Annotated in this window: 53 protein-coding genes and 1 pseudogene (2 of these 54 cut by a window edge); 12 read left to right on the top strand and 42 right to left on the bottom strand. The window is 49.1% G+C overall.

Going from position 1 to position 57,671, the window contains the following annotated elements; genetic code table 11:
• The 6 genes from A372_RS0126805 to A372_RS34805 all read right to left on the bottom strand — a co-directional run.
• On the bottom strand, nt 1-928 hold the 5' portion of the coding sequence (locus A372_RS0126805) for a GerAB/ArcD/ProY family transporter (RefSeq protein ID WP_019424013.1). It extends 209 nt beyond the left edge of the window; 928 of the gene's 1,137 nt are visible here — the first part of the coding sequence; its start codon is at nt 926-928; its stop codon lies beyond the left edge, outside the window.
• Nucleotides 929-957: 29 nt separating this feature from the next.
• Nucleotides 958-1,191 carry a hypothetical protein gene (locus A372_RS0126800; protein WP_019424012.1) on the bottom strand — a complete coding sequence of 78 codons (234 nt, stop codon included), beginning with the start codon at nt 1,189-1,191 and terminating at the stop codon, nt 958-960.
• A gap of 180 nt (nt 1,192-1,371) precedes the next feature.
• Nucleotides 1,372-2,499, bottom strand: coding sequence for a cytochrome P450 (locus A372_RS0126795; protein WP_019424011.1), 1,128 nt, complete (start codon nt 2,497-2,499; stop codon nt 1,372-1,374).
• A gap of 19 nt (nt 2,500-2,518) precedes the next feature.
• A complete protein-coding gene (locus tag A372_RS0126790) occupies nt 2,519-3,094 on the bottom strand; it encodes a TetR/AcrR family transcriptional regulator (protein WP_019424010.1) in 576 nt (191 codons plus the stop codon).
• A 147-nt stretch (nt 3,095-3,241) separates the two neighbouring features.
• Nucleotides 3,242-4,276 (bottom strand): glycoside hydrolase family 18 protein, encoded by a 1,035-nt coding sequence (locus tag A372_RS0126785; RefSeq protein ID WP_019424009.1) that lies wholly within the window; start codon nt 4,274-4,276, stop codon nt 3,242-3,244.
• Between the two features lie 191 nt (nt 4,277-4,467).
• Complete coding sequence (locus tag A372_RS34805; RefSeq protein ID WP_019424008.1) at nt 4,468-6,855, bottom strand: peptidoglycan-binding domain-containing protein; 2,388 nt, start codon at nt 6,853-6,855, stop codon at nt 4,468-4,470.
• A 279-nt stretch (nt 6,856-7,134) separates the two neighbouring features.
• Between A372_RS34805 and pdaA the strand changes: the two genes are divergently transcribed.
• Both pdaA and A372_RS0126770 read left to right on the top strand, forming a co-directional pair.
• Complete coding sequence (gene pdaA / locus A372_RS0126775; protein WP_019424007.1) at nt 7,135-7,911, top strand: delta-lactam-biosynthetic de-N-acetylase; 777 nt, start codon at nt 7,135-7,137, stop codon at nt 7,909-7,911.
• Nucleotides 7,912-8,104: 193 nt separating this feature from the next.
• Nucleotides 8,105-9,019, top strand: a complete 915-nt coding sequence (locus A372_RS0126770) for a DMT family transporter (protein WP_019424006.1) — start codon at nt 8,105-8,107, stop codon at nt 9,017-9,019.
• A gap of 206 nt (nt 9,020-9,225) precedes the next feature.
• Here A372_RS0126770 and A372_RS0126765 read toward each other — a convergent pair whose 3' ends face one another.
• The 4 genes from A372_RS0126765 to A372_RS0126750 form a co-directional block, all read right to left on the bottom strand.
• The gene (locus A372_RS0126765) at nt 9,226-10,635 is read right to left on the bottom strand and encodes a HEAT repeat domain-containing protein (protein ID WP_019424005.1); all 1,410 of its coding nucleotides are present in this window, start codon (nt 10,633-10,635) and stop codon (nt 9,226-9,228) included.
• Nucleotides 10,636-10,790: 155 nt separating this feature from the next.
• Nucleotides 10,791-12,536 (bottom strand): Rieske (2Fe-2S) protein, encoded by a 1,746-nt coding sequence (locus A372_RS0126760; protein WP_019424004.1) that lies wholly within the window; start codon nt 12,534-12,536, stop codon nt 10,791-10,793.
• 274 nt (nt 12,537-12,810) lie between these two features.
• Nucleotides 12,811-13,890, bottom strand: a complete 1,080-nt coding sequence (locus tag A372_RS0126755) for a lactonase family protein (protein ID WP_019424003.1) — start codon at nt 13,888-13,890, stop codon at nt 12,811-12,813.
• Between the two features lie 143 nt (nt 13,891-14,033).
• Complete coding sequence (locus tag A372_RS0126750) at nt 14,034-14,951, bottom strand: NAD(P)/FAD-dependent oxidoreductase (protein WP_019424002.1); 918 nt, start codon at nt 14,949-14,951, stop codon at nt 14,034-14,036.
• A gap of 157 nt (nt 14,952-15,108) precedes the next feature.
• On the opposite strand from A372_RS0126750, the gene A372_RS0126745 reads away from it, so the two are divergent.
• Nucleotides 15,109-15,405, top strand: coding sequence for a DUF5316 domain-containing protein (locus tag A372_RS0126745; RefSeq protein ID WP_019424001.1), 297 nt, complete (start codon nt 15,109-15,111; stop codon nt 15,403-15,405).
• Nucleotides 15,406-15,468: 63 nt separating this feature from the next.
• On the opposite strand, the gene gpmA is transcribed toward A372_RS0126745, so the two are convergent.
• The 3 genes from gpmA to A372_RS0126730 all read right to left on the bottom strand — a co-directional run bounded on the left by gpmA (nt 15,469) and on the right by A372_RS0126730 (nt 16,982).
• On the bottom strand, nt 15,469-16,200 hold the full coding sequence (gpmA, locus tag A372_RS0126740) for a 2,3-diphosphoglycerate-dependent phosphoglycerate mutase (RefSeq protein WP_019424000.1): 732 nt from the start codon (nt 16,198-16,200) through the stop codon (nt 15,469-15,471).
• 65 nt (nt 16,201-16,265) lie between these two features.
• Nucleotides 16,266-16,400, bottom strand: coding sequence for a hypothetical protein (locus tag A372_RS39160; protein ID WP_019423999.1), 135 nt, complete (start codon nt 16,398-16,400; stop codon nt 16,266-16,268).
• Nucleotides 16,401-16,982, bottom strand: a complete 582-nt coding sequence (locus A372_RS0126730; RefSeq protein ID WP_019423998.1) for an SCO family protein — start codon at nt 16,980-16,982, stop codon at nt 16,401-16,403.
• A gap of 196 nt (nt 16,983-17,178) precedes the next feature.
• Between A372_RS0126730 and A372_RS0126725 the strand changes: the two genes are divergently transcribed.
• On the top strand, nt 17,179-17,601 hold the full coding sequence (locus A372_RS0126725; protein ID WP_019423997.1) for a FixH family protein: 423 nt from the start codon (nt 17,179-17,181) through the stop codon (nt 17,599-17,601).
• Between the two features lie 24 nt (nt 17,602-17,625).
• Here A372_RS0126725 and A372_RS0126720 read toward each other — a convergent pair whose 3' ends face one another.
• The 7 genes from A372_RS0126720 to A372_RS0126690 all read right to left on the bottom strand — a co-directional run bounded on the left by A372_RS0126720 (nt 17,626) and on the right by A372_RS0126690 (nt 23,183).
• Entirely contained in the window at nt 17,626-18,303 is a 678-nt protein-coding gene (locus tag A372_RS0126720) for a sulfite exporter TauE/SafE family protein (RefSeq protein ID WP_019423996.1), read from the bottom strand.
• 17 nt (nt 18,304-18,320) lie between these two features.
• Nucleotides 18,321-20,537, bottom strand: coding sequence for a heavy metal translocating P-type ATPase (locus A372_RS0126715; protein WP_019423995.1), 2,217 nt, complete (start codon nt 20,535-20,537; stop codon nt 18,321-18,323).
• Nucleotides 20,538-20,660: 123 nt separating this feature from the next.
• Complete coding sequence (locus tag A372_RS0126710; protein ID WP_019423994.1) at nt 20,661-21,248, bottom strand: YitT family protein; 588 nt, start codon at nt 21,246-21,248, stop codon at nt 20,661-20,663.
• A gap of 152 nt (nt 21,249-21,400) precedes the next feature.
• Nucleotides 21,401-21,580 (bottom strand): small acid-soluble spore protein H, encoded by a 180-nt coding sequence (locus A372_RS0126705; RefSeq protein ID WP_019423993.1) that lies wholly within the window; start codon nt 21,578-21,580, stop codon nt 21,401-21,403.
• 129 nt (nt 21,581-21,709) lie between these two features.
• Nucleotides 21,710-22,102 (bottom strand): YvaD family protein, encoded by a 393-nt coding sequence (locus tag A372_RS0126700; RefSeq protein WP_019423992.1) that lies wholly within the window; start codon nt 22,100-22,102, stop codon nt 21,710-21,712.
• Nucleotides 22,103-22,105: 3 nt separating this feature from the next.
• Nucleotides 22,106-22,555 (bottom strand): DMT family transporter, encoded by a 450-nt coding sequence (locus A372_RS34800; protein WP_019423991.1) that lies wholly within the window; start codon nt 22,553-22,555, stop codon nt 22,106-22,108.
• Between the two features lie 37 nt (nt 22,556-22,592).
• The gene (locus A372_RS0126690) at nt 22,593-23,183 is read right to left on the bottom strand and encodes a TetR/AcrR family transcriptional regulator (protein ID WP_019423990.1); all 591 of its coding nucleotides are present in this window, start codon (nt 23,181-23,183) and stop codon (nt 22,593-22,595) included.
• A gap of 195 nt (nt 23,184-23,378) precedes the next feature.
• On the opposite strand from A372_RS0126690, the gene A372_RS0126685 reads away from it, so the two are divergent.
• A complete protein-coding gene (locus A372_RS0126685; RefSeq protein WP_019423989.1) occupies nt 23,379-24,128 on the top strand; it encodes an endonuclease/exonuclease/phosphatase family protein in 750 nt (249 codons plus the stop codon).
• Between the two features lie 84 nt (nt 24,129-24,212).
• Here the strand turns inward: A372_RS0126685 and pepF are convergent, their stop codons facing one another.
• Entirely contained in the window at nt 24,213-26,012 is a 1,800-nt protein-coding gene (pepF, locus tag A372_RS0126680) for an oligoendopeptidase F (RefSeq protein WP_019423988.1), read from the bottom strand.
• A 255-nt stretch (nt 26,013-26,267) separates the two neighbouring features.
• A complete protein-coding gene (locus A372_RS0126675; RefSeq protein WP_019423987.1) occupies nt 26,268-26,633 on the bottom strand; it encodes a hypothetical protein in 366 nt (121 codons plus the stop codon).
• A 594-nt stretch (nt 26,634-27,227) separates the two neighbouring features.
• Between A372_RS0126675 and A372_RS0126665 the strand changes: the two genes are divergently transcribed.
• The gene (locus A372_RS0126665) at nt 27,228-27,908 is read left to right on the top strand and encodes a peptidylprolyl isomerase (RefSeq protein ID WP_019423985.1); all 681 of its coding nucleotides are present in this window, start codon (nt 27,228-27,230) and stop codon (nt 27,906-27,908) included.
• Nucleotides 27,909-27,936: 28 nt separating this feature from the next.
• The gene (locus tag A372_RS0126660) at nt 27,937-28,437 is read left to right on the top strand and encodes a DinB family protein (protein ID WP_019423984.1); all 501 of its coding nucleotides are present in this window, start codon (nt 27,937-27,939) and stop codon (nt 28,435-28,437) included.
• A 585-nt stretch (nt 28,438-29,022) separates the two neighbouring features.
• On the opposite strand, the gene A372_RS0126655 is transcribed toward A372_RS0126660, so the two are convergent.
• The 4 genes from A372_RS0126655 to A372_RS0126640 all read right to left on the bottom strand — a co-directional run bounded on the left by A372_RS0126655 (nt 29,023) and on the right by A372_RS0126640 (nt 31,995).
• Nucleotides 29,023-29,670 carry an amino acid ABC transporter permease gene (locus A372_RS0126655; protein ID WP_019423983.1) on the bottom strand — a complete coding sequence of 216 codons (648 nt, stop codon included), beginning with the start codon at nt 29,668-29,670 and terminating at the stop codon, nt 29,023-29,025.
• Between the two features lie 17 nt (nt 29,671-29,687).
• Nucleotides 29,688-30,341, bottom strand: coding sequence for an amino acid ABC transporter permease (locus tag A372_RS0126650; protein ID WP_019423982.1), 654 nt, complete (start codon nt 30,339-30,341; stop codon nt 29,688-29,690).
• Nucleotides 30,342-30,407: 66 nt separating this feature from the next.
• Entirely contained in the window at nt 30,408-31,250 is an 843-nt protein-coding gene (locus A372_RS0126645) for a transporter substrate-binding domain-containing protein (RefSeq protein ID WP_019423981.1), read from the bottom strand.
• 16 nt (nt 31,251-31,266) lie between these two features.
• Entirely contained in the window at nt 31,267-31,995 is a 729-nt protein-coding gene (locus A372_RS0126640; RefSeq protein WP_019423980.1) for an amino acid ABC transporter ATP-binding protein, read from the bottom strand.
• 153 nt (nt 31,996-32,148) lie between these two features.
• Here A372_RS0126640 and A372_RS0126635 point away from each other — a divergent pair, with 153 nt between their 5' ends.
• The gene (locus A372_RS0126635) at nt 32,149-32,892 is read left to right on the top strand and encodes a hypothetical protein (protein WP_019423979.1); all 744 of its coding nucleotides are present in this window, start codon (nt 32,149-32,151) and stop codon (nt 32,890-32,892) included.
• 129 nt (nt 32,893-33,021) lie between these two features.
• Here A372_RS0126635 and A372_RS0126630 read toward each other — a convergent pair whose 3' ends face one another.
• The 4 genes from A372_RS0126630 to A372_RS0126615 all read right to left on the bottom strand — a co-directional run bounded on the left by A372_RS0126630 (nt 33,022) and on the right by A372_RS0126615 (nt 39,001).
• Nucleotides 33,022-34,203, bottom strand: coding sequence for a dicarboxylate/amino acid:cation symporter (locus A372_RS0126630; RefSeq protein WP_019423978.1), 1,182 nt, complete (start codon nt 34,201-34,203; stop codon nt 33,022-33,024).
• 183 nt (nt 34,204-34,386) lie between these two features.
• Nucleotides 34,387-35,256: an amidohydrolase family protein gene (locus tag A372_RS0126625; protein WP_019423977.1), complete on the bottom strand. Its 870-nt coding sequence runs from the start codon at nt 35,254-35,256 to the stop codon at nt 34,387-34,389.
• An 18-nt stretch (nt 35,257-35,274) separates the two neighbouring features.
• Complete coding sequence (locus A372_RS0126620; RefSeq protein WP_019423976.1) at nt 35,275-38,370, bottom strand: GNAT family N-acetyltransferase; 3,096 nt, start codon at nt 38,368-38,370, stop codon at nt 35,275-35,277.
• Between the two features lie 277 nt (nt 38,371-38,647).
• Nucleotides 38,648-39,001 (bottom strand): DUF1360 domain-containing protein, encoded by a 354-nt coding sequence (locus A372_RS0126615; RefSeq protein WP_019423975.1) that lies wholly within the window; start codon nt 38,999-39,001, stop codon nt 38,648-38,650.
• Nucleotides 39,002-39,189: 188 nt separating this feature from the next.
• On the opposite strand from A372_RS0126615, the gene A372_RS38055 reads away from it, so the two are divergent.
• The gene (locus A372_RS38055; protein ID WP_019423974.1) at nt 39,190-39,351 is read left to right on the top strand and encodes a hypothetical protein; all 162 of its coding nucleotides are present in this window, start codon (nt 39,190-39,192) and stop codon (nt 39,349-39,351) included.
• Between the two features lie 269 nt (nt 39,352-39,620).
• Here the strand turns inward: A372_RS38055 and A372_RS38050 are convergent.
• The 6 genes and pseudogenes from A372_RS38050 to A372_RS0126575 all read right to left on the bottom strand — a co-directional run.
• Nucleotides 39,621-39,776: pseudogene (locus A372_RS38050) on the bottom strand (transposase); the annotation flags it as partial.
• 487 nt (nt 39,777-40,263) lie between these two features.
• Nucleotides 40,264-43,029: an S-layer homology domain-containing protein gene (locus tag A372_RS0126600; RefSeq protein ID WP_019423972.1), complete on the bottom strand. Its 2,766-nt coding sequence runs from the start codon at nt 43,027-43,029 to the stop codon at nt 40,264-40,266.
• Nucleotides 43,030-43,053: 24 nt separating this feature from the next.
• On the bottom strand, nt 43,054-43,230 hold the full coding sequence (locus tag A372_RS37670; RefSeq protein WP_019423971.1) for a hypothetical protein: 177 nt from the start codon (nt 43,228-43,230) through the stop codon (nt 43,054-43,056).
• 77 nt (nt 43,231-43,307) lie between these two features.
• Nucleotides 43,308-43,466 (bottom strand): hypothetical protein, encoded by a 159-nt coding sequence (locus tag A372_RS38045; RefSeq protein WP_192813638.1) that lies wholly within the window; start codon nt 43,464-43,466, stop codon nt 43,308-43,310.
• Nucleotides 43,467-44,185: 719 nt separating this feature from the next.
• Nucleotides 44,186-44,413: a serine hydrolase gene (locus tag A372_RS0126580; RefSeq protein ID WP_019423968.1), complete on the bottom strand. Its 228-nt coding sequence runs from the start codon at nt 44,411-44,413 to the stop codon at nt 44,186-44,188.
• The gene (locus A372_RS0126575) at nt 44,413-45,348 is read right to left on the bottom strand and encodes a TetR/AcrR family transcriptional regulator (protein WP_019423967.1); all 936 of its coding nucleotides are present in this window, start codon (nt 45,346-45,348) and stop codon (nt 44,413-44,415) included. The genes A372_RS0126580 and A372_RS0126575 overlap by 1 nt, the downstream gene beginning before the upstream one ends.
• A gap of 259 nt (nt 45,349-45,607) precedes the next feature.
• On the opposite strand from A372_RS0126575, the gene pdxR reads away from it, so the two are divergent.
• Nucleotides 45,608-47,053, top strand: a complete 1,446-nt coding sequence (gene pdxR / locus A372_RS0126570; protein ID WP_019423966.1) for a MocR-like pyridoxine biosynthesis transcription factor PdxR — start codon at nt 45,608-45,610, stop codon at nt 47,051-47,053.
• Between the two features lie 59 nt (nt 47,054-47,112).
• Here pdxR and A372_RS0126565 read toward each other — a convergent pair whose 3' ends face one another.
• Both A372_RS0126565 and A372_RS0126560 read right to left on the bottom strand, forming a co-directional pair.
• Nucleotides 47,113-47,322, bottom strand: a complete 210-nt coding sequence (locus tag A372_RS0126565) for a hypothetical protein (protein WP_019423965.1) — start codon at nt 47,320-47,322, stop codon at nt 47,113-47,115.
• A gap of 132 nt (nt 47,323-47,454) precedes the next feature.
• A complete protein-coding gene (locus tag A372_RS0126560) occupies nt 47,455-47,865 on the bottom strand; it encodes a DivIVA domain-containing protein (RefSeq protein ID WP_019423964.1) in 411 nt (136 codons plus the stop codon).
• 230 nt (nt 47,866-48,095) lie between these two features.
• Between A372_RS0126560 and A372_RS0126555 the strand changes: the two genes are divergently transcribed.
• The gene (locus A372_RS0126555; RefSeq protein WP_019423963.1) at nt 48,096-48,905 is read left to right on the top strand and encodes a DUF2935 domain-containing protein; all 810 of its coding nucleotides are present in this window, start codon (nt 48,096-48,098) and stop codon (nt 48,903-48,905) included.
• A gap of 143 nt (nt 48,906-49,048) precedes the next feature.
• On the opposite strand, the gene A372_RS38040 is transcribed toward A372_RS0126555, so the two are convergent.
• Both A372_RS38040 and A372_RS0126545 read right to left on the bottom strand, forming a co-directional pair.
• A complete protein-coding gene (locus A372_RS38040) occupies nt 49,049-49,207 on the bottom strand; it encodes a hypothetical protein (protein ID WP_019423962.1) in 159 nt (52 codons plus the stop codon).
• 138 nt (nt 49,208-49,345) lie between these two features.
• Complete coding sequence (locus tag A372_RS0126545; RefSeq protein ID WP_019423961.1) at nt 49,346-50,131, bottom strand: GNAT family N-acetyltransferase; 786 nt, start codon at nt 50,129-50,131, stop codon at nt 49,346-49,348.
• Between the two features lie 841 nt (nt 50,132-50,972).
• Between A372_RS0126545 and A372_RS0126535 the strand changes: the two genes are divergently transcribed.
• A complete protein-coding gene (locus A372_RS0126535; protein ID WP_019423959.1) occupies nt 50,973-55,520 on the top strand; it encodes a S8 family serine peptidase in 4,548 nt (1,515 codons plus the stop codon).
• A gap of 34 nt (nt 55,521-55,554) precedes the next feature.
• Here A372_RS0126535 and A372_RS0126530 read toward each other — a convergent pair whose 3' ends face one another.
• Together A372_RS0126530 and A372_RS0126525 are read right to left on the bottom strand one after the other, a co-directional pair.
• Nucleotides 55,555-56,484, bottom strand: coding sequence for a D-alanine--D-alanine ligase (locus A372_RS0126530; RefSeq protein WP_026011311.1), 930 nt, complete (start codon nt 56,482-56,484; stop codon nt 55,555-55,557).
• An 8-nt stretch (nt 56,485-56,492) separates the two neighbouring features.
• Nucleotides 56,493-57,671, bottom strand: partial view of an aminotransferase-like domain-containing protein gene (locus tag A372_RS0126525; protein ID WP_019423957.1) — the 3' portion only. The gene runs 276 nt beyond the window's last position; only the last 1,179 of its 1,455 coding nucleotides appear in the window; its start codon lies beyond the right edge, outside the window — the gene reads right to left on this strand; the stop codon is at nt 56,493-56,495.

Raw genomic sequence — 57,671 nt, 5'->3', positions numbered from 1 at the left:
GCGGCCGGTACTCTTTCAAATGCAATATTAGCGCCAGACCTTTGACCGACACATAAAAATATATGGCCATTTTCAAATAAATCGTAATGAACCACATGATAGCGACTATCACTTCAATATGCTGCAAGAAATTACCAATGTTTATTTTTTTGGCCAATACGTAGCTTGGGTACATCTGCCGCGACGTAGTATCCGCTCCAAGCACCAATATAGATGATGCGATTACAAGGATTAATACGATTCCGGCTAAGAGAGTACCGATGTAAAATGCCTTTTGAGCTTTTTGCGGTTCATTGATCGATACAGGAAAGACCATTAAAAACAAGACAGCAGGTAATGAAAATACACTTATAAATAGTAAAGTTGCAAAGATTAACGGCTTTATTCCCGTTTCGAATACAGGCTGGATGTTGCGAATCTCAATCTGAGGAGCAATATATAGAATTAAACCCAAAAATAAAGCAACAAAACATGGGAACAGTATTTCTGCTGAGCGAGCAAGTACTTCCAAGCCTAGACGCACCCCCATAATAACGACAAGCGCGAATAAAATATTTATGGCTTGGATTGGGGTCTCCGGCATGATTTGTGTCGTCATAAAAGTCCCCATGAAATATAACAATTCTGATGCGGTAATCAATGCAAAGAAGACGAGCAGTAGCGAAACAGCCTTGCCGCACCACTTTCCGAGCAGCTGCTCGTTCGTTTCAATCAAGGTCAGACCGGGAAACAAATTCCCTACAGCGCTATACAACCTTACTAATAGCAAAGCTAGTCCGACACCAAGAACCGCGGCAATCCATGCATCCTGCTTAGCCACTTCTGCCAGACTTGATGGAATGACCAATATCGTAGTCCCTACCGAATATAGAAACACGAGTATCGTGAACTGACGTACCGATATGTTTCCATTTTCGTCCGCTGGCATTTATCATTGCTCCTTTCATTTTTCATTTTTCATTGCAATAACCTGGATATCAGGCTGCTTACCGGCTTGTACACTGCCACAATCCAGTCCAGCGGGTTCGGAATATCGATCTTAAATCCTAATGCAATGCCAAGGGACGTTCCGATTGCAAGCAGCACCCAAAATACGCGCAGTTCTTGCTTGGTTCCGTTCTTCACCAGAGCAGGAACTTCGATAGATATAATTACGAAGACAATCAATAGTATCCCTATACTTGCCAACATGGAGTCTGCTCCTCCATTTCCTCGATGAAGGAAAGATTGTGTTTGATATGCGCTCTATTTCAATTATGGACGGCGCTCCTCTTTTTAAACTTATTTCCGGCCAAAATAATCTGAATCATGAAAAAAGCACGAACAGTTTCCCATTCGCGCTTGCCCATTTTATGCATTTTTTATCATTTATTATTTCAACTCGATAGCCTGGCGCTTGACACCGAACACAAGCCAGCTGTCGATGCGTTCCAACACTTGCGAGCGGTCGCGGTGGAAATCCGGAAAACGGTCAAGCAGAGCGTTCAGTGCAATGGTCGCCTCCAATCGCGCAAGCTGGGCACCGAGACAAAAATGGATACCATGACCGAAAGCGAGATGCGGATTCGGACTGCGGCGGATGTTGAATGATTCCGGCTGTTCAAAGATGTCTTCATCATGATTGGCCGATCCGATCCACAGATTGACGATTTGTCCTTTGTTAAACGTTAATCCATCCAACTCGGTATCGCGCTTGACTCGTCGAACCATCATTTGTACAGGAGAACAGTATCGCAGCACTTCTTCAATCGCAGGGGCAAGCAATGAGCGATCTTGGCGAATTTCGTGCCACTTGTCTTTACGGCTGTCAAAGCAGAGCAGTGCTGAAGACAGCAAGTTCGTCGTTGTCTCATTTCCAGCGACGAGCAGCAGGATACAGAAGCCGATTAACTCCAGCGGCTGTAACGGTTCGCCATCCGCTTTCGCTTGAACAAGCCGGCTAATGAGATCATCCTGCGGCTCACGGCGACGTTCCTCGGCGATGGCTGCAAAGTAAGCGGCCATTTCCTTTTGACACCAGACATAGCGCTCATAATCGTTCCCTACCAACGCGTCAGACCACTCTTTGAACCGGTCCCGATCTTGCACAGGGATACCCAACATATCCGCGATGACGATAATCGGGAGCGGTCCGGCAAAGTCGCTGATGGCCTCCATCGCGCCTTTGCCCTCCGCCCGATCGAACAGCTCGTGCGATAGCGCTTCGATACGGCGAATAAGCGCTTCAATTGCACGCGGAGTAAAAGCTTGCGACACCAAGGTTCGGAGCTGGCGATGCTTCGGCGGGTCCCGCCGCAAAATGCTGAATTCAATCGGTTCATCATGGCCCGGATCCCCTTCCGCTTGCGAAGAGAAATGTTCGTGATCGCCAAATATCGCTTTGACATGCTTATATTTGTATACATTCCATACACCATCTTGACACGAAACCGGATCCGTTGCGCGTTTCTGCGCAAAGTGGGACAGCGGCAGGATGTTATTTTCATTTGCCCATTCCATTGCATTCACCACTCCTTCACTATTCAACCTTACGTATCAATCCTGATGTAACAATTGTAATAATTACTTCTTCAAGCTGTTCCCTAGCGAGGTGTTCTCCTTCTGTCAAAAACTCCGCGCACACATGCTCAATCATACCGATGATACCGACAGCGGCCAATCTGCTGTTAACGGAACGGAGCATCCCTTCCGCTCTTCCCATTTCCAATACTTCGGTTAGAAAGCGGATATATTCTTGGTGTATCTGTTGAATGTTCTCCAGCACCTCGTCCTCCAGGCCGTTGGACAATTCATAAAAAACAATCCGAGCCAGAGCGCCGTTATCCAGATATAGGTCCAGATGGTGTTGCACAATGCGTTTGATTTGTTCCTCCAACGTCACATCCGTATTTAAATCCGAACGGATTTTGGTGACGAGTTCACTCATGCCTTCCGTTACCAAGGTTTGAAACAGTTGCGCTTTTCCCGAAAAATGATAATACAGCGTTCCTTTTGCCACATTTGCCTGCATAGCGATTTCATCCATGCTTGCCCGCTGATATCCATGTGTGGAAAATACGTCTGCCGCGGCATTTAATATTTTCACTCTGCTCACTATGTTTCTCCTTCCACCACCACTTTGAACTGACTAGTCAGTTCAAAGCAAACTTACCATGTCAGTTATATTATGTCAATTAAAAAAATGAGCAAAAAGGCCGTCAGCTGCATTTCAGCAGCCAACGGCCCGGTGATAAAATAGATCCTATTTGAGTCCTCTGTACAATGCGCTTAACAGATTGCCCGTTCGGTCGCAGCTGTACTCCCAGAACATAATGCCTGCGATTTGATGCTCTTTAATATACTCGCATTTGCACGTCAAAGATTGTTCGTCATCATAGGTGATAAAGGTGCTGCCGTCGTATAGATAAGGAGCCTTCGCTTCGTCATCCCAGTAACGGATGTAACCGTTGCGGTCGATGTATTCAGCCGCTAGTGCCGAATAGTCAGGACCATAGCCTCCTGAGGACGAAGTCATTTGCAGGTAGCCATCATTCTCTTTCGGCACATCCTTCCACATTCTCGAATAGAAGGCAGCCCCGATAACAATCTTCTCGCGCGGAACTCCCGCGTTCACGAAGAGACGAACCGATGCATCTACGCTGATTCGGAACAGGTCCCCGGTAGAGGCGAATAGATTCGTATGATGGCCCGTAAGCGTCTGGAATCCGCCGCGCATATCGTATGTCATCAATTGAATGAAGTCCAAATATTGCTGAACCTTATCCATTTCAGTCCCATCCAAATAATATTGATCGGCACCCGCTGCAATCGTAAGCAAGTAATGACGTCCGTCTTCTTGTCCCTGACGGTCAATCGCCTCTCTCAACTCTTTCAGAAGCAGCGTAAAAGTCGTCTTGTCATCAGGACTGGACTTAATTCCCGCTTCTGAATAGCAAGGATATTCCCAATCCAGGTCAATGCCGTCAAACGGATGCGCGCGCAGTATTTCCACAGCAGATTCTGTAAATAGACGGCGCCCTTCCGCCGTTGAAGCCGCTTCCGAGAAACCGCCGGCACTCCATCCGCCAACAGACAATAAAATTTGCAGTTCAGGATTGTATTCCTTCAACTTGGACAAATAAGCCAGATTCTGCAAATGGCCGATCGTAATTTTGTCGTTCTTCACATGACCGAAGGCCACGTTCAAATGGGTCAATCTTGCCGCGTCAACTGGCGTAACTTGCGGTAGAACACTGTCCCCTGCATAGCCTGCCAATATGTAGTTCATTGTTTTCATCTGTCATCACCTTTTCAATGGAGTTATCGATATCAACATGCACAATAACTTCTTTTTTAAGGTACCCATCTTAGTCTCAGCTCTCAAAGATATTATAGCACCTGAATCGCACATTTCATATGTGTTCCCGTGGATCAACAAAAAAGGCAGCAGTCCCCTGCTACCTCGTCGTATTATTAGATATGAGCCAATCAAAATTTGAAATAATTTTTAGCAGAATGCTTACTGGAGGCGTGTTCGTAAAGAAGCGATACATCTGCTCCCGTTTTGAAATGAATGGATTTGCACACTTCTTTTACGGTATTTATATACGGCGTATAAATATTGCTGATAATCGAATAATCGAATGAGATCGGCGCCAATTGCCACAAATCGTATTCGTCTTGATTGTAGATAAGCATATTTCCGAAATGGTAAGATACAAGCTCGTTATCGTAAATAAATACTTTATTCTCTTGCACCCCGACGGAATAATGGTTGTTCAAGATGACGTTCCACGGGGCGGCATTAATTCCTTTATGATCGATTAATTTAATATTTTGAAAAATGAGCGGGATATATTCTAAATATCTTTGATCTCTGAACGTTTGATCATTCGCATCGTAATTCTCACTGCACTTTTCTAAGCATTTGTCCTTCCACCACTTCAAAATCGTAATGCTGTTTTCTTCTCGCTTGAATCCGACGAGGCTGCTTTGGAACAGCCCTTGCACCTGTTCATGCTCATAATTCCCTCTTTGCTTGCATAAGAAAATGGAATACTTCCACCATTCATCCAATATCGGCTTCGGATCGGAGAAGAAATAAACTTCCGGGTCACAATAAATGATGTGGTCGATTTCCTTATAATGGCCAAGGATATGAAGACATAATGGCGCTTTTAATGTCCAACTGTATTCGTTTAGTTTTCGCGAGCTTTTTACTCGTAACAGCTCTTCGTTTTCAACCTCCTTCATTTGGATTAACGATGCATTTTCCAGGTTCATTCTGCTCAACGCATGATAGCTGTAATCATCCATGCAGCAGATCCAATGATGAAAATTCCCTATTTTGTTTTTCAATGAATGATATAGCGCCAACCCTCTAATCAGGTTTTCTTGGTGGACGATGGTTGCGAAGTTAAAGAACTGGTCCCACTGATCCATTTTTCTTCTGAATCCGGAATATTTATAATACGTTTTCGCTTTGGATGGATCCTCGTGATTTAGAGTTTGACTTAACGCATAACCATCATTCACTTTGACAGATGCAATGATGTCTCTTAATTTATCGAGGTACGGTATATAAATTTCATTTTTAATGACTTTGCCGATCGTTATTTCACCAATCGACCAGAGATCGAACTCATTCTCGTTATAAATGGCTATGCAGGCAAAATGATAAGCGACAAGTTTATCATTTTCGATATATAATTCGTTGTTTTGCCGATAAATTCTGAAATCATTATTATAAATGCAATTCCACGGAGCCGCGTTAATTCCTAGGTTATCCGATATTTTTATATTCGGAAAATAGTTCGGCACGTAGTCTAAATACTTTTGATCCCCGAACTTTCCTTCTTCCGCTCTGTGGTAGCACCACTCCAGACATTTTTCTTTCCACCATCGCAGACTCTCCAGACCGTATTGATCATTTCTGAAGCCGATCAAACCGGCTTGATACCTTCCGTACAATTGTTCTACCCATTCGACATCCCTCTGTCGGCACATAAATACGGAATGGCTTCCCCATTCATCAAAAATGGGCTTCGGATCAGAGAAAAAGTATATATCCCCATCGCAGTAAATGACAGAATCGATTCCATAGTGAGTCAGGCAGAATTCGATCAGAGGGGCCTTGAGCGTCCAGCAGTACTCATTCATTTTCCGATCGCTTTTGGCATACCGAAGGCGATCATCTTCTATGACCTCAACTCGAATAAGAATGACGTTGCTCAGGTTCATTTTCCCTAACATAGAGAAGGCAATCGGATCCATGCAGCATATGAACAGATTGAAGTTGCTGGTATGCCTTTTTAAGGAATCATGCAGAGCGGCGGCTTTCACAACGTACTCCTTGCCCGCAATGATGCAAAAATTATAATTGTTAGCTCTGGTGATGGTCCCGCTGATTGACCCTTCCTGCATGAGAGAAGGGATGTTTATCTCCCGCCATGGTTGATGCGCCTCCGGTTGACTGCTCCATTCCGGTGCAGGTTGATGCGCCTCAGGCTGACTGCTCCATTCCGGTGCAGGTTGATGCGCCTCAGGCTGACTGCTCCATTCCGGTGCGGGTTGATGCATAACCGGCGGCTCCTGGGGAGCCGGAGACGGCGGAGCAATTGCTTTTGGAACAAACGACAAAGGCTGACCGATTCGGGAATTATATTCGGCTACTGCATATTTTAAATGTTCAAACGTTACATTGTTGATAATCCCGGTCGCCGGTATGCTGCGGTCCATTTGAAACTTACTCACGGCTCGCTGGGTGTATCTATCGAATTGTCCATTCACATCTACGTAATACCCTAAACGGCTAAGCATTTGTTCAGATTCCAGCACTTCGGGTCCGGCACTCCCGAGTGACAAGTACAACTCCATCGTAATAACCCCTTTCACGACAGGACAGCTTTTATGAACCTTATCCCGACGCACTACATTTGCAGTTGGCGGCCGGATATCAGCCATCGTCTTGTATCTTCACCATTGTATGATTGGCGATGCCTTTGTGCATCAGCATTTAAACAAATGGTCAAGCGTGATTTTAGGGCTTCAAACCGAAAAAATGCGCTTCACGGAGACATATCGTATAAATTGGCGCGAACAAGAAATAGTAAACGGTAGAATAAAAAAAACGATTGCAATAAGGAGTTACAACCAATGAAACGATATGTTATTTCGTCCCTGCTGGTCATCATGTTGACGATGACAGTTGGCATATCGGCGTATGCCTTTGAGAACCACGCTTATCATTTCGGATTTAAACGAAGCCAGAACGGCCAGCTACCTTCAATTGATCAGGAAGGATTCAAAAATATCATCGATAAAAACGGAGCGATATTTTTAGGCGATACCGGCAAAAAGGTGCTGTATCTCACGTTCGACAACGGCTATGAGAATGGATTAACGGAACAGATCCTGAACACGTTAAAAGACAAAAAAGTGCCCGCTGCTTTTTTTGTGACCGGACACTACGTGAAGAGTCAACCGGAGCTTCTGAAACGAATGGCCGCCGAGGGACATATCATCGGCAACCATTCATGGAGTCATCCCGATATGACGCAAATCTCTAACGCGCAACTGAAGGAAGAGCTGGACAAGGTGAAGGCGGAAGTCGCACAAGTAACAGGTAAGCAGCAAATGATCTACCTTCGCCCGCCCCGTGGCATCTTCAGCGAGCGAACGTTGGCAGTAACTCGCGAGATGGGATACACGAACGTATTCTGGTCTCTGGCCTACAAAGATTGGGATGTGAACGCTCAGAAGGGCGCGCGTTATGCATATGACAAGGTGATGAGTCAGCTGCATTCCGGGGCCGTTATGCTCCTCCATTCGATTTCGAAGGATAACGCCAATGCTCTGGGCAGTATTATTGATGGTGCCAGAAAACAAGGATATGAGTTTATTGCGCTGGATCAGTTGCAGCAGCCGAAGTGAATATCCACAGCATGAACGACGGTAAATGGATGAGCGCCCGACCTTCATCACACCTAGAAGGAGTCCTCAACTACGGGGACTTCTTCTTCTGTGTATCAAAAAAACTATCATTCCAACTTCTTCAGGATTGTTGTATACTAACGCTTTGATGCTAGGAATCCATTTTATAAATACCGAGGTGTCTGTCAGAAAAATGTCATCACGAAAAACATCGCATTTATATGCCCTATTGGTTATCGGCATGATCGCAATTTCGTTCTCCGCCATTTTCGTCAAATGGTCGGAAGCCCCTGCTCCGGTTATCGGAATGTACCGCTTGCTGCTGACCAATCTGGTGCTGCTGCCATGGGTATGGTCGTATCGGGCGGAGTGGCGCTCGATACAGCGCAGGGATTGGCTCCGGATGACGATGTCCGGTTTCTTTCTCGGGCTGCATTTTCTTCTCTGGATGGAATCGCTTCGTCACACGACGGTAGCTAGTTCCACTGCTCTGCTGACGCTGGAGCCGATTCTCGTCATGGCCGGTTCCTTCTGGTTGTTCAAACAGCGGACGACGTCGCGGGCTGTATTCGGGATTGTCATCTCTCTCTTTGGAGTTATACTTATCGGTTGGGGAGATCTGAAAATTTCCGGGCAAGCGCTCTATGGAGATTTGTTGTCTGTGTTGGGCGCCATTGCTGTAGTCATACATATGCTGCTCGGTCAAGACTTACGGCAGCGTGTCTCTTCTTATGTATACAACTTTACCGTATTTCTCGTGGCGGGAGCTTGTCTTGCCGTGTATAACATCAGTGCCGGTTATGCAATGACCGGATACGGGGCAAAGGAATGGGTGCTGTTCAGCTTAATGGCGATCGTCCCTACCGTGTTGGGGCACATGCTATTCAACTGGCTTCTCAAATACATGAACGCCACTTCCATTTCGATGGGCGTACTCGGTGAACCAGTTGGCGCTAGCATACTCGCATGGATTTTGTTGGGGGAAGCGATGACGCCTTTGCAAATGCTAGCTTGCCTGCTTCTCATCTTCGGTGTGTGGGTGTTCCTTGTTAACGATCGCAAGGCTCCTCAGAGTGTTACAACCACGGCGGATGTAGGCACCGCATAGCAATCGAGACGTTAGGGCTACAACATCCTCAAAGCTTTGCTGCAGCGCATCGTCGTCTCCCCACTCATTGACCGCATCGAAGCACTGCAGATTAGAGCTAGTACGCGACAAAGCCCAGGCATCCACCGCCTGGGCTCAACGTATCTGGACTAAATTATCGAAGATCCGATCGGTTGATTGAGGGCCAATGCATCAGAATCTTACAATCAAGGGTAGAACGAATTGACTGCTGTCGTCGTGGAACACCAACGCGAGTTGAACAACGATTGAATCAGCACGTCCTTCGCCTGGTCTGTTCCAATGTATCGAAGCGCTTCCAACGCATGGGCACGGACGTAACGGTTATCATCTTCCAGTGCCTTCTCCAACTCAGCTACGGCTGTCTCGGCAGCAGAACCCAGACGGGCCAAGGACAGCCCGGTCATGAACCGCACTTGCACATCGGTATCATGCAAACATTGAATTAATCCCTGCACGACGTCCTCCGCTGGCGTTTCGATCATTCCCAATGCATCTACTACGGTGCGTCGAATCGTCACAGATGAATGGTCAAGCAGACCAACCATGGTCGGAATGGACTGTGACGCAAGCTGACGCAATTCGCCGAGCGCAAAAACAGCATGAACGATCGTCTCCTCCCGCTTGTCGCTTAAGGCGGCGATCAAACCGGGTACGGCGTCTGCACCCGCAGCTGATAATCCGTATGCCGCAATCCTCGACACTGGGATGCTGTCATGCCGTAGCCCCTTCAACAGCTCTTCTACGCCTTGCTGTCCAAGACATGCAAGCTCATACGCTGCATTGAGTGCCGCTGGTTCATCCGATTGCTCCAGTTCAGCCCCAAGGCGACATACCGTCTCTGCATTGCCAGTAACCGTATTCGCGATACTGCCGATTTGTCCCGACAGCCAGTTCCATGATTCCTTCCACATGACCTCATGCTCCGCAATCGGAGTATTGAGGACGGCGGGCTTCCTCCAAGCATCCTCCTTATTATTCCAACTTGGGGCTTGCGGTGCTACCGTACGCATAAATTCAAATTTCAACATGTACCGGTGCTGGCCGAGTACGTTCGGAGTGGAACGGTGCCAAATATCGTAATGGATCAAGGCAAACGTGCCCGCTTTTCCGCTCGCTAACTCCTCTCCTTCGAACTCGTCTGCAGCGAACGTACGCGATTCATAGTTTTGCGTGCCGGGCATGATGCCAGTCGGCCCCAATTCTACTGGAGTATCCTGCGGAAAATACATAATCATCGCCCACCAAGGGTGATGGTTCCGCATTCGGCCGTACCCCCAATAGCTGTCCTTATGCCAGCCTCCTGCTACCGGACTTGCGTTATAATGTCCATGCCGATGGGCATGCAGCATATAACTCGGGCCGAGCACACTCGTCAACGCTCCGGTAATGACAGGATGATCGAACACCTTCTGCAGTTCCCTTATCCGTGGCAGCAAGTTATTTCCGGGATTGCCTTCTTGCTCATACACCAGGTTCAACTGCTCTGTCAGCTGCTGATGGAATTGCTCCGGCAAATCGGTCTGCAACATCAGAAACCCTTCAGTAATAAATTTTCTCATTTGCTCATCCGTGAGCAATAGCGGGTTGTCACACATCCTGATCCACTACCTCCTTAGCATGTGATTCGTATGAAACTTTCCTTAATGGTAAAAAAAAGGTGTGGAATAATACATAGACGATGCTAACGTTCTTTTGCAAAATACTAAGATTTGAAGGATTTTGTTGTATTGGATCAGAATTGACAGGTCACTTATTCGTCTTTGAACAGCCGTTCTCCACGCTGTAATCGCCACGCAATGCGTGCGATGTGTGACTGCTCGCGCGCAGTCGGAGCATGTGCAGCCAAATAGCGGGTCAGTGCCAGAATCATCGTTCTTTTTGCCCGATTCGCAAGCGGGCCGGTAATGTTCGACCATTGATCATATTCCTTGATGGCGGCTTCGATCATTTGGAAGGAGTGGAACTCGGCGTCCTCACGCAGCAATGAGTGGCCCAACGTGTTGAATAACGAATCGACATCGCCTCCTTGATCGAGGTAATGTGCGACCCAGTTAGCAGCTTCTGCAACTTGTTGGCGTTGATTCATTAGATCCAGCAGCTCGCTTAAGTCAGTCGTGTAGCCATAGCTGCCATACTTCTCAGCTGTCGGTGGCGATGCGGCGGGAATGTTGAGGAAGCGGTCAAGGTATATGCTGACGGCCGCATAATAGACCGCACGGATCGTAAGATCGTTTGCTCCGCGAAGCAAGCTTTCATGCACGGCATGAGCATGTGTAAACGTATGCAACACTGCGATCCAGTCTCCGAAATCATTTTGCGTATGGAACCGGTTGATTCGCTCTGCAGCAGCGAGTGTCACGAGGCGCGCTATGTGAACGGGTGCCACTCCGCCTTGCAATGCTTGTGTGATGGCAGCAAGCGCGGCAAGCGGTTGATCACCGAGCAGTTGATGAATGAATTGCTCCTCGTCCAACTCGTCATGTTGTTCGGTGCTGCGTTCCCTCAGCTTCGGCAGAGCTTCAAATGCTTGATGCAGCGGAGCAACCAGATTAATCGGATGCTGCCAGCTGTGCCGTTCTTCGCTTCGCGAAGGATTGCCGAGCAGCGGGACCAAGGAAGCAAGCACACGTTCTGCCAGCTCATCGCCTGCCTTCTCCAGCATTTCAAACGCTTTATTATGAAAATCGAACGTATGGCCGCCATCCAGATAAAAATGGTCCGTTGCCGCTATCAGCATCATGTCCAGGATATGCCGTTTGTCGGCACCACTCCGGATCGCAGTGAGCAGCACGCGTTCTGCCCCTTGTGTATCGCGAACTTCGATACATTGACGATACCAAGATGTCAGCCTATCTATAGATACGCCACTATTCGGAAGCGCTTGCATAAGAAACCTCGGCGACCGACCTGAACAATCAGCAGCGACGCGTCTAAGACCGTGATAGAGTGCCAGTATTCGGTTATAATGCTCTAGCTTCGGCAGGATGTTGACCATAGCTGCAAGAATGGTCAACCCAGAGCCCCATCCACCCGAACGGTACGTTGTTCCGTACTCCAATCCCACTTGGGCGATCTGTGAATCGGGCACGCCAGCTTCAACCAAGGCAACGACAGACTTGGCGATGACGAGCGCCAGATTCTGCTCCATCCCCTCATGCAGCCGCTGGAAGTGTCTTTCCGTTTGGCCCTTGGTCAGCGGCTTCGGATTGACATAGATTTCTCCCGCTTCCAGCTTGACGGGATAGGTCGGCACATCGTCCGCCCAAGGATCCAGCGTCCCTCCGCTGCACACGTCAAAGCGCGCATGGTGCCAATGACACGTAAGAATGCCGTCGCATAAGCTTCCCATATGGAGCGGAAATCCCATATGAGGGCAGCGGTTATCCACCGCATATACCTTCTGCTCATGATAGAATACGGCGATGCCGCCCTTAATAACCTTTGCGCCTTCCTGCTTCAGATCTTCTAGTGCACCTGCGTGAACCCAGTTCGTCAATACAGTCCCTCCTCTAGCATCATTCCTATAATATAATGATTATAATAAGATATTTCCTACAATATAATAATATACGTTTTTGTTTCAAAAGTGAAACCATTTGTTATTTTCTACCCGCTTCTGATACCAATCGTTCCTCCATGTAATCGATTGTATGTGTCATTGCTATGTCACATAGTATAGTTCAGTCCAAAATAAAAAGCGGACAACATATTGGTTGTCCGCACAAGCTATCTCGAATCGAAATCAGTTTAAGGTTAAAATGAAATATCTATCACACCGCAAATATGACTGGCTTCACGCACACTGGCTTCGAAACCTGAACCGAACTGCCGGTATATTGCAGCTTGCCTGTCGCTTCATCAACCCGGAATATCGCAATATTGTTCGTATCGCGATTGGCGGCGATCAGGAATCGTCCTCCCGGCGTCAAAGCAAAGTGACGCGGATGCTTGCCTTCCGTGGACACGTGCTCCACAAGCGTCAATCGTCCGGTCTTGGAATCGATGGTGTATACGACGATGCTGTCGTGACCCCGATTCGAACCGTATAAATATTTTCCGTTCTCAGATACCGTAATTTCCGCGCAAGAATTATCTCCTATAAAATCAGTCGGCAGTGTCGGAACGGTTTCAATCGTATGTAAACGGCCCGCTTCTGCATCGTAACGGAAGGACGTAATGGTAGAATTCACTTCATTAATAACATAGACGAGTTCCCCGTTCGGATGGAAGGTCAAATGACGCGGACCCGCGCCCGGCTGGACTTCCGTATCCCCGTGCCATTGCAGCACCTTGCGTTCCTTATCAATTGTATATGCGCGAATACAATCAATGCCGAGATCCGATACGAACAAATACCGGTTATCCGGGCTGAAGAACACCGAATGCGGATGCGGCTGATCTTGCCGTTCCGGATGTGGTCCATGGCCTTCATGCTGCTTGACGTCTAGCTGCTCGCCGATCAGACCGTCTGCTTGAAGCGCAACGAGTCCTACTCTGCCGCCGTGATAGCTAGCTACTAATAGGTAACGGTTGTCCGCATCGCGTTGAATATGACAAGTCGGAGCATCGACAGCGAGCGCACGGTTCAACTCCTGCAGCTTCGCTTGAGCAGGGTCGATGGAGAAGCATACCGCTTCACCCGTCTTCACGCCTGCTTCCGACTGACCTTCTGCAATGGAATACAGCTTTGCATCTGGCACATTCACATTTAGAAATGTCGGATTCTTCAATCCCGACACTTGATCCTGCAGCGTGAGCTCTCCTGTTTCTTCTTTAAATTCATAGACGTATACCCCTGGATCGGATGCTTCCGCATACGAACCGACAAATACAAGCATGCGTTCAGTCATGTATTTATTCCTCCTTGAAAGCAATCATTGCTGAAGACGTATATTCTCTTAATGTACACTTATCTCGTCCCCAAAAGCAATCCGCATTTGCTGCTCCTCTATTAAATGTTGAAAAAATGAAAGGGGCGAATGAAAAAGCTCTCTCAGCTTCCCCGACGGCGTACGAGCGACTTATGGATCCATATCGCCGCTTGCGCTCCTTCCCCCATTGCGATCGTGGCCTGTTCGGAATGCACGCCAATATCGCCAATTGCCCACACTCCCGGAACATTGGTCATCTTGCTGCGCGGATCGGTCGGAATGTGCTTGTTCTCCATCCGTTCAACCCCCAGTTCCGTCGCCAGATCCGTATGGACGGCATTGCCGCCAAAGGCGACAAATCCCCGCTCCGCCTCGATAACCCCGCCCTGTACGAGCTTTACTCCGGTCATCTCTCCATCTCCAGCAACCGTGATTTCGCTCATTTGTTCATGCATGACGGGGATTCCGTTCTCATTGAGTTCACGGTACATTTCATCTTTAATTGCAGTGCGCTCATGATTGATATAAATTAATTCGTTCGTCCGGCTGCGGAGGGTCAATGCCATCTCGGCACCGGTGTTGCCTGCTCCGATTACGACAGTGCGGCGGTTGCGGACCTCATAACCGTCACAGTCCGGACATACGTAGAGCGTCAGGCCAAGACATTCGCGCAGTCCGGGAACTGGAGGGAGCCGATCCATGATTCCAGTGGCTAGCAGCAGCGAATGCGCCAGATATTTCACCTTATCTGCGCCATCACCGACTATGACGAAGAACCCTTCTTCCTCACTTCCGCCTGCGGATCCGGCTTTGCCAGTGACGAAGTGAACACCGAGTGTATCCGCTTGTATTCGTCCGAGCCGACGCAGCTCATCCCCTGCAACACCGTCGGGCCAGCCCAGAATGTTGCGGTACCGGCGGCATAATGTAGAACGTCCGGTTCCCGAATCGATGACGAGCACGCGATGCTCATAGCGTCCAAGCTGAATCGCAGCCTGCAGGCCAGCAATTCCGCCGCCAATAATGATGCAATCGAACATGTGAATCTCTTCCTTCCATCGTTTCCCTGCTATTTTCCATTTTATCGTGTCCCGGCGTTGGCTTCGTTATGCTTGCACTCACTTTTTACATTCCACTATTACCCATATTTAAGTATAATAGAGCTTTGGGATAAATTGAGACACCGAGGGGAGAAATATGGCGAAACGGATTAATCTCGGGCTGCTTATCGTCATCGTTACAGCAATATATTGTTTGATTTGGGGGAATCTTCACCAAATGTTCGTCGGCAGCGGCTCTATCGGTCTCGGTCTATGGGCAATTGCCGGACTGCTGTCCGGCACCTTCAGCGATGCGAGCTATCAGCGGTTCAATCAAGAATATGATACCGCGGAGGATGAACAACGACGGTTGCGGTTGAACGTGACCCTATGGCTGCTTGGTCTGCCCAGCATCATAGCGGCGCTCATTCTGTACATAAGCGTTTACCGCTAAAGCCTGTAATCACGACAAAGGAGAGCCACGTGCGGCTCTCCCCGATATTATGACATGACGTCACTAGATATGTTTGGCTACGTTTCCTTCCGGCAACGGTCCTTCATTCCCTATATAGTAATGTTTAATTGGCTTCAGATTGTCATCCAATTCATATACGAGCGGTACTCCTGTAGGAATGTTCAAGTTGGCGATACCGTCTGCAGGAATGTCATCCAAATATTTGACGAGCGCCCGTAACGTGTTCCCGTGCGCAGAGATGATGACTCGCTTGCCCGCTTGAATCGAAGGTACAATCGTATCGTGCCAATATTTGAGCGCTCTTCGTTCCGTGTCCTCCAAATTTTCAGTGAGAGGGAACTCCCCTTCCTGCAATTCTTGGTACTGAGGAGCGAACGCTTCGTATCTCGAATCACTCTTATCCAAGGCAGGCGGTCTTACTTCGACCGACCTTCTCCATAAATGCACCTGTTCCTCACCATATTTCGCGGCGGTTTCCGCCTTGTTCAAGCCTTGCAGCGCACCGTAGTGACGCTCGTTCAACATCCAGGTCTTATGGACGGGAATCCACATTTGGTTCATTTCATGCAGCACAATCCACAGGGTACGAATCGCCCGTTTAAGCACGGAAGTATAAGCGATATCGAACGCAAATCCGTTCTTCTTCAGGATTTCTCCCGCTTCCCGTGCTTCGCGCAGCCCTTGATCCGACAAGTCGACGTCCGTCCATCCGGTGAACCGGTTTTCTAGATTCCACACACTCTGGCCATGACGAATAAGCACGATTTTCGGCATATGTCTCCTCCTATCTGTCCATGCAATATCTAGTCTGTACTCATTTCATTATAACATAGCAAGCGTCATTGTATCCTCTTACCGGTATCCAAGCCTTCCTCCATTTCGATGGACCAATCCACGTTCGTATACAGCTTGTCGACGACCGTGCGAATCAACGTGAGCCTAGCCGGAACGTCCGTCATGCCGTTGATGCGCAATTAATCCAATAAAGCCCGCACGTCCGCTGCGATCTTGTCATGATCCGGCTCCAGGCCATCGTATTTCGTCAATACCGTTCCCGACTGGTCGACCAGAAAAAAGGAAGTGCCGTGCGTCACCTGATCCGAATCCTCCGTCTTCAGCACAAGCGTCTTGAAGGAATCACGGCTGAATTGCTCAATCGTCTCCTGGTCGTATCCCGTGACGAGCCGCCAACTGCTCGTGTCCGCCTCATATTTTCCGATGAATTGCTTCAGCTTCTCCGGTGTATCCACACTTGGATCGACGCTGAACGATACGATCTCCACCTCTTGAATCCCTTTACCTTTCAGCATGTCCTGGATTTGCGTCAAATTGTAAGTCATTGGCGGACACACCGTCGTACAGCTTGTAAACATGAAATCCGCCAGCCATACCTTCCCTGCCATATTTCCGGTCGCAAAGGCATTTCCGTTCTGATCCACCGCAGACAGCGCGTTGACCTTCCAGTCGAAATCATTCGGTTTTTCCTTGCCCGAACAGCCTGACATGAACACGGCCAGCAGGAGCACAATCCCAAATCCGATATGTATGTTCTTCATAGTTCAGCCTCCGTTTCCCAAATCTACGTCTCATTGTAACGGATTGCTGAATTGCGGCATGACTCGATCGGGCTAGTCATCCGCACAAATTTGTGACAGTTCAAATTTGTAAGTTTTGAATGCAATGATGTCATATGTCATAGTACAACCCGTAGCCGGATACACATTAACAAATTCCCTTTATGGAGATATGAAAATGAAGCTGAAACCATTCATCGTTGGCGCAGCCGCCGCCATTAGCCTGCTCCTCCTCATCAGCGCCGGCTATACGTGGAAGGATTCGATTCAATATGAAGCAGTGATGACTGTGCAGCAGGAAGGTGTCGAGCTGCAGACGGAAATCGCACCGTTTCCGCCACAGATGCTGGCATCAGCCACGCTGTCGATTCGCCTCAGTGACGGCAGCGGACAGCCGGTGAGCGGAGCTGAAATGAGCGCCGCCCTATCGATGCCGCACATGATGTGCGGGCGGATTGAGGTCAAGATAAGCGAAGCGGAACCGGGTATTTACACGGGAGAGGCCGTGCCCCTCATGGCGGGAATGTGGGAAATGCTAGTCGTTGTGCATAGCGGCGGAAGCTTGGTCGAGGCCGTCCATCCATTTGAGGCCGTGCAATGAAAAGCGGCTATCTGCACCTGTGGCCTACCACAGCCATGGGTACAGATGGGGAATCCAGCCGTTCGCAGCCATGCCCCGCAATATCGACAGCAGGCCGATGATGACCGCCAACACTTTACCGGCTGTCGTCATATAACTGCGCAGCCATTTATGAATGTGGTTGGCGAACAAGGCAACGACTAATAGCGTCGGGAACGTGCTTAAGCCGAACACGGCCATGATTGCCGCACCGCTCCACGAGTTCCCGCTTGCGGCGGCGTTCATTTGCATGGCATAGGTTAAGCCGCATGGCATGAACCCGAACAGCACCCCGCTGAGCAAGATGGTCCAGCGCTCCTTGCTTCCCCGCAGCCTGGTGAGCCAACGCTGGACAACGGCCAGCCGCAGCGGGCTGAAGCGCTGGACAGGCAATGTAATTTTGCCGAACACCCATAGCATGATAAGGAGTCCGCCCATAATTCCGGATATCCCTTGGAGACCGATCAACACCCCTGCTCCATCGACGAACGATCCGATCAGGCCCATGAAGGCGCCAATAAGCGTATACGTACACACGCGCCCCAAGTTGTAAGCGGCTGCTACGGCAAGCGGTCCTTGGTTCGCATTTAAGGTGAAGCTCGCCATCGTCCCTCCGCACATGAGCACACAATGCGGCGCGCTCATCAGGCCCGACAACGCGGTAAGCAGCAAGGTCTGATTCATCATTCGCCTCCTGTCGCTCATTTCGAATGCTGAAGCCGCAGCGCGTTGCTTACTACGGATATGGAGCTTAACGCCATGGCAGTCCCGGCCATCCACGGCTCCAGCCAACCAATGACCGCAAGCGGAATGGCGAGCACGTTGTAGATGAGGGCAAACGACAAATTTTGCTTGATGTTCGCCATCGTCTTCTGGCTGATGCGGATAGCATCCGTCAACCCGGTAAGATGACCACGCACCAGATTGACATCCGCCGCCTCAACGGCTATGTCAGCGCCGGTCCCGATCGCGACGCCGATATCTGCCGCAGCTAATGCGGGAGCATCGTTAACACCATCACCGACCATCGCGACCTTCCTGCCTGCCTGCTGCAGCTTCTGCAGTACTTTGACTTTATCATCCGGCAAGGAACCGGCATGCACGCTGCGGATCCCCACTTCCTGCGCAATCGTCAAGGCCGTTCGTTCCTGATCACCTGTGACCATGACAACGTCGACACCCCACTTGCGCAATGTGTCAATCGCTTGGACTGACGTGGCCTTGATGCTGTCACGAGCCGCCAATAAGCCGGCCAGCCTCCCCTGAATGGCCACATACAACACCGTCTTCCCTTGCGACTCGAACTTGACGGCCTCTGCCATATCGTGGACCTTCACGCCGTCTTTGCGCAGCCACTGGGCTGTGCCGATGAGCACGTCCTTCCCCTCGACCGATGCGCGAATGCCGTAGCCGGGAAATGCCTGAAAGCCGGAAGCAGGCGGAACCGCGAGACACTTGGCCTCCGCTTCGGCCACGACTGCACGGGACAGCGGATGCTCTGAATGAACTTCTGCGGCGGCCGCGTATCGGAGTAGAGACATCTCGTCGATGCTGCCGACTGCGATATAGTCCGTTAATTTTGGCTTCCCTTCCGTAATCGTTCCCGTCTTGTCCAGCAGTATGGTATCGATTTGCTGGAGCATTTCGAGATGCTTTCCATCCTTGAACAGAATGCCTTTTTTGGCGGCCTTACCCGAACCGACCAGCACAGATGTGGGCGTCGCCAATCCGATTGCGCAAGGACAGGCGATGACAAGCACAGAGATGGCATGTTCCAACGCTTCTCCGAAATCGCCCGGAGCGAACACGAACTCCCACGCCGCAAAAGTAATCGCTGCAAAGCTCATTACGATCGGAACGAATAATTCCGCAATATCATCTGCATGACGCTGAATCGATGGTTTCGTATGCTGAGCCTGCACGACCAATTGGATCATATGGGACAAGGCCGAATGACTGCCTATTTTCTCAGCTTTCACATGCAAAGTCCCGTTCAGGTTGACCGTTCCGCCGATAACGGTATCCCCGCTATGCTTATCCACCGGCTGTGATTCTCCGGTTAGTAAGGATTCATCAATCGCTGACCATCCGGTGATGACGGTTCCATCTGCGGGAATTTTTGCTCCGGGCTTAATGACAATTGTATCGCCGGGAAGAACTTCCGTCAGCGGAACACGTACAACAGTGCGCCCCCGCAGCACGTCGGCTTCCTCAGCCTGCAGTGCATGAAGCTGCTCCAGCGCATGCAGCGTCCGTTTTTTCGCCATCGCTTCCAGCCATTTACCAAGCAGGACGATGGTGATAATCATGGCGCTCGTCTCGAAATATAACGGCGGATGCTGTCCAATCGCAGTTGCATTGGGATGAAATACAACATAATGACTGTATAAATAAGCCGCCGATGTGCCGAGGACAACAAGAACGTCCATATTGGCGCTCTTATGCCGAAGCGCACGGTAGGCACTCGTATAGAAAGGTCCGCCAATGACAAACTGCACGAACGTCGCCATTGCAAATTGAAACCAAGGATTCAGGAACAGCACGGGAATCCAAATGCCGGAAGTAAAGTGAAAATGGTTCACCATCGTCCATAGAAGTGGAATGGTAAAGCATGCGGACAGGAGGAATCGGTTACGCAGCCGATTGCACTCCGCACTGGTCAAGGCTGACTTGGCGAACAGATTCGTTTCGACGCGGGCGTCGAATCCGAGACGCTTGATGTTGTCTGTAATCTGCTCTACCGGAGTTGTCGTATGATTGAACGTCACATCCCCTTTTCCTAGAGCAAAGTTGACGTTGATTTCATGGACTCCTTCCATTTTGCTGACGACTTTCTCGATTCGTGCCGCACATGCGGCGCATGTCATGCCTGAGATCGACAAAGACTGCCGCTCCATAGTAGGCTGACGGTTGCTCATCTTTCATCTCCCCTTACACAGTTGTTCAAAACGTCCCATTAGTGACCTTTTTGAACTACGCTTATAGACAAGCCTTTCAGACAGTATATGAAGAGGTTGAGATTTTAGGATAGCCCGATAGGGCTATGTCTTGCCCTTCGATACGCACAGGCTTGTCATGATGCCGCCGCTGGAAATCGCAATGAGAGAGAGCAGCAGTGTCTCCGTCGAAATAAGCAAGCCGCCAATACCGATCACGATCGCATCCATAATGAAAATAATGAAGCCCGCATTGATATTAAGCACATTGGAGATGTGCTTCGCCAACAGATCAGTTCCTCCCGTGCTTGTTTCGAATCGCAGCATGATGCCTATACCCGTTCCAATGATGAGACCTCCGATCGTGGAGCTCATCGGTGGAGATAAGTTCACATAATAGAGAAAATGATATTGCAGCGGTTCGAACAAATCGATAATGAAGGATGATATGAACATTCCGTGCAGACTGTTGTAAAACAATTCGCGTCGGTATACCCATGCCACAGCGAAGATCGGAATGCTGCATCCGATAATGACCAGCCCCACCTTCGTTCCAAACAAATAATTCAGTATGAGCGAGATGCCAACGATTCCTCCGTCGAGCACTTTGAAGGGGACAAGAAAAAATTGAATTCCTGCAGCGATTAACAAACTCCCAAGTAATATTGCAATTGCTTTGTGGACATACCGCACCTTGATCAACTCCGCTATAGGCATGTCTTATATATATGCGCGCGCGGATAAAAATTGCCGCAATCCTATGGACTGGCTGTCCCATACACAACAACAGGCGATGGGAATCTGTCTCCCATCGCCTGTTCTGTTTTAATGTGGTCGAACGGTCATCATCGTTCCACTAAGCTGCTTAAAGGGACCTCCCGTTCTTGCTCCGGTTGGTCAAGCGGAAAGATGCGGGCCGTCTCATTCTGTTCGTTCACGTGTTGAATATAAATCGGCGTTCCCTCATAGGTGACCTCCACCACGTCCGGTGAAGCCGCAATCTCCATAGCTCGCTGCTTATTCATACTCGATACCTCCCTATTGGCTATACGTTAGTAATGTTGTCGCAAGGAGGTCCATTTATTCCTATCTCCAGCCGTGATGGCCTTATTCCCGTCTTCTTCGCGCAGCGATCGGCCAGACTTGCACCAGACCTAGCGGACCGCCTGTCGACGCAGCAATAGCGGAATGAAACAGAGCGGATAGAGAAGCAGATACACATTCGGTATCCACCAAGCCAGATCGAATTCGAGGCGAATCGCCCAGTAGGAGATCGCCTGCAGTCCTGAGCAGAACGTAAGTACGAGCGAAATGAGCGCCCACATGCGCCAAGCTTCCCGTTCGCGCTTCTGCAGCAACATACTGTATAGACCGGTAAATGAGATCAACAAATCTAGGGGCATGAAAGACCAGTTCCATGCGACCAATATGGGGTTGCTGTAATCGCTGTATAGATATTGAGGCGGAATCAGCTCTAACGCCGTCACCGCCCAATACAAGATGAATCCGACATCTGTTATCCAGAAAAACACTCTCATCCATCGCATCGCTTATTCCCTCCTCTCGACGATTTTGACGTTGCTAGTTAGAGTGGAAGCGGTTGAGTCCGCAGCAATCGGGATCGACCGTTCCTCCTTTTCCGAGCTCTGAACGGCTCGAACATCATTCACTTCACTGGCATGCGCTCCTCCGCCAATGTTCAGGCCGATTACACCGAGAATGATTAAGATGATGGATGCAATCTTCAGAAAAGTCAGCTCCTCTTGAAAATACATGTAGCCGATAACGGCGATGGCCGCCGTTCCAACGCCAGACCAGATGGCATAGGCGACACTGACGTTAATTTGCTTGAGCGAGAAATTCAAGCTAGTGAAGGCCAATAAATAAAAAACGATCATAAGTGCCGACGGCAGCAGCCGCGTAAAGCCTTGCGACAGCTTCATCGATACCGTGCCGGCAATTTCCAGTACGATAGCGCCAAGCAAAAAGAGCCAATGCATCGTTGTCACTTCCTTTTATGAGGTTGTTACTCGCTCTTTATCCTTCCCTTGCATCATTCACATTCTCTTGAGCTGCAGACAAACCGAAGGTCAGCATCTCCGCCATCGTTTCGACAGCCTGCCGCAATGTGCAGGACGAGCGCAATAAGAAGTCCGGATCGAATATTGCTGCTGACGCACCTATCATCATTTGCAGCACGCTCGGGACATGCACGGGACGGATATCACCGGCTGCTATCCCTTCTTCGAGAATGTTTTTCACCGTTCCCCATCCGTACTCTTCTTGCAAATAATTATTGATTTTACTCCATTCATTCGGGGAAAAACGCTTCATCTCCGCCAGCAGCCGTCTGTCGCTCAGCTTCAGACCGCTTGGAACAATGGAAAGCACTTGCTTCAATTTCTCGACACAGCTTAAGCTGTCGTCCTCATATATTCCTTTTTCGATTTGAATGACCTCTGCGATGGATTCGTCGACGATCGCCCCGATCAGCTCCTCTTTAGACGCGAAGTGCTCATAGATAGTCCGTTTACTCGTGCCTAACTCACTCGCAAGATCACTCATCGTGAACTTGAGACCATGCGATGTCATCAATTCCAAGGCGACTTGCATGAGACGGTCTTTCATGTGTGTCTCCCTCCTCGCTGTAACACGGGTACTAATATATTTTTTTTAGTACCATCACATCAGTATATTTTATCCCGTAAATCCCTGTCAAGCGCCGCTTGCTATCTTATATCCGAAAATGATATAACATATTCACCCAGATTCAATAACTGGTCATACTAGTTCAAGCAGCTTCTAGAATAAGGCAGGTATCTTATGCAACTCAACATATTGACGTTCAATATACATCATGGCAGAGGGACAGACGGCAAGTTGGACCTGGGCCGGATCGCACATATCATTGAAGCAAGCGGTGCAGATGTCATCGGATTAAATGAACTGGATCGGAGCTTTTTAAGAAGGAGCGCTTTCGTCGATCAACTGAAATGGTTAGCTGAACGCTTGAACATGCATGCGGCTTTTGGAGCGACGGTGACTCTGCCTTCATTGAAAAGAACACCAAGACAGTACGGAAACGGCCTTCTCTCCCGTTTCCCAATCATCAGCCACTCCAATCACCCCTTGAATGTGCTTCCAATTAAGATCGAAGGACGCGCCATGCTGGAAGCATGTCTGCTGGCACACGGGCAACCGTTTAAATTGTTCGTGACCCACTTAAGCATTAATCCGGTGTTGAAAGCAATACAAGCGAATAGGATTCGCAAAAAGCTTATCAATGAATCAATGCCACACCTTGTGATGGGTGATTTTAATTTAAGACCGGGGACAGCAACCTGGCTGAAAATGAATGACTGTGTGCGCGACGTGTGTCATGCTGCTCACTCATCTCCCGTACACACTTTTCCCTCGTATCGTCCTTTGTTTCAGTTAGATTACATCTTCGCCAGCTCACACTTCCAGATCGATTCGGTTGAAGCGCTTCGTCTCCTGCCTTCTGCTTCAGATCATCTGCCATTGAAGGTGTCGCTCACTCTGGCTAACAATCCGATTTCAGGGCAGCATTGAACCTGACTAGATCGACGAAGCCGGCACTCTGCACAGAGATGCCGGCTTCGATCAATAGACCTCGATTCAATTCAATTGAGCTGCCTAGAACAAGCTTTCCAATTCATCCACCAGAGAGCCTACATAAGCGACAGCCTGTTGGATCGGTTGGCGCTCGGACATATCAACACCAGCCAGCTTCATCAGCTCCAACGGACTGAGCGTTCCTCCGGCTTTGAGCGCTTGCAGCCAGCGATCTACAGCAGGCTGGCCTTCCTCCTGAATCAATCGGGCCGCTGCCGTAGATGCTGTCAGACCGGCGGCATATGTGTATGGATAGAGCTGCATGTAGTAGTGCGGCTGGCGCATCCAAGTCAGTCTTGCGCCTTCATCCAGCTCCACTTCATTGCCCCAGAAGGATGACAACACCTCGCCCTTTTTCTCTGACAATGTCTTTGCAGTAATAGGCTCATTGGCCATCGCCGAATGATAGACGCGTCTTTGCATTTCACCTTCGAGAAGGTGGGTGACGAAGTTGTGGTAATACGTATTCAAGAGCTGCATAATGACCCACCGACGCATGCGGTTGTCTGTCGATTGGCTCATCATATGCTGAGCCAGCAGCATCTCATTCATCGTTGATGGCGCTTCGATGAAGTACAGGGACGGGCGCGTGTTGACCAGTCTTTGATATCGTCCTGCCAGCATAAAATGCCCAGCATGACCAACTTCATGAGCAAGCGTAAACATGCCTCTCATATTGTTCGCCCAAGACACGAGAATGTATGAGTGCGCTCCGTAAATAGACGAACAGAATGCGCCTGTCGATTTGCCGACATTATCCGCGTAGTCGACCCATCTCTCGGAGAATGCGGTCTTCACAATCTCTCCGTACTCAGGGCCCATAATTTGCAGCGCGTCCTGAACTAAGCGGCTTGCTTCTTCATAGGTGATCTCTGGATTGAACTCCGGATCCAACGGCGCCTTCAAATCACAATACAACATCTTGTCCAAGCCGAGGACACGCTTCTTCAGCCTGGCTAATCGGCGCATATGGGGAGCCAGCTCTGCTTGGATGACATCGAGAATATTATTATACATGTCTATCGTTACTTCTTGCGGCTGAAGCAGCATATGGGTAACAGATTCGTAGTTCCGCTGACGGGACAGCACGATTTGTTTCTTTACTTCCGTCGCATACGTCTCGGCAAACGTATTCTGATAGGTTGATAACGTTTTTGAGAACGATTGAGACGCTGCCCGCCGCAGCACAATATCCGGAGACTGCTCATACTTGTTCTCATATAGAGCAAAGGATACAGGCAATGTGTTCCCGTTCTTGTCTTGCACCTGTTCAAATGTCATATCCGACAGCTTGCTCCGCAGGTAGATTCGATAAGGTGCACCAAGGACCTCCCCCAGCGACGCCAGAACCGCTTCCGTCTCCGCGGATAGCTGATGCGGCTTCGTCTCCAGCAGCAACAGCAGACTTCTCCGATATACTTGCAGCTCAGGCTCTTCCTCGAAGTAGCGCTGAAGTGTACCATTCGGCAGCGCCAAAATCTCCGATTTGACAAACGATAGCGCGGAGGACACCTCAGACATAATGTTCCCGGCCCGGCCCGAATTGGCTTGGTGATCCGAGTTCGTGCTGTCTTCGGATAGACACAACCGCGCGTATGCGGATACCTTGCCAATCCGTTCTTGAAGTGCTTCCTGCGCATTGAGGCAAGACAACAAGGTTGCGGCGCTCTCATGTAATTGACCCTTATATTGCGTCACCGTACCTACATCTGCATGAATGGATTGCAGCTCAGCTTCCCACGCCTGTACGGTCGTAAACAAATCTTCCAGCTTCCACGTTGCCTCCTGCGGGACTTCGGCGCGTGTCAGTCTCTTTTCCATCTTTATTTACCCCTCTCACCATTGGAATGAACAGTTCGAATTATGTTCTATTATAAAATAGTACCATATACTAACAATCTAGTAAAAAGACTTCTCCTGATCGCCAATCTTTCGCAACTTATGTACGATGGTAACCCAATCGGAAACCGCCGCGTAAATTGGGCGGCTTCCGTTCATGGACAGTGAAGAGAGATACGGGCCAAGCCAGCAGTCCTTTCCCGAGTCTCTGAGCTATTGCTACTTGTTGGCGAGTGTTCAACCCCTTTTTGCATGTTTGCGAGATGATGTCGCGCACGAACGAGCTGTCTGTGTTTTTCGGGTTGTTTTCTGCAAACGTTTACCGCGTGAATTGGATACGGCCACTTGCGGCGCGCCCAATAAACCGAACGTTCGCATCATCGAATTGAGCTGCTGATACATGCCGTACAATTTTTGAACGTGACCGACCGTCGTCATGATGCCATCAATGCCCCCGAATCGCTCCAACAACGAGAACTTGGCAGTAAACGGCCCGCTACCGGTCGCTTCAGTCAATGGTGACTCGGGTCCAGACAATCCTGGAACATTTTGATTGAGCAGCGGCAGCGCTTGCTTCACGCGTACAGTTTTTCTTTTGTTCATCATGAAAGCCTCCATTTTATTTTTTATTAATATGGTTTGCATTTGATGCGAGACGAAGACCGTCCATTATGAACAGCTTATGTCCGCAAGCCTTCCATGGATTAGGTAAACATACTTGCTATGAATAATTTTGCAGCAAAAAAATCAACAGCGGATGATGCGCTGCCGCACAAATTCGCTGTTGATGACAAACATATATGAAAGCATAACCAGAAATTAGTTCCGTCCTTCCGGCTGGTGCTCCGGTTGATCCATCACGATTATTCATTGTCATTGAAGAAGACCACGCTTATCATACCGGCTTTCAAATTCACTTGAAAGATATGCATCTTCTCATTGGCAGGCTTGTATATGATGAGCGCTTCGGTCACCGATAGGTCGCCTTCCTTCCGGGTCGTACGCTCAACCTCCTGCTTGTTGCGCCTTCAATGCCAAATGATGCCTCGAACCCCTTCAACAACTCATTAGAATTGTTTCTCCAATCGTATTCCAATCAGGTGCAATTCGCAAGAACACGAACCGTGGCTTGATTGGCAGTTAGTTCAATGGCATACTGTACTGTATAATGCAGCAGAACGCAGGAGGAATCGATTCATGAGGAGCAGAAAAGTACTAAGTTTGTCCATTCTATTGATTGCAGCGATGATCATGATCGCAGGATGCGGCGCCAAATCAAACGCGGACAATGCCCAATCCGCCACAGACACATCGAACGTGTCTGACACTGAGAAGAAGGAGCCGGCTTCGAACGGAAAGAATCCGCTTGTCATAATCGAAATGGAAGACGGTAAAAAAATTGAATTGGAGCTTTACCCCGATACTGCTCCGAATACGGTAAACAATTTTATTTCATTAGTGAAAAAAGGGTTCTACGATGGACTGATCTTTCATCGCGTCATCCCAGGATTCATGATTCAGGGCGGCGATCCGGAAGGTTCAGGCATCGGTGGTCCCGGCTACAGCATTAAAGGGGAATTTGCCGACAACAATTTTCAAAATGATTTGAAGCATAGCGAAGGCGTCATCTCCATGGCAAGGTCTGCTTCTCCGGATTCGGCCGGCTCCCAGTTCTTCATTATGGTTGCCGAAGCCTCTCATCTGGACGGACAATACGCTGCCTTCGGCAAAGTGACTAAAGGAATGGAGATGGTCCAAGAGATCGTCAGCACACCTAGAGATGCGCAGGATAAGCCTAATACTCCGCAAAAGATGAAGAAAGTGACGGTCGATACTTTCGGCGTGGAGTACAAAGAGCCTGAAACCATCAAGCAATAGCGCTGCCAAATTAATAAGGAGGGATCGTATGTATCAAACGATAAACGGTTTTCTGCAAACGTGGGAATTCGAGGCAGGTGCAACTCAGCGCATACTCGATGCGCTCACCGATGAATCGCTGAAGCAAGACGTGACGCCGCAAGATCGAACGCTTGGAACGATCGCATGGCATATCGTGACTTCAATACAGGTCATCATGGGGGGAGCCGGTTTGCAGATCGAAGCGCCTGGCGGCGATGCTCCAGAACCGTCAGAGGCTCAGAAAATTGCCGAGAGCTATCGCCGCACGACTGATGCATTGATGCAAGCGTTGAAGTCGCAGTGGACGGACGACACGCTGCAGGTGAAGAGCGACATGTTCGGACAACAAATGCCGAACAACGTGATTTTGATGCTGCTCATCAATCATCAGAACCATCACCGCGGTCAGCTGACAATATTGATGCGACAGGCTGGTCTCGCCGTGCCTGGTGTATACGGACCTTCCCGAGAAGAATGGGCTGCAATGGGTATGGAGCCTCTGAAGTAATTTCGTAGTTCCTCCCAAGTACCCGTTCGAAAAATGAGACAGGCTGCCATGTGGCAGCCTGTCTTTTGTCTTTGTTCTGTTGTTATCGTATCCGGTACGTATAAAAAACGGTTGAACCATTGCAGCACCCGCTCGATAATCTGCAACGATGTCCTCACTCTATGAGTATTGGGAATGATCCAACTTTTCTGTTCCTTGAAAGTAAAGCCATCCTGAGCATGACACATGTGTTGATTCTCCGCTTGCATTGCTTGTCCAAGTGTATTCTTTGCCGATTACATGGATGACATGACTCAACGGGAAGCATGTGAGCATAGTTCATTTACATGCCCTTAGCGGCACTCTCCCCTTCTCTCAGAGAGACATCATTTTACCTGACATTGTCCCGTTCGCTCTACGGCAATTGCGGCTCTATCTGAGTATTAGGGAGAATGGATCAAGGCACCGTATGATGAGGTACAACAGCTCAGCTTCATAACCTTATAATAGTGTTCCATAGTAGTAACAAGGCTCCTTGAGTCGAGTCTGAGCAACCCCTAGGGCCATCACACTCAAGACTCAAGAGAGCCGCCAGCCACGTTCAATCTAACCACGCAGCTCGAGCCTGCGCGCGAACATGGATAATGCATAGTTGACGATAAAATAGAGCAGAGCCGCGAAGAGGTAAGTCGGAATGATGTAGTTGACGCTTTGTCCGTTGACGATCTGCACGTTGTGCATCAGCTCCGGGAGCGCAATGATGACGGTGAGCGACGTATCCTTGAGCAGCGCGATGAATTGGCTTACCATCGGAGGGATCATGCGCCTTAACGCTTGCGGCATGGTGACGAATCTTAACGTTTGGATGAAGGACAGCCCGCTGGAACGGGCAGCTTCGATTTGGCCTTTGTCTATGGACATAAGACCAGCACGAATAATTTCTGACACCATAGCAGCCTCGAAGATGGTGAGCGCCACAATTGCCGCCGCGAACACGCTCAACTTCAGCCCGACCTGCGGCAGGGCGAAGAAGACGAAGAAGATAATGAGAAGCAGCGGCAAGTTCCGAATTATCTCGACGAGGACAGCCGTGCACTGTGATAAGACAGGAATACGGGCATAGCGGACGACGGCGAGCAGACAGGCAACGAGAAAGCTCAAAATAATCGCGATGCAGGCCACGCCAATCGTGACGAGAAACCCTTCCAGCATATAGAGCACATTATCGGATGAATAAGCTCCGATGAAGTCCAACGATTCCCCCCCCTCTTCTATCCGCTTCGGGCCATTCGTCGTTCCAAGGCATTCACTGCGAAGCTCATTGGTATCGTTAGGATGAGATAGAACATGCCAACAAATATATAAACGCTGAATGTCTTGAACGTATCTAAATTGATGAGGTCGCCGTAGTACATCAGATCGAGTCCTGCAATGACACCGAGGACAGATGAATTTTTGATGAGATTCAGGAACTGATTGCCGAGCGGCGGAATGACAATTCGCATCGCTTGTGGAAGGATAATGTGCCGCATCGTCTGGACGTACGTCAATCCCGCTGAACGTGCAGCTTCCGTCTGCCCTTGAGGAACAGACAGAATACCGGCCCGTATCGCTTCTGCGATGAATGCCGAAGTATACACGGTGAGTCCGAGTGTTCCCGCCACAAATCCGTTCAGATTGAGGTGAAGAGCAGGTAAGCCATTGTAGAACAGGAAGACGATTAAGATGAGCGGGATGTTGCGCACGAACTCCACGTAAGCCGCACCGATGATGTTCAGCAGCCGATTGGGAGCTATGCGCAATACCGCGAACAGCGTCCCGATGACAAAGCTGCCGATAAGGGCGAGAACGCTAATCGCCAGTGTGTTGCCGAATCCCGTCATGTAGCGGTCCCAATTTCCGATTAGTACGGAAACATCCAGCATGCCTTTCCCACCTCCCCGGTGCAGTTAGACGTTCGTAAAGTATCCGGTACTGGCGCCAGACGACAGCTATTTAGAAGGCTTCTCGCCCATCCATTGTTCGTACAGCTTGTCGTATTCACCGTTTTCTTTCATTTCCTTCAACAAATTATTAATGAAGGAGGCAAATTCCATATCTCCCTTACGGACCGCAATCCCGTACGGTTCGTCGGTAAAATTGCCCCCGACCATCTCGAAATTCGGGTCCTGCTTCATCATGCCGAACAAGATTGAATTGTCCGTCGTCAATACTTCTCCTTTGCCCGATTTCAAAGCGGTGAACGCATCCTGATAGTTCTCGAACTCAAGCACTTCCGCGTCAGGCGCCTTCTCGCGGACGTTCTTCGTCGAGGTCGACCCTTTGACGGCCACCACCTTAACGCCTTTCTTCACGTCGTCAATCGATCGAATCGGACTTCCCTTCTTCACCAGCAACGATTGTCCGGCATTGTAATAGACCTCCGTAAAATCAACCTGCTGCTTCCGCTCCTCCGTGACGGTCATTGTGGCGATTATCGCGTCGATGTCGCCGTTCTGCAGCATCGGAATGCGAGTCTTCGAAGTCACTTCCTTCAGCTCCAGCTTGCTCTCGTCCCCGAGCAGCTTCGTGGCTATTGCCTTGGCGATATCGATGTCGAATCCTTTCACTTCGCCGCTCGCTGGGTCCTTCAAGCCGAATAGATTCGTATCGAACTTGACGCCGATGACCAGCTTGCCGCGCTCTTTGGCTGTTTCGACGGTCGAAGCGGCTTTCCCCGTACCGGATTGGTTCTCGGTTCCGGCTTCCTTCCCTCCGCATCCTGCTACCGCGAAAGCCGCCAACATCAGAATCATTCCGCTAAGAAACCATTTGTTTCGGTACATCTTTCTCATTCTCATCCTCCAGATCTCAGTGATTTAATAACCGGCTTAAAAAGATTCGAGCCCGTTCCTCCTTCGGCTTGTTGAAAAACTCCGCAGGCGCCGCTTCCTCCACAATCTGTCCTTCATCCATAAAGACGATGCGGTCGGCAACCTCACGCGCAAAGCCCATCTCATGCGTAACGACGACCATTGTCATTCCTTCGCGAGCAAGCGATTTCATTACATCGAGCACTTCACCTATCATTTCCGGGTCTAGCGCAGACGTAGGCTCGTCGAATAGCATAATAGCCGGATTCATCGCAAGGCCGCGGGCGATGGCCACACGCTGCTGCTGTCCCCCTGACAACTGCGATGGATACGAGTCAGCTTTCTCAGGAATGCCGACTTTCCGCAAATAGTACATGGCTCTTTCTTTCGCTTCCTGCTCCGGCAGGCCGAGTACTTTCATCGGGGCAAGCATAATATTGTCGATTACTTTTTTGTGGGGGTACAAATGAAAATGCTGAAAGACCATGCCGATCTGTCTGCGCAGTGCATTGATTTGCAGCTTCTTGTCATGGACGTTCTGTCCGTTCACCGTCAATGTGCCCGAAGAGATCTCCTCTAAGCGGTTGATGCAGCGCAGCAATGTGCTTTTGCCGGAACCGGACGGACCAATGACGACGACAACTTCCCCTTGCCCGATGTGAAGATCGATGTCCTTCAGTACCTGAAAGGATCCGAAATACTTGTTCACCCCGGCACACACAATCATGTGAGTCACCTCCCTTCTTCCGGTAATGGGTGGATAAGAAGCCTCTATTATACATATGGACCAGTCTTAGGTTTATTAATAAAAAATGCGAATACATCCGATTGGCAAAGTCCCGGGTGCAATCTATCATTTACCAATAATGATTATGTTTGTATGAAATCGCATCAGAAAGAAAGCGGGTTGAAAAAATTGGGAGCAGGAACAGACAATCAGAAGCTGGACTTGAGCCGGATTGTATTTATCGGGCGTACATATGAGGAATATACAGGCATGTTCAACTTATCTGTAGAACAAATGGCAGGCAAACGAATTCTGGATTGTGCAGGAGGCGCATGCTCGTTCACCGCGCATGCCAATCGCCGTGGAATTCAAGCATCAGCATGCGATATCGCCTATGAATTCAAAGCAGACGACTTGGAGCGAAAAGGCATAGACGATCTCAACCATACGATGGAGAATATGGGACGGGTGGCCGATCAGTATGTATGGAGTTATTTTAGTTCCTTGAAAGCGCTGCAAGAAGAGCGAGCGCGGGCACTGCACGATTGTGTCCAGGATATGCGTGAGCAACCCGGACGATATCAAGCCGCGGCTCTCCCGACTCTCCCTTATGCAGACAAACAATTCGATATGTCACTGAATGCGCATCTCCTCTTCATGTATTCAGATCGGTTGGACTATGAATTCCATCTGACATCCCTTGTGGAATTGATTCGTGTCACGAAGGACGAAATTCGGATTTTCCCATTGACGGATCTGTCTGGCCGGAAATATGAGCATCTTGATCGTTTATTGCATGACGTGCAAGCTTGCATTCATTCCGCGCACATCGAAAAAAGCTCTTACGAGTTCCAACGAGGTGCCAATGAGCTGTTGTCCATCCGCCTGCAGCCATAACACAGCGGCAAAGCGTGCGGATACGATGCACCCCATCATTCCTTGGCTTGACCAGACGGAACGCCCCTTAATTTAAAAGGCATGCTATGTCTTCATGACAAAGCATGCCTTTTGCTTTTCGATGTCCTTTCAACCTGCCGTGCGGTTTGCCCGCATCTGCTTCTTCTTGAAAAAATGAATAATCTGCGCAATCGCCCCGTCGCCGGTCACGTTCGTTGCGGTGCCGAAGCTGTCCTGGGCGATATACAAAGCGATCGTCAAGCTTATCATCGCTTCGTCGAAGCCGAGCATCGATTGGAACAAACCCAAGGCTGCCATCACTCCACCTCCAGGAACACTCGGGGCGGCAATCATCGTAATGCCCAGCATAAGTATGAATGGCAGCATCGTTGCAAGCGATAGCGGTTGACCGTGAATAAATAGAATTGCGGACGTCACTGATGTTATTGTAATCGTCGAACCTGTAATATGAATGGTGGCACATAACGGCACGACGAAGTTAGCGACTTCCTCGTCCGTACCCAACTTCTTCGTCTGCTTCAAGGTTACCGGAATCGTCGCGGCGGATGATTGCGTGCCGAGAGCTGTGAAGTAAGCAGGAATCATCGTCTTCAGCATCGTAATCGGATTGCGCTTGTTCAAGGTGCCGGCAATGCCGTATTGGCACAGCAAAATGATCATATGCAGCAGCAAAATCATCACGAATACTTTCAAGAACACTTGCAAGATGAGCGCCACTTGCCCTGCTTGAGTCATGTTCATGAAGATTCCGGCGATATGAATCGGCAGAAGCGGGATGATCATGCTCGATATCACTTTGCCGACGATGTCCTTGAACTCACGCGTGAGCCCCAGAAGTGACTTCGCTTCAGTTGCGGTAATACCGATTCCGATGACGAAAGACAGCAGCAGTGCCGTCATCACGCCGAACACGGGCGGCATGTCGATGTTGAAAAAGCCTTGAAGCAGCATCTCTTCCGGATTGCCTGTCTGCACGGCCGAAGCGCCGGACAAAAGGGACGGAAAGGCAAATGCGGCCGCCGCATACGCAAGCATGCCGGACAGAACTGTCGACACATACACGATTGCGGCGGTCAGCCCTAACAACTTTCCTGCCCCGCGTCCTAGTTCCCCGATTCCCGGAATGATGAAGCCTAGAATGATTAATGGAATCATGAAGCTAAGAAATTGATTAAATATACTATTAAAGGTAGCAAATATCCGCACCACCCAGTCCGGCGCCACGAGACCAACCCCGATCCCGAACACCATGGCGATGATGATCCGTGGAAATAGCCCCAATCGTTTCATGCTATAAATCCCCCTCCAGTCAAAGCGAACAAAACAGACCTTTTGTCCTCACTGAGGAAACACAAGTGTTCTTTGTGAAGACAATTTCATATGATAGCACAATTCCGAGCGGAACCCTACTGCCAAATTCAGGAGTCATTTGCTTTGCTGGGTTAGACTCCTTGCACTATGGAGATATAGCCGCTACAAGCTATCCTTCTCCACGAACGGCTTAATCTTTGGAAATACACGCAACGCCGTATTATAGAACACATCTTCGTGATACGCCTCAGGAATGAGCTCTTTCACAAATTGAATGTACGGCTCCACAGGAGCGAGCGGCCAATCGGTTCCAAACAGCAGCTTGTCGTAATGATCGCAATACGTAATGGCATGCCGCAAATGGGCGAAGAAAAGTGGCGAATCTTTCAGACGCGCACATTGTGCGCCATCCCCAACCATGAGGCCGGATAGATCGGCGAATACGTTCCGGTTCTTATATACCACCTCAGCTCCGTCCAGCACCCACGGATCACCGAAATGCGCCATCATGAAATTGACACTCCGGTGCGTAACCGCGACTTCGTCAATTGTCAGCGGATGCGAATATTTGAGCAGGCCGCGTTCCGAATAGGTATCTCCGGTATGAAATACGACCGGCACCTTGTAGGACGCCGCCAGCTCATAGATCGGATCGTAGACGCGATCGTAGGCGTAGAACGGATAATAACCAAGGTAGATTTTCAGACCGACCGCTTCTGGTTTCTGTAACTCCTGTTCCAACTCTGCCAGTGCCTGCCCATCCAGCTTGTGCGGGTTAATGCCTAAGCAATACACAATTTGGGAAGGAAGGTGTTCTGCAAGATCCAAGCCCATCGGAGTGACAGCCTCATCATCAGGGAAAGCGCCTTGCTTCGTCTCTGTCAGTCCCATTCCGATACCAAGCACTACGTTGTTATCCGCATATTCGTGCAAGATGCCTTCCGCACTGTAATCGACGAACGATTTTTCCGCTGCGGTTGCCTTGAATTCTGCGATGTGAGACAGATGCATATGGGCATCAATGATTTTCATGAGCAGCAGCCATCCTCTCTATTCCGGAAATCGGATCTGTTTCAACGCAGCCAATGCTGCCGATTCAATCAAGTCATCAGTAAACAGGAACCATATCGGCGCAATATTCTGCACGCTTGTATTTTCCATGTTCAAATTCCGGTATACCGATGTTTCGCAAATATCGTTGTTGAAATAAATATTCGTATGGGCACTTGACGTCGAATTCACAATCTGGAGCATCTCTTTGCGTTGCTCCGTACCAAAGGCGCAATCGTTCGCCTCCCGAATGGACATGTGTCCCTTCCCTAAACGGTACAGTTGCGAAGCGCCTTGAGAAGGGTTGGTGCGAATCCAGCCCTCATCCATTCGTTCGTCGGGTTGAATGAATATCTCAGTCGACCACCCCTTCGATTCGAAGCAGGTGCCGGTTCGCTGATTGATTTCAACCGTATGACACACAACCGGAACGCCCGGAAGCAGCAAATAATACTGGCTGAACTTCAGCCCTTTGAGCTTGTCATGCTTCTGGATGTCAACACTAACCTTCAAGCCCTGCCACACGTTCCCATGTTGATCCCGTCGTTCCGTAAATTCAACCGTGCATGCTTCCTTCAAGACGGATAATGCGCTCAAACCGCCAATCTCACTTGCAGTACCGCCGATGTATGGATTCCACCACGATTTAGGTCCGCGCTCCGGAAATCCGCTCGACAACCACTCTCTTCCTTCGTATTGCATCGAATAGAGTGCAGGATAGAAATCGGGCGCTACCTTCATCCGAATCAGACCGTTGTCAGCCACGTATGTCTGATATCCCTTCTCCGTCTCGTTATAGAGCGAGATATCGGCATCCGTCTGCGTAAATACGACAGCGCTTCCCTTCACGTCATGCGTGCTAAGACGAGCGTGGATCTCGACGACATCGAGCGGCCGCTGTGGTGCCGGAAGCGCAAAGCTTGCTGTTCCCGCTTCCTGTTCGAACTTTAACGATTGGACCACCGCAGAGTCCGCCTCATGGCGCAGCTTGGCCGTAATCGTCCCATCATAGAAGTCGAATTTGCGCTGCTGTAAATCCACGTTCATGTCTGCGCGAACAAAGGGATTGTGCCCATTGACGACTAGCTCCGTGTGACTCGTCAGATGCAGATCGTCACGCAGCGCGTCCTCCAATGCAAAGGCACGGAACGCTTTCCAATCGGTAACTCCGCCTAAAGTCAAATATATCGGATCCATCGTCCGCTTCTCATGAGCGTCCAGCAGCCCGATATTGAATTCCAGACTGAATCGCCAGCCGTCCCTGTATAGCTGGCAGGACTTCGGCCAGCATATGCCGCGCGGCAGCGGACCGTTCGGAGAAAATATCCACGGTTCGGTCACTTTCCCGCTCTCCCAATGGTCATATTCGCTGCCAGCTGAATCATTGATTTCAATGAATCGTCCTTCATACGGCAGTATGGCGCCATACAAATAATATGGGATTGGCTGAGACAACCACAGATCGGCCGTCAGCTGCGCCCCAGACACATTCTCTGCTTCATACCAATGCTTGACCGTTCCGTCTCCGTACAGAACCGTATGCGAGATCAGCGCGGTCTGAGGAAACGAAGTCGAGCGGTAACGCACCGACAGACCGATGGCCCCTCGCTCCTCGAACCATTCGACCCGTTCCGGCTTCGCCTTCGACAATTCACTGGAGTACGGCTTGCCCAGCTTCGGATACGGCAGTGTGAGCGAGAACTCTTTCATGCCGGGACAAGAAAGTGATAGTTCATTGCGTTCTTTTCCGAATGTCAACGTAAATTTGCCGTGGAACAGCTGCCACTGCTGCTCATTCTCCCCTGCAAACGCTGCTCCCAATCCACGGAATCCCGCACCTATCAATTTCGAGAACGTAACGACACTTCCACATTCTTGACGTGCCTCGACTTGCAGCGCAGCGGAGTAATAACCTGGCGCAAGCACGCGATAAGGAACGGCTATCGAAGTTCTTTCTTTTGCCTGCAGCTTGACGCTGAAAGTCCGCCGCCCGAAGTCCAGATATGGACTCTCTGGGAGCTCGAGGCAGAACTCCGCCGGCTCGGCGAAGTTGTTCTCGATGTCCAAGCAGAAGCTTCCGCCCCGATTCGGGTATGTATCCCGGTCAGTCATCTTCAAGCTCAGATTGGCGGGAAACTTCGGCACGACGCCGAGCTGGAACAACGCCTCTGCACCGTTAATCCATATTCGCGTACATACCCGCGGACATGTCCGCCATTCACTTTGCTCTTCATTTACAGGACCTACGAAGAAGCTCGCATCGAGAGTTGCTTCTTCTTGCACATTTAGCTGCCGCTTCCATTCGAATGTAATATTGCGATCGTTTTCGCCTTGAAGCTCCAGCTTGAGCGGTTTACCGGACTTGTTCACGATGTGATATCCGATCTTATAAGACTTGCCAAATACAGGCTCTGCTTGCTCCACCGTTGCGCTTACGACATAATCGTCCGTTTCGATCAGACGCATGCCTCTGCCGCGCCGCTCGAATTCCACCCGCAGAGAAGAATCGCCCTTTTCCCAGGTGTAAGCGTAATAGTCGAATCCGTTCTCTTTCCTTCCGTCCGGCTCCACGGCGATTGCCCGCGTCGAGTCCGCATACCAATCGATCTCTGCCCAGTAGTTCGCAAGCGCTTCCGTCTGCAGCACAGCCGGGATGAAGTTCATCAGATGAGTCGTATCCTCCCGATCTTCCCAGAAAAATCCGCATTTCTTGTATAACGGCACGGCTTTCGTGTTGCCTTCCCAGGTGTATAGGTCCAGCCGAGGCCAGCCGAGCCGCACGGTCTCATCCAACGCTTCGCGGACGAGCATTTTGCCTGCTTTCTTGCCGTGATAATCCGGGCGGACGTTGAGCAGTCCTACGTATAGCGCTCCCGTATCTTCCCGGTATTCGAGCAAGCTGCAGTATCCAACCACTATCTCCTGTTCCATGGCCAGATATACTGTCAGCGAATCAGAGTTCTCCTCCTCCATCCGTACTTGCTCCGCCGTACGAATCGAATTTCCTCCACCCCAACTATCCTTGCTCACATTCCACATGTCGGCTACGGCCGCTGCATATTGGGGTTGGTAGCGGACGATCGTAATCGGTTCCATTGTGAACAACCTCCTTCCGATTCGATAATGCCGAATTCCTCTTCTGTCTTCTGGAAAAGGATTGATTTGAAGTGTGATGACCATAATATGCCATCTACTATAAATATAACGCCGTTAAGCAACAAAAGTTACATAAAAATGGGGCAATCCGCTCGATGCAGAGGATCTGACAATGGAAACGTTCATAAAGGCATTGTCTCCTAAGCTGAGAACGTGCCAAACAGCCGGTCTATCTTCGACCGGCTGTCCATGACAGGCATTCGCTTTTTCCACTTGCTCACCCTAATATTTGGAGCAAATATTGCTCTATCAATGCAGCAATCCCAGCCACAGCCAACATAAGCAACAGCGGGAACGAAGCCGGCACATAACAGTAAAGTGCTGTGACGAGCATGGCGCACCATATCCCCGTGCACCAATGACAGCTTAGCAGCATCCCCATCCACCGGCGAATGCCGGTGCCTTTGATTTCAATTTCCCGGATAACGGTGCCATTCTCATGAGTCACATACGATACGGCGAGAAACGGAGACCGAAGCGCCCACGTTATATCGTCGTAGACGATCAAGTGTGTCAACCGGAACGAAGCGAGTGCCAGAATGAACAGCTGAATCCATGTCAATTCAAACATTTTCACACCCCCTCATATGCGCAGTTCGTGCGAGTTCAAAAAGGTCACTTTTCAGCACCGAGAAGTACAAGTTTTCGTAAGAAACCTGCATCGGAAGCATACGAACAACAATCAGGCTGGCATGTCCAATCATTCTAGCAATGCATTGCATATGATAGAACTAGGTACGGGAATGGAGGTGACCGCTGATGTGCTTTTGCAACTCGATGAATAAGCTGAATGCGAATGGCACGAGAACTGTGGAAGTAGTGAAAAATGGACAAACACCGCAGCCTTCCCAGCAGATCATGTTGACTGCCCGCAAGGTGGAAGGTGTTGCCTATCCTGCAAACACATGGCGCAGCAAGTAACGGATGAGCTGAGTAAGAGATGATAGTACAACGTATGCTGTTCTTCCACAATTGGTGAGCAATCATATATTCATAGGTTGGTAAATAGGATAAATACCGCTGCCTCTTTGCTGCATCAATATCGGTCTCATCGACACAAATCGATGATGCCCATAAAAAAATCAGACATAGCGTCTGATCAGATTGTTGAGAAAAGCGGTTTTTAACTTCTCCAACAATCAGTTATAGGTTGAAAGAACAGTGTGTCCCTATAGAATGTAAATCGCCCCCTACTTGGCCTTCCTGGCCAGGTGGAGGGCGATCTTTTTAATGTTCTGTGCAGTGGCAGTCATCAATGCTTGTTCGAGGACGTTTGCTTTGCCCCGAAAACGGCAGTAGCGAAGCCCGTGGAGCTCTTAGGCATCCGCAAAGCTTCGCTCGATCGTTTAGTATCGCAGTCGGTACAAATACTTGCCAGAGCGGCTGAGTCGATTTCTCCACTTGGTATTTTAGCCGCTCTCCGGATCCGTCGTGCTGACCTTAATTTTCTTTTGTCTCCGCCACCTCCTGCGGGGAACGTTCGACCACCTGAACATTATGTTTCCGCTATGCTTAGCGATATGGCGAAGTAGATGATCTTCAGGCACCATATGTTCAAGGCAAACCAACTCGTAATCTAACTGAGGGTTAGGTTGAAGAGAATACAACATGCTAACACCGCTCCTTTCGGTCTATTATTACCGATATTATATTGAATTACCGCGGTGATATATTAAATTATTTGATTGAAAAAAGACTGTCGAGAGACTTTCTCGACAGCCTGTTCTCAACCTTGTTGAGACGGTATCATTCGCTTACGGCAGAACTTGGCGATCGCTCCTCCAGCGGTTACCGGGAAGCGATCGCTGCAAGCTGTTTTTCGGGCCTGGATGGTCAAAGCTGTAAATAAAGCCGGTACAGCATTCGGGCAGCTTCCCCGCGCGTAACAGCCTCGCGGGCTTTAATCCGCTTATCAGCGGGAACATCGATCAAGCGCTGCTTCACCGCCAAGGACATCGTTGGCTTGGCCCACTTGGATATCGTTTCTTTGTCTACGAATTGGTTTAGGTAATCCTCCGGATTCGAAGGGTAATAATAATGCTTCCTCTCATGCAGGAATCTTGCGCCGATGGCGGTCATTTCTTCCCGGGATATCGTACGATCCGGCTTAAATGTGCCGTCAGGATAACCTTCGACGATATGATTTTTTTCGGAAGAAGCGACAAATGGATGATGCCATTGCGGCGGATGCACGTCCGAAAAGCTTTCCTTCGCCGTTTCATCCATAACGTTAAACGCTCTGACCAGCATGGCCGTGAACTCTGCACGGGTGAGCAGGGAATCGGGCTCAAAATTGCCTTTGTCTTTTCCGGTAACGATTCCTTTGGAGCCTAGAAATTGTACCGCTTGCTTTAATTCTGGATCTCGGTCGTCAATATCAGGGAATGATTTCGAATTATCGTCCACGAGATACGTTCCGGATCGGTTGATTTCCGCTTCCATGCCGTTTTTGGACGGATTGTACTTCCCGCCGATCGGCTGTTTTATTTTCCCATTAACATAGAACATACTGCTATGTACTGCGTCTGCATAATTCGCAGGCAAAATGAGCTGGATGTTGCTTGATACACCTGAAAGCTCCTGCCCTTGTTCATCTAAAAATTGTATGCGATATCCGGCGTTATTCTCTTTCACCAGATGAATGACGATAACCGATTGCGAATGGAACAGGCGCTCTGCGGCCGCAACATTGAATACGAGTTTCGCATCCCCTGCATAAACGGTAATATAGTCAATATCCTTCCGGCCGACTAAGCCATTCTTATCCAGCTTGTATCTATATTCATTCTGTGCAGGCAAAGACAATATTTCCGCATTCACGATCAGCTCTCTCGCAGGAACAATCTTATTTTCTGACAGCGCCTGCTTTACCGCTGACTTCGCCTTTGACGCATTGCCTGCTAGTCGGTCAATCAACTCGGGCGTTATGACAAGCTGACCGTTAACAGGAGTCGGCTTCTCGCTGCTTGCGGCTGTGATCACAAGCTCTCCTGCTTGCGTCAGACCTTCCACGATAACCGAATTCTGCTTGTCAGCGTCAGGAATAGACCGGACGGCATTGAAATACGTATCGGACACCATGCTGCCGTCCACGACATACAACAATAAGTAAGTCGTCTCATCCGGAAAACCGGCTCTGGTTGTCGTGGCCCGTACAATGGTTTGTCCGGATTTATTCGCTGTTATGACCGGTATGCCATTCACATTCGCTATGGTTCCTATGCTCGGATCGTCAATGGTATACGTTATTTTGGTTCCGGGAAGCACATTGTTTGCGGCAATGGACTGTTGTCCGCCAGGCTGCAGCATCGTGATAAACGGATAAAGGCTGACTTCCGGTGAAGTCCGTATCACAGGTTGAGTTTTTGTCTCAGGACGATCACCCGTCGATTTGTTTACTGTCCCAGAATGATCGCCAGTTGGTTTGTCTGCTGTCCCTGAATAATCGTCAGTTGATTTGTTTCCTTTTCCCGAGCGATTGCCAGATGCCGATTCTTTCGTGAACACAACAAGCTTCGGCAAGGCAGAAACACTATCTTCCCACGCCCACAAGGTCTGATCCTTTTTCAATACATAATTTTTAAATATATATTTCCCCATATGTCTACCCTTGTCCTTATGGTGTACGGAAGCGATATCCGTAAGCCCGGGGAACACTTTACCGTTGTCTATTGACCAGAGCTTATCGTCCTTTCGCAAAGCATAAGTAGTATCGATATTCGAATCTGTCGGCTGTGAGCTAAATTGAACAATACCTCGCACGCCTGTTGCTTTATGTAATTGGACAGGTATACTTTCGGGTTCATACATTGGCCAAGACCAGACCGTGCCATCTTTCTTATAGGCATAGTTTGTCAAACCGCCCATCTCTATGTTGACGATATCTACAAGCCCTTTGATCTGCTTTGGACCTTCGTTATTAAATTGGTTTTGCGGCCAGTACATGTATGCCTCCCATTGCCATACCGAACCGTCTTTTTTAACCGCGTATACGTGTCTGTCCGCAGATTTTATGGATACGACATCATCAAGCAGCTTGTATTGAGCCGTCGACGAAGCTTTTCCTAATCGACCTACCCAACACCAAACCGAACCGTCTGATTTTAATACATACAAGGTCTTAAATTTTTGGTAGTTACTGGAATAATCAGCGACGAGTGAAGTTACGTGATTCAAATCTTTGATAGGCTTCGGAGTAGTCCTAGAGCTATCTATAAGATAGGTGTTGTTCCTAGAATCCCAACACCATACAGTTCCGTCTTTTTTTAGCGCAGCGTAGTTCGTCATAAATCGACTTTCCCCGTCCTTGCCCTCGAACGAGAACTGTTTCACATCCTGTAAGCCCGGAATTTGCTTCAGCCTGGCTTTATAGAATGGATCGGAAGCATGGAGGGGATAACCAGAGAAGTCCCAATACCATACGGTTCCGTCTTTTTTTGATAGAAGTATATTCCCATCAAGAATGTCGTAATCCTCGCCGATACGTGTATATTGCTGTTCGCTAACAGCACTTATGTCATTCCCCTTGGCTTGCACCGAACCTGAATGAGCCGTGAGAATTAACATAAGACTTAACAGCGCTGCCATCAATCGTTTCATTGTAGACCTCCATCAAAAACCTTGTTAATCTCGTTGTTCTGCTTCCCGGAGCCACGACGGTAATCCGATTGCCTGTCCCTGTTTTTCAATCTGGTTCCCTCTCTTTTCTCTATTATTTCTCATAATAGTTTCATCGGTTAAAAGGCGTTTCGATTTCACTTTCACCAAATTATTCATCATATAATCACTTTCCATGGTCAATGATTAATCCTCCAAAAGAATAACCCCCGGCGTTCCCACACGCCGAGAGTGAAAAAATGCTATTTTAGACCGAGTTATCACCTTAATTCATTCAGCAAATTTTTATGGGTGACCCGCTGATCATCACTAACCACCCGATCTGTCGCCAACCGGAATAGCTCGGGATGGTCCTCGACACAAACCAAGGGCTTCCCTTCAAAACAAATCGTCCCATCTAAATCAAATACAAATTTCATGTCATTGTCCACCTTCCTTTTACTAATCATAACAGCTTCCTGTATGATTAAAAGGACATATGTCCGAAAAAGGTGAAGACGATGAAGACCTCACAAGATCAAGCTATCGGTCAACGTTATTTATCACGACTTAAATTAGATGAAATATTTTCCCGATCAGATACTATCCCATTCAACATCGGATCTATGAACGTAAAGAAATCATTTTGAGAGAAGGAGATGCGCTGGACGGTACCGCGTGATTCAGAAGCTATCCGCTGCAGGCATACTCAAAAAAGAAAAGAAAAAAATAATCGTTTTGGACTGGGACGGGCTAGACGATCTTTCAAATGGTCTGCGTTACGAATGAAAAAGTGCCGGCAAATATGCCAGCACTTAATCTTTAAATCAAATCTAAGAAGCGCTTTGAGCCAAATCGCCTTCCGGAGACATGATGTTGACAAAAAGCCTGTAAACACCAGCCTGATCAACCTTCATGAAGGTCATTCCGGTTTCCGCAGGTTTAATCTGAGCGCGGAATTCCATAACTCAACAGGCTGATCAGATATAGCATCTGATTTTTTTCTTTTCCGGTCAACTCTTCACCATAGCTGCACATTCATTGGCAAGCTTGGAGGTTGCCATCGAGACGATGTTGCCCAGTACGATAACAGTAACCTTGACATCCGGGATTCTTATTAGAGATGAAGTAAATCCATTGATTCCTCCATGATGGAAGATCATCTTGTGCCCGCTGCGTATTGCATAATCGCTGTTGCGGTAAATGGCTTCGTAATGGAACCGATGCGGAACTTCATCTCCGGCGTATTGGGCACCTCTAGCTCTATATTTGCCATCCCATAGCCGCACCGAAGCATGATCTCCCCCTCCTTCGCCACGAGGGCGGAACCGCCAAATTGCTTTTGTGCAACCGCCTGTTGTATGTGAGAATCCAGTGCTTGTCTCATTATGCTTCGCCACCTGAAATCGGAGTGATGCTCATATGCTCCAGAGATTGCGCCAACGCCTTCGCCATGCCGTTCAGCTCCTCTCCGATCTCTTCGATTCCCCGTAAGTTAGCAATCATGCCGAGCAAGATGACTCTGCGCGGCTGCACTTCCATCAGTTCCTTTTCTAAGATAGCGACGGAGTCCAATGCATCCTGCATCGACTTGGCAGGGAGTGTCAAGCGTGTAAGGTGCTCCCGTACTTGCTTGACGAGGACGAGTGGATGAATCGATTTGCTGTGCTCGCTGGAAGCTATAAGCTCCATGCGCGGCCACACCTCCTGACTGAGCAGCGGCTCAGGCCGTTCCTGAATTAATCCTTCAGCGGCGTAGTCCACCATCCGTACAATGTAGTCACTCAGCATTTCGATCGATAACGATACTTTCTCCAACAGCATGATGCTGTTGTATGTCGAAATCATACTGCTCAGAAGCAGTGCCATTTCGAGCGAGTAAGGAGCAATTGATTCGCCATAAATACTATTGATATTATCCGTGAACATCTGAAGATGTGCCGCGTTTGCCTTTTCGATGAACTGCTCAATGTCTTTATTGGAAAAGCTGGCGTTCTCCCTCATCTGCATCGTTAGGAACTCCGGATATTGTTGCGACAAGGTGAAAATCACTTCGATCTGTTTCACCAATCGTTCGCGCGGAGACAGGCTCTGCTCACGCATAACAAGTTGTAATTGGTCATTGATTAGCTTAAAGTAATATTTGAAAATGCTGAACAGCAATTCTTCCTTTGAAGTGTAATGCTGATATACGCTCCCTTTTGACATTTTGCAAAATTGGGCTACCTCCTGCATCGTAGTCTGGACGTACCCTTTCGTTGCAAACAGCTTCATGGCCGACAATAATATATGTTTCTTCTTCTCGGATAATATTTCTTCCACGTTGTCATACACCGCCCTTAGAACTTTTAAGTTCTTTCATTGACTAATAAGTACTAAATACTGTCATTACCGTAATCGATCTCTCATGAATTTGCAAGCTTCTTCGTTCGAAAAGCCAAAATGCAGTTGATTTTGGTTGTTTTCAGTGTGATCGTTGTCACAGAAATGACGGATTTGCAGCAATAATCTGCCAAGTCTGCTTGCTATAATGTGATGCGTACATAGCAACTGTCAAATCTAACCTGAAGCGGGGCGTGTTATGATGTGGAATTTGAACCGTCATAGTGATGTACCGCTCTATCGCCAAATCGTGGAGTGGATTGAACAACGAATCACATACGGCGAGTTGCCTCCAGACAGCATGTTACCTTCGGAAAGGAAGCTGGCCGAGCAATTGGATGTGAACCGCAGTACAGTTGTGCAAGCATACGATGAGTTGCGGGCAGCCGGTCTCATCGAGCGAGTCCGAGGCAGCGGAACGCGTGTCCGCTCGAACTCGTGGAACATCGATGCCAAGCGCACACCGAACTGGAGGGAGTATATTGATGGAGGAATGCTGCCGCCGAGTCCGCCGTTCATTCGTCGAATACGTGATGAACTGCGGCGCTCTGACGCGATTATCGACGTTGCCAGTGGAGAAATGGGTGCAGATATGCTGCCGCAGGAAGAGATTCGGGCGATCCTGCGCGACCATTCGTTCGATGATTATTTGGGTTACTGCGATCCATACGGCTACGGACCGCTGCGTGAGATTGTCGCCTCACACTTGAGTCGGTCTCGGGGCATTCAGGCAACCCCGTCTTCCGTTCTTATCACTTCCGGTTCCCAACAATCGTTATACTTAATCACGCAATGTCTCTTAAGTCCCGGTGACTCAATTGCCATTGAAGATCCTTCTTATTGCTATTCGCTGCCTATATTCCGTTCCGCCGGTCTGAAGGTGTTCGGTCTACCCGTAGATGATCACGGTGTCATTCCTGAGGCGATTGCAGATTTGGACCGCAAGCACCGATTGAAGATGATTTTTGTAAATCCGAATCATCACAATCCGACCGGAACGGTGCTCGAACATTCAAGACGCGTCACTTTGCTATCACTCGCGGAGCGGTTCGGCATTCCAATTGTGGAGGACGATGCTTTTGGACTGAACAGCTTCGGAACCCTTCCTCCGGCATCGTTGAAATCAATGGATGGGAGCGGAATTGTCATCTATATCGGCACGATGTCCAAGGTGGCCGCTTCCGGACTGCGCATCGGCTGGCTGGTTGCACCGCAGTCCATCGTAGATCGGCTATCTGATGCGAGACAGCAGATGGATTATGGACATAGCATTGTACCGCAGAAGATCGCAGCCCACTTCATCGATTCGGACTATTTCTGGAAGCATGTAGACAAAGTTCGGGACGTGCTGCAGCTGAAGCGGGATTTAATGGTGCGTGCGCTTCGTCGGGAACTGCCCGGAGCAGTTGACTTTCATCTTCCACAGGGCGGATTTCATCTCTGGATGAAGCTGAACAGCCCTGTCAGCGAGGCCAAACTGCGAGATGAAGCAATGAAGCGAGGAGTTGCCTTCGTTCCCGGCTGTGTATTTGGTTCCGCGACAGGCTATGCCCGCATGAATTTTGCTAGGCCGTATGCCGAGGATATCGAACGTGGCATTGCTAGATTTGCTTCGGCCCTCCGATCTTTGACGGAGCATCCATAAATAATATTACGACAAAGAACCGCCGTTACTATTTCGTAACGGCGGTTCTCATTGCGATATTAATTGAAGACGAGCGCCAAGAACAGCGCTAGACATATGAGGCCGGCTATTGTGTAGTAGACGGACAGCCGGACGAATATATTTTTCGTCTTCTGGTCGTACGTAGGGTTGCCTTCCCGGTTCTCTTTCGAATTGCCGACAACGATTGTGGCGATGACAGCAACGAGAATGACCGCGCAAGCAACGAGGATCAATACGGATGCATTCATACGATTCACCTAACATTTCATTATGATGAGCAAATCATTGCTTTAAGTATAACGGAATGTAATGAATCCGTGACCTGCCATTTTCCTCTTAGCCTGCCCATCCAATTGGACCGTATAATATATGCGGTTAGGTTAATCTCGCTCGCTATCGAATCCGACCTGAATCCGATATTTCAGCTCATCTATGTTATGCTCTAGCTGTTTCACAACGTCTTCGATAAATTTCTTGTCAATTTCCGGCCGCTTCTCTGCGGGAGGGTTGAATTCAACCTCCTCCACCTTTTTATGCTGGAGCGCTTCATAATTGGCACGTGCTTGATGCTGCACTTTTTCATATTGGTTCAATAAATCATTTATAATGACAAAAAATTGCCCGTAATCCTTAATTACTGTGTCCAAAAACGTATCCACTTCATCAGGATCATATCCACGGAATTTAGTTGCAAAATCCTTCTGATGAATCGTCAACGCATCCAACTCAACGTCCAGCTGTTTAAACAACTTCTTCTGTTCCTCAAATTGGCGTTCTATATTCTCTTCCATTATCCGTTCCTCCATTCCAACATGCACATACGCTAAATCACTACACACTCTAATTTATCACACTATCAGTCTTGTACACAGTTTTCAAGTGGTCTTACGTCGCAAATTCAATCCAGCAAGGACAGTTGTCCCCCGCATATATTCTTATATTACCGAATACGTTGTGTTATGCAACTTTATTATTTCATGTTTTTTCAAGACCATGGATATGACGAGAGGGGAAGCGAATCATGAGTGACAATCGCATTTCATCTGCCTTGTTCGAGCATCGGTTCTGGCTTCAAATCTTGGGTGACCATGCGCGGTTCATCTTCAATGCGCTATCACCCCGAGAAACGAAGGATATCCAGACGGCCCAATATTTCATTCGAAGCTTCGATACACTGCTGGAACAGTCAAAAAAACAGGCCGCAGAAGCAAGTCTCGACAATATTGCGAAGCAAGCTTATCCCCTTACTTTGCAACTGCGTTCCTTCAAGCTGGACTTGCAGCGAAAGCTGCTGCTGAGTCAAGTCGCGGTTCATCTGCCACCGACTTTTTTCAATCACATGGTGAATGAGCTCGATGAATATGTGCTTATTTTAAACGCTCTCCTGTCCGGCCATGCTGTTCCCCAATTCGATTCGCTTCATTACGATTTGGTATGGCTCTCAGATGCAGCGGGGCATGCAGCTGCCCTTGCGTCGGATTTGGATGCCGTCGAGAAACGGCTGATCGAGAAGAGCACAGAGTTCGAAAGGCACTTTAATGACTTTTATTTGAAGGCGGTGGAAATGGTCGGATACATGCGCACGCAGTTGAAATTATTTCCGGCGCTGCGGCGGTTCCATTCGGATGTGAACCTGGAAATCAAATTGTTCACGAAATTTCTGTTGGAGCTGGAGGAGATGGGATTGAACTCGGAAACACTTGATATCATCAGTCCACTCATCCCTGATCATATGGCACGGGAAGAGTGCTATTACTTAATTAAACTAGCCCAGTCCGGGGCCGTTCCGGACCCACTATGTGATCCGACAACACCCCGAGTGGGAAGCTGAATTGTATAAAATGAAGGCTTTGTTACATTATTGCTTCAACTATAATTTCATCTAAAAGGAATGGATCTATGAGTGCCTATCCACCCAATGGAATTAGAAAAAGCCTGGCATTAGCCAAGCTTTCTTATCTTCCATAAGATGTACTATTTTTCTTCAGCCTCTGTTGAGCGATTGGCTTCCTGATGTTGAGTATCTGCCATGTCAGAGGCAAATTCGGTGTCTTCATTGTTAACAACCGGCATTTTATTGAGCTTGGTCGACTGCACTTCCGCTTTTGTAGCTTTATCGTGAGAATTGTCCATTTTCAGATCGCTCCATTCATGTAAAGATGTCTAATTGAGTGTCAAGTTATAGTATGTATAACAAGGATTGTTATTATGCATCTCGTATGACGCCCGGTAACTGAAATGGTTATTACGCGTAGTGGCCCGAGAAAGAGCTCAGCTGCCAACAGTGAATTCAGCAATGTACTGTTTGCAAACGGGTTCGTAACCGAGCGATTCATATAGACGAACCGCGCCTTCATTATCCTCCATTACATTCAAATAAACATGCGGCGCAACCTCTCTCCCCTTGCGTGTCAGCTCCGCACATACCCTTTTGCCGAAGCCTTGCCTTCTCCATGAGACGTCCGTTCCAATATTCCCTAGCTCTACATAATCATCATTGTAAATATGATAGCCTCCTACCGCGATCAGATCCCGTTGTTCCAACACGCCATAGAACGGATGCCTCAGTTCTTCTCTCGTAAAGGCCATCGTCTGCAGTTCGGCCATTTTCGACTCAATCTGGTCAAAATGGGACGGTCCCAAAGGGACGACGTACTCGTCCTCTGGCGGCAACGCCTCCTGATGGACATGCTTCATTAGAAGCAGTTCTTTGGGCGGCTTGAGGAATTCGAGCTGTGAAGCGAGGAGCGCCATTTCCTCCTCATTAATAATAAAGTTACCTACCGTATGGTCCGGCAACTGCAGTTCCTGCTTCATGAACGATAACAATGGACGGATGCGAAATGAATCCTGCACGGGATATACGGAAAAGGCATCAAACGGAAGTCCCCTTAAATAAGCCAATGCTCCAAGAAAATCGCCTCGGTCTGTAAACTGCCCGTAGTGCACCGCATTCTGCTTGCGGGATGTTAGGTATGAATAGTATAGAAAATGCTGTTCCCTGTTTATTGAATTCAATAGTGCTTTCATCTCTGCTGGCGTTAATTTGCGTATCATGCTTCCGGTCCCCTTCGATGTCTGTTGTTGCTTCACTACATATGTAATCAATTAAAATATATAGTCTTCCGCTGCGTCAATGTCAATCAAATGAAAAGGTGGTGAGACAAAGGAGGAGTCGGCCAAGCCTCCTAGTGATTCGCCTTGATTGATTTCATCGTGACAAGACTTGTCTTGTCTCCTTTTGGAGTTGCGCGATCTCGACCTATCACATCTCCAGGTGGATATTCATTTTGAAGGGGGTCCGCTCGTCATCCATTGGATTTCATCCAATGATTGGGTGGTCAGAGACCTCAAACGGGCCATTTCATTGGAAATGGTACAGCAGAATCCATATAAACAGCTGGAGTGTGAGATAAAAGCGAGATTTGATTGGAAGTTTTCCAGCGAAATGTGATTATCCAGTTGAAATGAGCCATTTGACTGTACATTTTCCAGTCTGCACTATCTCTTCATGAAAAGAAGATTGGCGGATGAGCACTGTAATCTTGATTCGGAAGATTCAAGTTAAAATTATATATTTTATACAGAATCTCGTTATAGCGCAATATCTAATTTCATAAAAGAATTTGATTGCAATAAATCGTAAGTCACGAGAAAAGTTCAAGGCTAACGATAATATTAGACAAATTTTTATGTAATTCATCACTTTTCACCATAAATCTACTCATTCAACATTAGGACAAAATCCTCATGGATAAGGTCAGACAGTGTATTAAAATGATGACTATGAATCCATGGTAACATATGGAATCTAGTATTTTGCAAAGGAGGGTGCAGGGTTTACATATTATAGACCGTTGATAGAGCACAGCCTAAATATCCGAAGGGAGGCTACAGCTTGAGAACCCACACGATACGTAAAAAATTAGCCGGACTCATTAGCATCGCCATGGTTGCCGGGATGCTGTTCCCGGCCCCGTCAATGACCTACGCACAGGAGACTCCTCCTCTGGAGCAAGTGACGCCGAAGGTAAAATCCACGCTTTCGCCACAGCTCCCGATCCATTCTCTCTCCACACCTTCCTTGCTTCATTCCAAGGCCGACATTTTTGTCACGCAATCCGACAGCGATGAACCCGTGACGGTGATCGTTGAATTGGAAACGGACCCCGTAGCCTTGCATGAGGCAAATGCAAAAAACAGCATTGTGCCGTTCTCTGGCAATCACGAGAAAAAAATCCGTTTGGAACATACCGCCTTTAAAATGCAAGCCATTAGAAACCTGAACGTTGAATTCAACCACGAATACACGATAGCATTCAATGGATATTCGGTGCGCATTCCCGCAAATGAAGTAGAGCGGTTGGCAGAAATCCCCGGTGTCAAAGCCATCTATCCGAACTTGGAATACACGGCGCTTCCAATCAGCGATGAACTGCCGTTCGGACCGCTCATGGATGACAGTGCGCCGCATATTGGCGCAAACAAGCTCTGGGATATCGGCGTTACGGGCCAAGGAATTAAAGTCGGTGTGCTGGATACAGGCATCGATATGAATCATCCGAGCTTGAAAGGTGCGTATATAGAAGGCTGGGATTTCGTCGACAACGACCCCACTCCGATGGAAACCTTGCCGGATTCGACGAAGCTGCCTTTGGAGGACGGGACGGAATACCACACTACGCATGGCACGCACGTATCCGGAACGATCGCCGGACGCGGCAATCCGAATGACCCGAACAGTCCAACCGGCTGGGTCAAGGGTGTTGCTCCCGGCGCGGACTTGTACGTGTACCGCGTGCTCGGGCCGTACGGCAAAGGCTCGACCGAGAACATTACGGCAGCGATAGATACAGCAGTAGGGAAAAATTTGGATGTCATCAATCTGTCGCTTGGCGGAAACTTCAACAATGCGTACACGGCCGATTCGGTCGCGGTCAACAACGCGGTGGCCTCCGGCGTGACCGTCGTCTTGGCGAATGGCAACGCAGGTCCGAAGACCGGCACCGTCGGCAGTCCCGGAGGAGCGCATCTTCCGATATCCGTCGGCGCGTCCACGCCTCCAACGATTACCCCTGTGTTCGATGCTCCTGGGTTGCAACGGGTCTATGCACATTTGGCCGAGCACGCCAAAGAAATAACCGAACAAGGCAAATCGTTCGATATGGTATATGCCAATTACGGAAAACCAGAGGACTATAAGGGCAAAGACGTTGCCGGCAAGCTAGTGCTTGTTTCGCGCGGCGGTACCATTCTTGTCGGAGACGAAGAGGTTGGCCTGTCTTTCGGAGACAAAGCGGTCAACGCGGCGAAGGCCGGCGCAGCCGCACTCATTATTTTCAACAATGTAGATGGGGAACTCAAGGCGACACTCGGAGACCTCGACGAGTATATCCCTACCTACTCACTCTCTAAAGCTGCCGGCTTAACGCTCAAGGGCAATATTGAACGCGGAGTAACTACTGTCGCTTTCTCTACGATTGAAGAGCAGGATCTGTTGGCTGACTTTAGCTCCCGCGGCCCTGTTTACCCCGATTATACAATAAAACCAGACATCTCCGCTCCGGGGGTCGCCATCCGCTCTTCCGTTCCGGCTTGGGACGGCAACTATAAAAATGCTTACAAAGATTCGCAAGGCACCAGCATGGCCGCTCCTCATATCGCAGGCGCCGCCGCCTTGCTGCTCGAGAAATATCATCATCGAATTAGAACGAACGAACTCAAGTCGCTGATGATGAATAATGCCGTGCCAATGTATGATCGCGATAAAGCTCCCTATTTGATAATGGAGCAGGGCGCAGGCCGGGTTGACTTGAACAACATCCTCTCTGCAAAATCGATTGCAATGGCCAAGGCAACAACAACAGCCACAGAAAATAAGCAAGAGTCCGAGTACGAAACGGGAAGCGTATCTTTCGGCTTGGTCGGAGCAGACAACCAATATTCTAAGAGCATTAAAGTTAAGGATATCGCTAACGAAGATCAAACTTACAGCATCTCCATCCTATGGAGTGGAACCGATAAAGGAATTGAACTAAGTGCCGACACCGACACTATCTCAGTGTCTCCGAACGGAGAAAACACGTTTGACGTTAACGCGATGGTGCCGGCAGATGTTCCCGATGGACGCTATGAAGGCTTCATCATCTTAACGGAGGCGCAAGGACATGTGCTTCGGCTTCCAGTCAGCCTGTATGTCGGGGATAAATATGAAATCGATACGATTACAAATATTACGCCTAATCCAAAGTTCTTCTCTCCGAATGGAGAATCCACCCAAAAAACGACTAAAATGACCTTTGCCGTGACGAGGTCAATCGAAGATTTCACGATTTCGGTAACCGACAGCGTATATGGCCATCACATGGGAGACGTTTATGTCAGCAAGAATTACGGTAACATACACGATCCAGATATATATGGCATTCAGAATTGGAATGGAACCGTAAAAAAAGACGGCCAATCCGTCACGCTGCCGGACGGAAAATATGATCTTGTTCCTGTCATTGGAGGGAACGAGCTGGAAAAACAGAAATCATGGTTCATCATCGATCGGCAAGCGCCTGAGTCCGTAATGGATGAGGATCCTGTTCGAATCGATGAGGTAAATCCAGGGCAGGGCATTATATCGGGGAAAGTGACGAAGGATTTGCTAATTGATTTGCTCCCTAATGAGCCTATAGGCAACAATATTTTTGTAGCGGCAATTCATCAAAGCAGTGGGCAGCAGAAACACGGCACCGTTAATAATGACGGGACGTTTACGATTTCCATGCCTTTGAATCCGGGCATGAACAACTTGGATATTTATGTTTATGACGCAGCCTTAAACGGGGTGCTTGCCCCTGCACACCACGTCGTGTTTGACAACAAGGATAAGGTGTACGCCGGAAGCGACAAATCAGAAGTGCTGACAGGAGAACCGTTTGATGTCAAGGTCAACTTCTCCGTTCCAGAAGCTGTCTACTCGGCTTCGTTCAGCCTGACCTATGACCGCAATCTGACTCTATCAAAAATAGAGCCAAGCGTTGTGTTGGCTACTTATCAGCAAGTGCACCATCCTGATGTGCCGCTAATCATCCAGCAAGAAACAAGCGACTTGGATAATGGCATGAAGAAATTGGATTACACCGTCAGTCTGACCGGCGGCGCTTATGAGGGAGCCGGGGATATTGCAACCTTTACCTTCTCGGGCACTCAGGAAGGAACCTACACCTTTAAGCTTGGGAACACGAAGCTGCACAACGAGAAGAACGGGCTTATCCCGATAGGCGCAGTCCTTTCTCCAACCATTAAGATAGTGAAACCGACCGTTCCGAATCCGAAGCCTGATACCGCCCCTTCAACGTCTTCTTCGGGAAGCACTGCCTTCACTGCCGCAGTTCCAGCAGTGGGCAGCAAACTGAAGGCGGGAACGTTGACCGAAACGAAGAAGGGCGATACGGTGAACGCGGTTCTCAAGATCGATGCCGCAGCATTGAAAGCACAACTGCAGGACAAGGACGCCAAGCAAGCGCGACTCGATCTCAGCGATGTGCAGATGAAGAAATTCGGTGAAGTGAGCCTCACGATCGAGAAGTCTGCTGCTCAAGCGCTGCTCGATTCCGGCAAAGACTTGCTGCTGACCGCAGCTGATTTTGACATCGCCATTCCGAACAAGGCCATTACCGGACTTATCGGAAACCACGGATTCGAGTTAGTCCTATCCTTGTCCGAACATAAGGAAAAAGGGTTCAGCAAGGATCAGGGCAAGACAACCTTTACAGCTCCAAAGCTGACCATTCATGGGCCTAAGGAAATGAAAGATACCGCATTGGAGATTACTTTGAAGCTCGACACCGCAGCATTGCAGGATATTCGCAAGGCCGCCGCATACGCCCAAGATGCGCAAGACGCTTGGCAATATGAGCAGGCCGGGACGAAAGCAAAAGATGAGAAGGCCGTTACCTTCAAAGTAACGCAATTCGGCACGTATACGATTGCAGAGCACGCAAAATCGTTCAACGATATTACCGCCCATTGGGCCAAGGACGAGATTGAAGTCATCGCGGCGCACGAGCTGCTGCGCGGCAAAGACGGCATGGATACGTTCAAGCCGAACGATATTGTAACGCAGGCGGAATTCGCTACCTTGCTCGATCGTTTGACGGACACCGGCAAGACATGGGAAGACCGGATTAAAGAACCGGGCGCCCGCGATCCGTTAACTCGCGAGAACATGGTCGTAATGCTAGTCCAAGCGCTGCAGGCGGACCTGTCGAAGTTCGGCGCGTCACTCGGCTTCAAAGATGAAGCGCTCATCTCGAAGGACGCCAAAGCGGCTGTCGTCTTCGCCGTAAGCAAAGGCTTGATTAAAGGAACCACCGGCAACAAGTTCGAGCCAGCGGGCACGTCTACGCGGGCGCAAGCGGCACTCGTTCTATACCGCGTCATGAATCTAAAATAAGATCGGCTTAACACAAGAAGCAGATCTCCAGGCGTTATCGCCCGAGGAGACCTGCTTCTTCTTGTGCTCTTTCCCGCAACGAGTGCGTAATGATTTCATCCAGCAACTGGCTGTAAGAAATGCCCGCAGCTTGGGCGCTCTTCGGCAGCAAGCTGTTCTTCGTCAATCCCGGCAGTGTGTTCACTTCCAGCACATAGGGAATCCCATCTTTGATCATCATATCGATACGGGCATATACGCTGCACTTCATCGCTTTATAAATTCGGAGGGCTGCTTCACGAACCTGATTATCGTATGACTCAGGCAGTTCGACGACTTCCTCTGCCGCCCCGCCGTCATCATACTTGGACGAATAATCGAAGAAATGCGCATTGGCCCGGATAGACACGATCGGCAGCATCGTTCCGTTCAGTACGGCACACGTAATTTCGTCGCCGCCAATATATTGCTCCAGCAGCACTTCCCGATCCCACTGCAGCGCATCCGCCACCGCTTGACGCAGACTATCCGCACGTTCGACAATCTGAACGCCGATGCTGGATCCGCCCGTATTCGGCTTCACGACGACCGGGTAGCCGAGCCGGTTGCCGACTTCCGCGGTGTTCAGCTCATCAAGCGACGTAATCAGCATCCAGTCCGGCGTCGCAATACCCTCGAAGCGGATGATTTTCTTCGACAACTCCTTATCCATGCACAAGCTGCTGGCTAAGACGCCCCCGCCAGTATAAGGAATGCCGAGCGTCTCCAGCGTCCCTTGGACCGTTCCATCCTCGCCGTATTTGCCGTGCAGCGCCAGCACGGCGATATCGACCGCCTTGACTTTTTCGACCAGCTCTTCTTTCGAGTTCAGTTGTATCGGTACAGCTTCGTATTTCTCACCCAGATGAGCCATGATTTCCTTCCCTGTCATAAGCGACACTTGCCGTTCAGATGAGATTCCTCCCATGATAACGCCGACTTTCATTGCTTTCATCAAAAACCCTCCCGCATATGCTGCCTTACCGTCTCGCCTATCGTTGCAATGCCCTTTTCTAACTCTTCCTCAGATACACGCGAGAAGCCGAGTCTGAACGTATTGGAACCAAAACCATCAGTATGAAAAATATCCCCTGGCGTGAAAACCACGCCCCGACGCACACACGCATCGAGCACATCGCGCGCCGACAAGGAATCATTCAATTCAATAAATAGATGCAATCCTCCGTCGCCGCTCAACCTTGTATATGGAATGTGCTCCTTGCACCATTGAACGGCCAGTTCGTACTTGCGCTTGTATGCATTTCTGGCTCGCTTGATGTACTTCTCGAAATTCCCGTTGTGCAGGTACTGATACAGCACCGCTTGATCCAATGTAGATGTATGAATGCTCCGCGCCCGCTTCATGCTTTCCAAATAATCGATGAGCTCCCGATCCGCCAGTACCCAGCCTACGCGTATACCCGGGAATAGGACCTTCGAATAGCTGCCGATATAGACGACGTTGTTGCCGCTGCCGCCGCAGGCAATGAGCGGCGCGACGTGCGAACCAGAATAACGCAGCTCCTCATTGAAGCCGTCCTCAATGATCGGGATGCGATATTCCCCGAATAGACGCAGCGCTTCCATCCGCTTCTCAGGGGACATGACAATGCCTGTCGGGTTGTGGTAAGACGGAATAAGATAAGCCAGGTCGAATGCATGCTTCGCCAAAGCTTGTTCCAGTTCCCCTAACCGGACGCCGTCATCTTCCATGCTAATACCCTCGATATCCATTTCGTGCATCTTGAACAGCTTGATGGCGGTATTATGGGTCGGATTCTCACAGAGAACTCGCCGATGGGTCTTACGCATGGCGGACAAGACGAGGTCGAATCCTTCTGTAAACCCGTTCGTCACAAGAAGATCTTTTCCGGCCAAATCCACGCCCTTCGTCTCCATATACCGCAGCAAATAATCGATTAACGGCTTATAGCCTTTCGCATAACCATAGTTCAATAAAATCTCGCCCTCAAGCGACATCCGATCCAGAAATGCTCGCTTCACATTGTGCAGGTCGAACAGCTTCTCATCCGGAGCAATGCTCGTGAAGGAAATCATCCCCTTCTCCCAACGGACACCGTGCTTCATGAGATCTAGCTTCTCGGCCGTACGGGCGCAGTCTCCGATCATTTC

The sequence above is a fragment of the Paenibacillus sp. OSY-SE genome (genome assembly GCF_000283315.1).
Taxonomy (GTDB): Bacteria; Bacillota; Bacilli; order Paenibacillales; family Paenibacillaceae; genus Paenibacillus_B; species Paenibacillus_B profundus.
Note: the sequence above shows the minus strand (reverse complement) of the source record. Positions and strands in the feature narration are given on the sequence as shown.

Coding starts and splice junctions, on each gene's coding strand:
- A372_RS0126770 (WP_019424006.1), top strand. CDS start 8,105: ATGTCATCACGAAAAACATCGCATTTATATGCCCTATTGGTTATCGGC.
- pdaA (WP_019424007.1), top strand. CDS start 7,135: ATGAAACGATATGTTATTTCGTCCCTGCTGGTCATCATGTTGACGATG.
- A372_RS0126800 (WP_019424012.1), bottom strand. CDS start 1,191: ATGTTGGCAAGTATAGGGATACTATTGATTGTCTTCGTAATTATATCT.
- A372_RS0126545 (WP_019423961.1), bottom strand. CDS start 50,131: ATGATACGCAAATTAACGCCAGCAGAGATGAAAGCACTATTGAATTCA.
- pepF (WP_019423988.1), bottom strand. CDS start 26,012: ATGGAAAAGAGACTGACACGCGCCGAAGTCCCGCAGGAGGCAACGTGG.
- A372_RS0126630 (WP_019423978.1), bottom strand. CDS start 34,203: ATGAAACGATTGGGGCTATTTCCACGGATCATCATCGCCATGGTGTTC.
- A372_RS0126555 (WP_019423963.1), top strand. CDS start 48,096: ATGAGTGACAATCGCATTTCATCTGCCTTGTTCGAGCATCGGTTCTGG.
- pdxR (WP_019423966.1), top strand. CDS start 45,608: ATGATGTGGAATTTGAACCGTCATAGTGATGTACCGCTCTATCGCCAA.
- A372_RS0126725 (WP_019423997.1), top strand. CDS start 17,179: ATGAAGCTGAAACCATTCATCGTTGGCGCAGCCGCCGCCATTAGCCTG.
- A372_RS0126795 (WP_019424011.1), bottom strand. CDS start 2,499: ATGGAATGGGCAAATGAAAATAACATCCTGCCGCTGTCCCACTTTGCG.
- gpmA (WP_019424000.1), bottom strand. CDS start 16,200: ATGCCGAAAATCGTGCTTATTCGTCATGGCCAGAGTGTGTGGAATCTA.
- A372_RS0126635 (WP_019423979.1), top strand. CDS start 32,149: ATGAAATCGCATCAGAAAGAAAGCGGGTTGAAAAAATTGGGAGCAGGA.
- A372_RS0126715 (WP_019423995.1), bottom strand. CDS start 20,537: ATGAGCAACCGTCAGCCTACTATGGAGCGGCAGTCTTTGTCGATCTCA.
- A372_RS38055 (WP_019423974.1), top strand. CDS start 39,190: ATGTGCTTTTGCAACTCGATGAATAAGCTGAATGCGAATGGCACGAGA.
- A372_RS0126625 (WP_019423977.1), bottom strand. CDS start 35,256: ATGAAAATCATTGATGCCCATATGCATCTGTCTCACATCGCAGAATTC.
- A372_RS0126650 (WP_019423982.1), bottom strand. CDS start 30,341: ATGCTGGATGTTTCCGTACTAATCGGAAATTGGGACCGCTACATGACG.
- A372_RS34805 (WP_019424008.1), bottom strand. CDS start 6,855: ATGGAGTTGTACTTGTCACTCGGGAGTGCCGGACCCGAAGTGCTGGAA.
- A372_RS0126580 (WP_019423968.1), bottom strand. CDS start 44,413: ATGAGACAAGCACTGGATTCTCACATACAACAGGCGGTTGCACAAAAG.
- A372_RS0126530 (WP_026011311.1), bottom strand. CDS start 56,484: ATGAAAGTCGGCGTTATCATGGGAGGAATCTCATCTGAACGGCAAGTG.
- A372_RS0126705 (WP_019423993.1), bottom strand. CDS start 21,580: ATGAATAAGCAGCGAGCTATGGAGATTGCGGCTTCACCGGACGTGGTG.
- A372_RS0126720 (WP_019423996.1), bottom strand. CDS start 18,303: ATGAATCAGACCTTGCTGCTTACCGCGTTGTCGGGCCTGATGAGCGCG.
- A372_RS0126665 (WP_019423985.1), top strand. CDS start 27,228: ATGAGGAGCAGAAAAGTACTAAGTTTGTCCATTCTATTGATTGCAGCG.
- A372_RS0126690 (WP_019423990.1), bottom strand. CDS start 23,183: ATGAAAGACCGTCTCATGCAAGTCGCCTTGGAATTGATGACATCGCAT.
- A372_RS0126600 (WP_019423972.1), bottom strand. CDS start 43,029: ATGAAACGATTGATGGCAGCGCTGTTAAGTCTTATGTTAATTCTCACG.
- A372_RS0126745 (WP_019424001.1), top strand. CDS start 15,109: ATGGCGAAACGGATTAATCTCGGGCTGCTTATCGTCATCGTTACAGCA.
- A372_RS0126615 (WP_019423975.1), bottom strand. CDS start 39,001: ATGTTTGAATTGACATGGATTCAGCTGTTCATTCTGGCACTCGCTTCG.
- A372_RS0126565 (WP_019423965.1), bottom strand. CDS start 47,322: ATGAATGCATCCGTATTGATCCTCGTTGCTTGCGCGGTCATTCTCGTT.
- A372_RS0126640 (WP_019423980.1), bottom strand. CDS start 31,995: ATGATTGTGTGTGCCGGGGTGAACAAGTATTTCGGATCCTTTCAGGTA.
- A372_RS0126765 (WP_019424005.1), bottom strand. CDS start 10,635: ATGTGTGACAACCCGCTATTGCTCACGGATGAGCAAATGAGAAAATTT.
- A372_RS34800 (WP_019423991.1), bottom strand. CDS start 22,555: ATGCATTGGCTCTTTTTGCTTGGCGCTATCGTACTGGAAATTGCCGGC.
- A372_RS0126750 (WP_019424002.1), bottom strand. CDS start 14,951: ATGTTCGATTGCATCATTATTGGCGGCGGAATTGCTGGCCTGCAGGCT.
- A372_RS0126685 (WP_019423989.1), top strand. CDS start 23,379: ATGCAACTCAACATATTGACGTTCAATATACATCATGGCAGAGGGACA.
- A372_RS0126560 (WP_019423964.1), bottom strand. CDS start 47,865: ATGGAAGAGAATATAGAACGCCAATTTGAGGAACAGAAGAAGTTGTTT.
- A372_RS0126785 (WP_019424009.1), bottom strand. CDS start 4,276: ATGAAAACAATGAACTACATATTGGCAGGCTATGCAGGGGACAGTGTT.
- A372_RS0126730 (WP_019423998.1), bottom strand. CDS start 16,982: ATGAAGAACATACATATCGGATTTGGGATTGTGCTCCTGCTGGCCGTG.
- A372_RS0126660 (WP_019423984.1), top strand. CDS start 27,937: ATGTATCAAACGATAAACGGTTTTCTGCAAACGTGGGAATTCGAGGCA.
- A372_RS38045 (WP_192813638.1), bottom strand. CDS start 43,466: ATGAAATTTGTATTTGATTTAGATGGGACGATTTGTTTTGAAGGGAAG.
- A372_RS0126700 (WP_019423992.1), bottom strand. CDS start 22,102: ATGCGATGGATGAGAGTGTTTTTCTGGATAACAGATGTCGGATTCATC.
- A372_RS0126675 (WP_019423987.1), bottom strand. CDS start 26,633: ATGAACAAAAGAAAAACTGTACGCGTGAAGCAAGCGCTGCCGCTGCTC.
- A372_RS0126620 (WP_019423976.1), bottom strand. CDS start 38,370: ATGGAACCGATTACGATCGTCCGCTACCAACCCCAATATGCAGCGGCC.
- A372_RS38040 (WP_019423962.1), bottom strand. CDS start 49,207: ATGGACAATTCTCACGATAAAGCTACAAAAGCGGAAGTGCAGTCGACC.
- A372_RS0126645 (WP_019423981.1), bottom strand. CDS start 31,250: ATGAGAAAGATGTACCGAAACAAATGGTTTCTTAGCGGAATGATTCTG.
- A372_RS0126755 (WP_019424003.1), bottom strand. CDS start 13,890: ATGACTGAACGCATGCTTGTATTTGTCGGTTCGTATGCGGAAGCATCC.